We start from the raw sequence: 56473 nt of genomic DNA on the forward strand, positions 1-56473 counted from the left end.
ATTTGATGAAGTAGTTAGCATGATGGTGGGTCGCAGTATTGGTGAACGTTATCCAGAACGAAATAGTCAAATTGGCGAAGTGATTTTTGAAATGCGTAACGGAACGAAAAAGGGGAAATTTGAAAATGTTTCGTTTCAAGTTAGAAAAGGTGAAATCCTTGGTGTTGCGGGCTTGATGGGAGCTGGTCGCACGGATATTATGAAAGCAATATTTGGATATGAACCGCTTGATTCAGGACAAATTTTTATGAATGGACAAGAAGTAAAAATTGATAGTCCAATTGATGCGATTAGACAACGAATTGCCTTTATTACAGAGGATAGAAAATCTGAAGGGCTTGTGTTAGATTTTTCGATTCGTGAAAATTTATCTTTACCAAATTTAGAAAGTCTTTCAAAGGGAAGCGTTGTTAATAAAGGTTTAGAACAGCAATTTACAGAGGATATGATGAAGCTTCTCAATGTGAAAGCAGCAAACGGAGAGCAAGCTGTAAAATCTCTTTCTGGTGGAAATCAGCAAAAGATTGTAATTGCAAAATGGTTAGGTATTCATCCGCAGTTACTCATTTTAGATGAACCAACAAGAGGTGTAGACGTTGGGGCTAAAAAAGAGATCTACTCTATTATGAATAAGCTTACTGAGCAAGGAGATGCCGTTATTATGGTATCGTCTGAGCTTCCAGAAGTTTTAGGAATGAGTGATCGTGTTCTCGTCATTCATGAAGGGAAAATCGCTGGTATTTTAGAGAAAGATCAGGCATCGCAAGAGTCTATTATGGCACTAGCTACAGGGGGAGAGTAAGATATGGCTAAGAAGGGGAATGTATTACAACAACTTGGTTCTTTAATCGGTTTAGTGTTAATTATCGTAGTAATTACAGCTTTAAATCCAGCATTTATTGAACTTCCAAATTTATTTAATATACTGCGCCAAGTATCGATTAATGCACTTATTGCATTTGGAATGACCTTCGTTATTTTAACTGGGGGTATTGACTTATCGGTAGGTTCTATTTTAGCATTATCAAGTGCACTTGTTGCCGGAATGATGGCAAGTGGCATGGATCCGTTCCTTGCGATGGCAGTTGGATTATTAGCAGGTCTTGTAATGGGGATTGTAAACGGTATCATTATTGCGAAGGGAAAAGTAGCTCCATTTATTGCGACTTTAGCAACAATGACTATTTTTCGCGGGTTGACGCTTGTTTATATGGACGGACGTCCGATCACTGGTCTTGGTGATCATTTAATGTTCCAAATGTTTGGTCGTGGTTATTTCCTTGGTATTCCTGTGCCAGCCGTTACAATGATGATCGCTTTTGCAGTACTGTACTTTATTTTAAAGAAAACAACGTTTGGTCGCCGTACGTTTGCGATTGGTGGAAATGAAGAAGCGGCAGCTTTATCAGGTATTAATGTTACGAGAATTAAAGTAATGATTTACGGTCTTTCCGGAATTTTGGCAGCGCTTGCAGGTATTATCTTAACATCAAGATTAGATTCTGCACAGCCAACTGCTGGTACTTCTTACGAATTAGATGCAATTGCTGCAGTTGTACTAGGAGGAACGAGTCTTTCTGGTGGAAGAGGATGGATTGTTGGTACACTCATCGGTGTGCTTATCATTGGTGTGCTAAATAATGGTTTGAATTTATTAGGCGTATCTTCTTTCTTCCAACAAGTTGTAAAAGGACTTGTAATCTTATTAGCTGTACTAATTGATCGTCGAAAAGAAGCGTAATGGAGGGACAATTCATGAAAAAATGGTTACTGATACTCGTTGCATGCATCATGGTAGTTACTGCTGGTTGTTCAATGGAACCACCAGAATGGGCAAAGGATTCTAGCGATAAAGGTCGAAATAAAACTATTAAAGTTGGATTTTCTGTTTCAACTTTAAATAATCCATTTTTCGTCACGTTGAAAAAAGGTGCAGAAAAGAAAGCGAAAGATAGCGGCATTGAATTAATTGCTGTTGATGCACAAAATGATGCAGCGAAGCAAACAAACGATGTTGAAGATTTAATTCAAAAAGGTGTCGATGTAGTTGTTATTAATCCAACCGATTCAGATGCTGTTGCTTCAGCGGTAAGTGCAGCTAATGCAGCTAATGTTCCTGTTATTACAGTAGACCGAGTTGCGAATTCAGGTAAAGTTGTTTCTCACATTGCGTCCAACAATGTTGAAGGTGGTCAAATGGCTAGTGATTACATTCGGGAATTAGTTGGTGAAGGAACAAATGTTGCTGAGTTAGAAGGAATCCCTGGATCGTCTGCTGCTCGTGAGCGTGGGAAAGGATTCCATAACGTAGCTGATAAGTCTTTAAAAGTAGTAGCAAAACAAGCAGCTGATTTCGATCGTGCAAAAGGGTTATCCGTTATGGAAAATATTTTGCAAGCAAATAGCGATATAAAAGCAGTGTTTGCTCATAACGATGAAATGGCATTAGGCGCACTTGAGGCATTAAAATCTGCTGGCAAAACAGATGTGGTTGTTGTTGGGTTTGATGCAACAGAAGACGCTGTAAAAGCGGTTAACGATGGGCGTATGGCAGCAACAGTCGCTCAAAAACCGGAATTAATCGGAGAGAAGGCGATGGAAACAGCAAAAGAGATAACACAAGGTAAAAAAGTGGACAAGTTTATTCCGATTGAATTGGAGCTTATTAAGAAAAAATAAATAAATATAAAATGAAAATTAGGAAGGAAGAATAACAAATGAAATTTTTTATTGATACAGCAAACATTAACGAAATTAAAGAGGCAAATGCATTAGGTGTAGTAGCTGGAGTAACGACAAACCCATCACTTGTAGCAAAAGAAGGCGTAGATTTCCATGAGCGTATTCGTGAAATTTGCAGCTTTATAGAAGGACCTGTAAGCGCAGAAGTAATTAGCTTAGAAGCTGATAAAATGATTGAAGAAGGAAAAGAATTAGCAAAAATCGCTCCAAATGTAGTCGTAAAAGTTCCAATGACAACAGAAGGTTTAAAAGCAGTAAAAGCATTCTCTGATTTAGGAATTCGTACAAATGTTACATTAGTATTCTCAGCAGTGCAAGCATTACTTGCAGCTCGCGCTGGTGCGACATACGTTTCACCGTTCTTAGGTCGCCTAGATGATATCGGTCATAACGGTATGGACTTAATCCGCCAAATCGCAGAAATCTTTGCAATTCACGGCATTGAAACAGAAATCATTGCAGCATCTGTACGCCACAGTGTGCACGTAACAGAAGCAGCATTAAATGGTTCACATATTGCAACAATTCCAGCAAACGTAATTGCTTCATTAGTGAAGCACCCGTTAACAGATCAAGGAATTGAGAAATTCTTAGCTGATTGGGAAAAAACACAAGAGAAATAACAGAAAATCGAGAATCCTAGTTTAATTGACTAGGGTTCTTTTTTATTTAAAAGAATTTTCATGCAATTTTGCATATTGTCTTTTAAATTTGTTATATAAGCTATTTAATATATATCAAATCACTTTTTATTTTTCATATTTCGACATAAAGTGAAACTTTAATCAGTGGGGGTTTTGTTCATCCCCCACTGATTATTAGCTCGCACCAATCGGGTTTTTACGGGCAGTAAGACTCCCACAAATAGCGGGATAAAAAGATAGAGGGTCTAACCAGAAAACTGGAGGGCATGATTCTATAACAGAAAGCTTAACGTTTATAGAATTATGCCTTTTTATATAGGGAGGGCAGAAAGTAGGGATTTCAATTTAAACGCACTTATTTATCTGAATTTTAAGTTTTATAAAAGGAGAGACAGAGGATGAAAAGAAAAGTTCCATTTAAAGTACTATCAACGTTAGCAATTGCGGCAACTATCGGATGCACATCTGTAATGAGTGCTCCGTTAGCATATGCAGAAACGCCAGCAAAAGAAAGTGTGTCTACAACGCCAATTGATCATAATTTAATTCAAGAAGATCGTTTAGCGGAAGCGTTGAAAGAAAGAGGAGCAATTAATCCAGCATCATCTAAAGAAGAGACGAAAAAGGCTGTAGAGCAATATATTGAAAAGAAACAAGGGGATCAGGCAAATAAAGAAATCCTTCCAGATGATGCTGCTAAAGAAGCATCTGATTTCGTAAAAAAGGTAAAAGAGAAAAAAATGGAAGAAAAGGAAAGAGTAAAGAAAACCGAAAAAAATGTTAGCCCTGATCAAAAGCCAGAGCCAAATAAAAAGCAATTGAATGGACAAGTTCCAACTTCTAAGGCAAAGCAAGCTCCGTATAAGGGATCTGTGCGATCTGATAAAGTATTAGTGCTACTCGTTGAATTTAGTGATTATAAACATAATAATATTGAACAAATACCAGGTTATATGTATTCGAAGGACTTTAGTAGAGAACATTATCAAAAGATGTTATTCGGCAAGGAACCGTACACATTATTTGATGGTTCGAAAGTAAAAACATTTAAACAATATTATGAAGAGCAGTCTGGTGGTAGTTATACGACAGACGGATATGTAACGGAGTGGCTAACTGTTCCAGGAAAAGCTGCTGATTACGGGGCTGATGGTAGCAGTGGTCATGATAATAAAGGGCCAAAAGGTGCACGTGATTTAGTGAAGGAAGCTTTAAGTGTGGCAGCTGAAAAGGGATTAGATTTATCTCAATTTGATCAATTCGATAGATATGATACAAATGGTGACGGTAATCAAAATGAATCTGACGGTGTAATTGATCATTTAATGGTAATCCATGCTGGTGTTGGTCAAGAAGCTGGTGGCGGTAAATTAGGTGATGATGCGATTTGGTCACATCGTTCAAAATTAGCAAGAGATCCAGTAGCGATTGAAGGTACACAATCAAAGGTAGATTACTTTGGTGGAAAAGTAGCAGCGCATGATTACACAATTGAACCAGAAGACGGTGCAGTAGGTGTGTTTGCACATGAATTTGGACATGACCTTGGTTTACCGGATGAATATGATACGAAGTACACTGGAACTGGATCACCAGTCGAAGCTTGGTCATTAATGAGTGGAGGTAGTTGGACAGGAAAAGTCGCAGGAACAGAGCCAACTAGTTTTTCTCCACAAAATAAAGACTTCTTACAAAAGAATATGGGCGGCAACTGGGCGAAAATTTTAGAAGTAGATTACGATAAAATTAAGCATGGTGTAGGAGTTCCTACATATATTGATCAAAGTGTTACAAAATCAAATCGTCCAGGTGTAGTACGTGTCAATTTACCAGATAAGAGTATTGAAACAATTAAGCCTGAGTTTGGAAAACAGGCATACTATAGTACAAGAGGCGATGATATTCATACGAAATTAGAAACACCGTTCTTTGATTTAACGAAGGGAACAAATGCAAAGTTTGATTATAAAGCGAATTATGAATTAGAAGCTGAGTGTGATTTCATCGAAGTACATGCTGTAACGGAAGATGGAACAAAAACATTGATTGATAGATTAGGAGAAAAGATAGTACAAGATGATAAAGATACAACAGATGGGAAATGGATTGATAAATCATACGATTTAAGTCAGTTCAAAGGGAAAAAAGTTAAACTACAATTCGACTATATTACAGATCCAGCTTTAACATATAAAGGTTTTGCAATGGATAATGTAAATGTAACAGTTGATGGACAAGTAGTATTTTCAGATGATGCAGAAGGACAAGATAAAATGAAATTAAATGGATTCGTTGTTTCTGATGGGACAGAAAAGAAACCTAATTATTATTATTTAGAGTGGAGAAACTATGCTGGGTCAGATAATGGATTAAAAGCGGGAAGAGGTCCGGTGTATAATACAGGTCTTGTCGTTTGGTATGCAGATGATAGCTTCAAAGATAACTGGGTAGGGGTGCATCCAGGTGAAGGATTCCTTGGCGTTGTAGACTCTCATCCAGAAGCATTAGTTGGCAATCTAAATGGGAAACCAGCTTACGGTAATACTGGAATGCAAATTGCAGATGCTGCATTTTCATTGGATCAAACGCCAGCATGGAGTGTAAATTCATTAACACGTGGACAGTTTAATTATACTGGATTACAAGGTGTTACAACATTTGATGATTCAAAAGTATACAGCAACAAACAAATTGCTGATGCAGGACGAAAAGTTCCAAACCTTGGTCTTAAATTCCAAGTTGTTGGACAAGCAGAGGATAAGTCTGCAGGTGCTGTTTGGATTAGACGTTAATAAAAAATGATGTAGGGAAAAGGAAAATTTCCTAGGAAATTGTCGAAGTCTTGTTTTTAATAAATAATTGATAAAAAAGACAATGATGAAATTAACCCATCATTGTCTTTTTTACTTTGCCTTTTACTTTGCTTCTTACATAAATCATTCCAGCAAATGTTAATAAGAATGCAGTTCCGATAACAAAGCTAGCGCTAGGTGATGCCCCGATTGCTCCAACTGTAAAGGATCCAGCAACAACTCCTAATGAGAAGAATGCATAAAACAATCCGAATGCTTTCCCTCGGTTACCATCTGTCGTATTTTCAACAAGTAAAGCATTAATTGCTGGGAAGAGGATAGCGAATCCAATTCCATAAATCATCATAACGATAAAGAGCATGCTTTTTGTTGCAAATAATCCAAGTAAAGATAATGCTAGTGCCATTACTGCAATCCCGATTAGCATTAGTTTTGAACGATTAAATCGATCGTAAATACGATTTGTTGGCAGTAAGAAGAAGAGGATAGCGGTAATTCCGAATACACTTAACATCATGCCTGTTGTAGATGCTTTAAGTGCTAACGCCTCAACTTTTACTGGTAACATATAAGTGACAATCCCTTGTGAAAACATTAGTGTGAAAGCACCAATATATGCTTGTAATAACGGTTCTGATTTCAATAGTTCAATCATATCTTTTTTGTTCATCATTTGTGTTCTTGATGTATCTTTTCTTGATACGTTATTTGGTAAGAAGAATAGAGATACGATTGTACCAAGGACCATTAAAATAGAAATCGTAATGAACACCCACTCTATACCAGCTGTCGCTTTCATAATGCCGCTGAAAGCAGGTCCTACGATTGCTGCTGTTCCAACAGCAGCACCAGATAGAGCCATTGCCTTACCTTGCCTTGCTGAATTTGTTTGTTTTGATAAAAACGTAAAGGCAGCAGGAATTAAAAATCCGTCACTAAAACCGTGCATAAAGCGCACAACTAATAGTTGTTCACCACTTTGAACAACGGTGTATAACAAGACTATGAAACTCGTAATTCCCATGCTTATATAAAGGATTTTTTTTGCGCCAAATTTATCGACAGCGGCTCCAGCAATAATATTACCGATCATATTAGCGAATGAGTACATACCGACAACTAGCCCGATAACAAGAGGGGTTCCTCCAAGACTTTGAGCGAAAGTACTCATAATAGGTAATTGTGAAAATGTATCTAAAAACGCTACGATAACAATAAAGTAAATAAAATATTTCAAGCGATATTCACCTCTCCTATGCTATTATGGCATAATGCTAATTTCAACCGCAATGAAATTGAATTAACAGATGTGGAAAAAAGTACAAAGTGACAAAATATTGAACGTTATTTGTTAAAAATTAGTGGAAATGAGATTGTTTTTTTGAAATATATGGATAGAAGTACTATAATAGATTTGTAAACTTCACCAGGTTAAGTATATACATAGAGAGGGATGTATAAAATGAAAGCATTACTTTGGCATAATCAACGTGATGTACGAGTAGAAGAAGTACCAGAACCAACTGTAAGACCAGGAGCAGTTAAGATTAAAGTTAAATGGTGTGGTATCTGCGGGACAGACTTGCATGAATATTTAGCAGGGCCTATCTTTATTCCGACAGAAGAACATCCATTAACACACGTAAAAGCACCGGTTATTTTAGGTCATGAGTTTAGTGGTGAGGTAGTAGAAATTGGTGAAGGAGTTACATCTCATAAAGTGGGAGACCGCGTTGTTGTAGAACCAATTTATTCTTGTGGAAAATGTGAGGCTTGTAAACATGGACATTACAATGTTTGTGAACAACTTGTTTTCCACGGTCTTGGCGGGGAAGGCGGTGGTTTCTCTGAATATACAGTAGTACCAGAAAATATGGTTCATCATATTCCAGATGAAATGACGTATGAACAAGGGGCGCTTGTAGAACCAGCAGCAGTAGCAGTTCATGCAGTACGTCAAAGTAAATTAAAAGAGGGAGAAGCTGTAGCCGTATTTGGTTGTGGTCCGATTGGGCTTCTTGTAATCCAAGCAGCAAAAGCAGCAGGAGCAACTCCTGTTATCGCAGTGGAACTTTCTAAAGAACGTCAAGAGTTAGCGAAATTAGCAGGTGCGGATTACGTATTAAATCCAGCTACTCAAGATGTATTAGCAGAAATTCGCAACTTAACAAATGGCTTAGGTGTAAATGTTAGCTTTGAAGTAACAGGTGTTGAAGTTGTACTTCGTCAAGCGATTGAAAGTACAAGCTTTGAAGGCCAAACTGTAATTGTTAGTGTATGGGAAAAAGATGCAACAATTACTCCGAACAACCTTGTATTAAAAGAAAAAGAAGTTATCGGTATTCTTGGATATCGTCATATATTCCCAGCTGTTATTAAATTAATTAGCTCTGGCCAAATTCAAGCAGAGAAATTAATTACGAAAAAAATTACAGTGGACCAAGTTGTTGAAGAAGGCTTTGAAGCACTTGTAAAAGATAAAACGCAAGTGAAAATTCTTGTTTCACCTAAATAATATATAATAGAAGAAAGTAGCCCTTTTCTAGAAATAGAAAAGGGCTACTTTTTTTCTATACTGAAAGGTGATAGACTTTCCTTTAACTAAAGGTATTTTTGTTTGGAAGGGGAAGTCCAATGCTTTCATTTATGTTGACATTGAAACGGATGTTAAGAGCCTGTTTACGAGCGCGGAAAGATAAAGAATTTCAAGTGTTATTTGTATTAACAATTTTTACATTAACATCTGGTACGATTTTTTATAGTACAGTTGAAGAATTACGTCCTCTTGACGCTTTATATTTTAGTGTGGTCACACTGACGACTGTCGGTGATGGGAATTTCAGTCCTCAAACTGATTTTGGGAAGATATTTACGATATTATACATATTTATCGGGATTGGATTAGTGTTTGGGTTTATTCATAAATTGGCAGTTAATGTGCAGCTGCCGAGTATATTATCGAATAGAAAAAAAGAGTAAAGCATGTAATTGCTTTACTCTTTTTTTACATTATTTTAGACAAACATTTGCAGTAGCTTAATAATACTTTATTACAATGTAAGTGCATTCATTCATTACGTTCACTATGTATGAAGTTATAGTGATATGAACATTTGCATATTTGATTTAATAATAGAAATTCGATGAAAGGTGGGATATTCTAATCATAGGTTAACCGAAAGACATCGTAGGATCTTAACAAAATATTTACTATGACTTAATTATAAAATGGAGGATTTCAGATGAAAAAGAAAGTTCTTGCTTTAGCAGCAGCAATTACGTTAGTAGCTCCGTTACAAAGTGTAGCATTTGCACATGAAAATGATGGAGGAAATAGAGTGCAAATTATTCAGTATTGGTCTGCTGAAGATAAACATTCAGAAGGTGTAAACTCTCATTTATGGATCGTGAATCGCGCAATTGATATTATGTCTCGCAATACAACAATTGTAAAACAAGATCAAGTTGCGCTATTAAATGAATGGCGTACAGATTTAGAGAACGGTATTTATTCTGCTGACTATGAAAATCCTTATTATGATAATAGTACATTTGCATCGCATTTCTATGATCCAGATGATGGAAGTACATATATTCCATTTGCAAAACAAGCAAAGGAAACGGGAGCAAAGTATTTCAAACTAGCTGGTGAGTCATATAAAAATAAAGATATGAAACAAGCATTCTTCTATTTAGGGTTATCTCTTCATTACTTAGGAGATGTAAATCAACCGATGCATGCAGCAAACTTTACGAATATTTCTTATCCACAAGGATTCCACTCTAAATATGAAAACTTTGTAGATACAATTAAAGATAACTATAAAGTAACGGACGGGAATGGATATTGGAATTGGAAGGGTATGAACCCTGAAGATTGGATTCATGGGGCAGCAGTGGCTGCGAAGCAAGATTACCCTGGAATTGTAAATAGTAATACGAAAAGTTGGTTTGTAAAAGCTGCTGTATCACAAAGTTATGCCGACAAATGGCGCACTGAAGTTACACCAACAACAGGTAAGCGCTTAATGGATGCGCAACGTGTAACGGCTGGATATATTCAGCTTTGGTTTGATACGTACGGAAATCGTTAAGTATTGGAGAAAGGTCAAATCTCAGAATAGAGTATTTGGCCTTTTTATAACCATACAATACATGGAGGTATGGATTGTGAACAGTAAATTGCTAAAAGGTGTACTTAGCTTTTGGATGGGTCTAGCAGCTTTATATAGTGGGTCTTCCGTTCAAGCAGGAATGTCCACAAATGAAAATGATACATTAAAAGTGATTACGCACATTATCCAGTAGAGGCGACTATTTCTATGAAGTAGCCTTAAAAAAGTTTCTTCGTGCAGAAGAAACTTTTTTTTATTTGAAAACAGGAAAATCATTCTTTCTTTCCAATATGTATAAGACATATATAGAAGAGGAGAGAAAAATGTGGATAGAGGAATTTTTAAGGAAGTTCCATTACCGTGTGCATTTTTAGACGAAGTGGCTTTAGAGAGGAATATTCAATCGATTATAGAGTTAAGTGGAGATAAGAAGATTCGTATAGCGAGTAAATCATTACGCTCTGTTCCAATTATGAAACGAATTTTAGCTGCAAATAATCGGTTTCAAGGTATTATGTGTTTTTCACCTAGAGAGGCTTTGTTTTTAATTGAACAAGGATTTAATGATTTATTGCTCGGATACCCTGCTTATGATGAACGAGCTTTACATGAAATTAGTTTACTAACAAAACAAGGTTTCATTATTACATGTATGGTGGATTGTGAAGAGCATATTGTTTATTTAGAAAAAATTGCTGAGAAGTCTAAAGGGTGTTTTCGCGTTTGTTTGGATATTGATATGAGTAGTCGTTTTTTAAAATTTCATTTTGGTGTACATAGATCCCCAGTAAAAAATGTGCAAGATGCTTTGAAAATAGTAGAAAAGGTGAAGGAGTCATCATATTTAATACTAGATGGTGTAATGGGATATGAAGCTCAAATTGCCGGGGTGGGGGATCATATACCGAATCAATGGATGAAAAGTAAAGTGATTTCGTATTTAAAGAAAAAATCGGTGTTAGAAGTTACAAAAAGAAGGGGACATATCGTAAAAGAAATCCAAAATCTTGGTATTGAACTAAGGTTTGTAAATGGAGGAGGAACAGGTAGTATAAAAACAACTGAGCAAGATAAGTCAGTTTCCGAGATTACAATAGGTTCTGCTTTTTATTCTCCAAAACTGTTTGATTATTATAAAGAAGTACAATTTCATCCAGCTGTCGGATTTGCTTTACCAGTTGTGCGCAAACCAGCTCCGTTTATTTATACTTGCCTCGGTGGTGGATATATTGCTTCAGGCGCAGTTGGTAAAGATAAAGAGCCTGAAGTTTGGAGACCAGGTGGTGCCAAACTATTAGCTTTAGAAGGTGCTGGTGAAGTGCAAACGCCAATTTTTTATAACGGTGAGGAACGAGTGAATATAGGAGATTCTATCTTGCTTCGGCATAGTAAGGCTGGAGAGTTATGTGAGCGCTTTCCTGTTTTGTACCGCATTAGACAAGGGGAAATTGCTGGAGAGTATTCAACATATCGGGGGGATGGACAATGCTTTCTATAAAGGGACAAAAATGGAGAAATTGGACAGGGAATGTAGAAGGAACACCGTATTATACGATGTATCCAAAAAGTATACAAGATGTAGTAGAAGTTGTGGGGCTTGCACGGGAAAAAGGAAAGAAAATTCGTGTTGTCGGTTCAGGGCATTCTTTTACACCCCTCGTGCAAACGGAAGAAATTTTAGTTTCTTTAGATGAATTGAAGGGCATTGATATTGATGCAGAGAAGATGGTTGCCGAAGTATGGGCAGGAACAAAGTTACATGATTTAGGGAAGTTACTTGAGGAAAAAGGTTATGCGCAAGAAAATTTAGGGGATATTGATTCACAATCTATTGCGGGAGCGATTAGTACGGGAACTCATGGGACCGGTGTTACATTTGGGAGTTTATCAACACAAGTTATAGAGATCACGGCAGTTTTATCAACAGGTGAGAGTATAGTTTGTTCAGAAACCAAAAACGTCGAATATTGGAAAGCATTTCAGTTGTCGCTTGGAATGCTAGGTATCATTGTAAAGATAAAATTGAAGGTTATCCCAGCGTATTCGCTCGTTTATGAAAGTGAAAAACAGTCATTATCTACTGTAATGAACAAGCTAGAAGAATATAAGAAAAATCGTCATTTTGAATTTTTCGTTTTTCCTTATTCAGATGAGGTGCAAGTGAAATTTACAAATGAAACAATGAGTAAAGAAAGTAATTTGAAATGGCATAAACTAAAGGTGGAGTTACTTGAAAATAGGATGTTCTCTTTGTTGTCTAAAGGGTGTAAATGGTTTCCTTCTATTAGTAAAGGAGTAAGCCAATTATCAGCTAAGGCTGTACCAAATACAAAAATAATTGGTCCAAGCTATGAAGTATTCGCTACATCACGTACGGTTCCATTTTATGAAATGGAGTACAGTGTCCCTTCAAAGTATATGAGGGCTGTTGTAGAAGAAATTTCAAATCTTATTGAAAAGAAAAAGTATAAGGTGCATTTCCCGATTGAATGCCGCTATGTGAAAGGTGATGATATATGGATCAGTCCGGCGTACGGAAGAGATTCAGCGTATATCGCTGTTCATATGTATAAAGGTATGAAGTATGCTGCTTATTTTGGTGAAGTGGAGAAGATTTTTCTAAAGTATGAAGGGCGCCCACATTGGGGGAAAATGCATACGTTAACGTACGAAAAATTACAAAATATATATCCAGAATTGCATTCGTTTCTAAAAATGAGGAAATCACTAGATGAAACAGGAATGTTTTTAAGCCCTTATACAGAAAAGTTATTTACGATTATGAAAAAAAGCTGACAAATTATTACTTGTCAGCTTTTTTTAGTATAATTGCATTTCTTGTTTGACTAATACGCTCGTAAAATAGTAACTTATCGCGGCTAAATACATGTAATAAAACATGAATAATAAATAGGCCGTTAATTACGAATTGGAATAACAATATAACTAGTAATACTAAAGGCTCTGTAAGATTTAATATAGAGCTACTAGAAAGAATATAATTGATTCCACCTAAAATAAAGTAGAATATACCGTAACGGATGAATAGTTCCTTCATTGTAATACGATCTGACTTTCCTTTCACGTAAATACGAAGCAATGCTTTTCCAATTGTTTTTCCGTTCGTAAAGTATGGAATGATAATAAAGTAAATAAAGATTGAACACGTAATGAAAATGAGTTCGTACATATTGGTGTAAGATTGAATATTAGAAATGAAGAAAGAATTTCCTTTGTTTTTAATGACAGGTACAACGATAGATAAGAAAATCCAATCAATTTGCATCGCGATAAGGCGACGAATGAATCCGACTGGTTTCGTTTCTAAATCAATACGACTATCTAACTCGTTTGCTTTCGGAAGGAAGTACGTAAATATTGGTGCAATGATAAAACCAATTACGCCACCTAGTGTATTTAAAAACAAATCGTCGATATCAAATAAGCGATATGCACAATTATAAATACCGTATAGTCCAGTCACTTGTGTTAGCTCGAAAAATAATGAAAGACAAAAAGAAATACAAATAGTCTGTAAGAAACTACGTCGGAAATAATAACGTAAGTAAATACCAAATGGAACGGTTAGTAGAACGTTAAAAGCGACTTGTAAAAACGCAGATTCCTTTAATAAATAGAAGTAGGTAGCTGGCTTCGTCAAAGTTGCCGATGTATGATTACTAATCTCTTGTATGAAATAAAATGGTGAGAGTTGCATGTGCTGTGTATTAGCCGGTTGTAGGCTACAAGTATCATACGTTTGTGGTAATGGCAAAATAACAAGAAAATAGGCATTTAATAAGTAGAGTAATAATGAGTATAAAATAAATGAGCGCCATTTATTTAAATAACCGTATTTTCGATAATTAAATATTAAAAAAGGAATTAAGAGAAACATTGCCAAAATAGGGAATAAAATAAAAGCTGTTTTTACTGGAAATAAATATGCAGTCAAAATGAAGCTCCTTTCATTGAAAATTCGTTTATCATTATAGCGTTAAAAGGAGTTTAAAACAAAATTAAAATATTTCTAAATAGAAAAAATTACAACTTGTACTTATATTAAGTTATACTCAATTTAATATAAGTATATTATGATAATATGAGTTTAGAGAGGGTACATGATATGCAATATGAGCTTTTTTCAGTAAGCGGGGATCATATTACAACTTTTGAAAGCACGTGGCGTTTTCAGGAGGGGGAACAAATTTTTGTTCATGATGATAATACAAAACGAAATTTTATTATTATTCGCTTAACACATGATTTATTTCAAAAAAATACACATGTTATTCGCTTGTATTGTCAGGAAAAGAAAGTTTATGTATAAGGAAAACCTCTTACTGTATGGAGGCAGTAAGAGGTTTTTTATCCCGCTATTTGTGGGCAGTAAAACCCCCACTGATTAAAGTTTCACTTTATAAGAAAATGATAGTTAGTACACCTACGATAATACAGTAGAAAGAGAAATATTTTAAATTTCCTTTTGCCATAATGTTCATAAACCATTTTAATGAAATATATGTCATGATAAATGTTGCGATGAAAGCAACAATATAAGGTACAAATAATGTATCTAAATTTGGATCGTTTGCAATGTCTGTAATACTTAGCAATAAACCACCTAAGCTAACAGGAATGTATAGTAAGAATGAGAAGCGAAGAGCTGTTTCTTGCTTCATACCAAGTAACATTGCTGCTACGATTGTAGCACCTGATCGGCTTATACCAGGAATTAGTGCGCAAGCTTGTGCTAGACCAATAATGATTGCATCTTTCATAGACAGGTCGCCATCATTTTTACGTCCACGCAAGTTTCGAATAATCCAAAGGCCGATAGCAGTAATAAGAAGGGAAATCCCAACCATTTTAACACCTTTTAAATAGTGATCGATATAATCTTTAAATAAAACTCCAATTACACCTGCTGGAATGGTTGCAATAACAAGGTAAATAATAAAGAAGAAATCTGATTTTGCATCTTCTGCTCTTGTGAATATATAAGATAGACCATTCTTTGTTAGACGAATTAAGTCATTTCTATAAATAAGTAATACAGCTAATAGTGAAGCTGAATTAACAAGTAGCTCAAAGCTAAAACCTTCTATTTTTAGTCCTAGCAAATGCTGTGCTAAAACGAGGTGACCGCTTGAAGAAATCGGAATTGGTTCTGTTAGTCCTTGGAATAGACCAAGAATTAAATATTTCAAAATGTAATAAAATTGTTCCATAACATCCTCCTTATGTATTAGTCGAAAGAAACAACTTTTTTATTATAACAAAAGAGAGAGCGAATATTGAGAAGAAAATAATATTCGAAATATAATAAAAATCCCCTGTTACGTCATAGGGGATTTTCTACATTACTGAGAAACTACTATTTCTTGAATACTTTTGATAATTGGACATCGACTTTTTCAGCATCATTAATATGGTTCATAATAGTAGTATTTAACTTTTGGAACATTTGTTGTGTGTTTGCAAATTCTCTTAATATATCATCATTACAAGATTTTTGGTTTTCGATAGCTTTAATAACATTTGTAGCGCCACTTTGTAACGTTTGAATCATCATTAAAATATTTTCAATTCTAGCGTTAGTATCAGCGCTCATTTCTACACCTTCATCAACTAAATGTAAATTATCTTTTGTATTTTCATATGCTTTTTCAATTTCTTCTTGAATTTTTTTCGTTAAGTTACCGATATTTTTTGTACTTTCAGCTGTGCTTTCTGCTAGTTTTCTTACTTCATTAGCAACAACAGCGAATCCTTTACCGTGTTCTCCAGCACGTGCAGCTTCAATACTTGCATTTAATGCTAGTAAATTTGTTTGTGCTGCAATGTTTTGAATCACTTCTACAATTTGTTCAATTTCTTTAGAGCGCTCACTTAAATGATTCATACTATTAGAAGTACGTTGAGATTGTTCACCTAATTTATTAATTACAATGAGTAAGCGATGAACTGATTCTTTTCCTTCATTAGAACAATCGATAATTTCTTCGATAGATTGAATTAAGTTTTGCTCTTTTTGTAGCATTTCGTTATTTAATTCGTTGGAATGTGTAGTACGCATAGAAACATTTTCAAAGCATGCGTTCAATTGTTGAATTAAGTTTTGGAGTGTATGATGTTGGTTATTTACAAGTTCGTGCTCTTGCATAACGCTTTTTACACGATTATGGATAGAAGATATAATTTCTTGTTTTTCCACATCTTTTTGTTTTAATTCTGTTTCTAGTTCATGTATATGAGTTTCTAGTTGATCAATTTTATGTAGGAGTGATTTCTTTTGAGTAAACATTTTATTTAATTCAACCGCCTTTAGGATTTTTAATTTCTCTATATTTGGATTTTAGCATCTTTTATAATTTTTAAATATAGGAATTGTTAAATATTTAAGAATCTATTACATTTTATTCACAATTCTCTTTTTTTTGTCATGAAAAATAAACTGTATTTAATGGTTTTGTAAACAAACTGTAAAATAAATCATGTATAACTGTATAAGAAGGGAGTCGGATTATGAACTATTTTAAGCGAATCAGTAGTCTATTATTAGCAGGAATTATTGTTCTTTCTAGTACAGTCGCTGTAAAAGCAGAGTCAAACGACGAAAAACTTAACAACATGCAACAGCAATTGCAGCAAAACGATGCAGATATGCAGAAGAAAGAGCAAGAGAAGCAAGCTGTTAGTAAAGAAATTCAAGGTATCGAAAACGAACTACATAATTTAAATAATACAATTGCAAAAAATAAAGAGGATCAAGCTGCTATTCAACGTAAAATCGATGAAACACATAAGCAGATTGAACAAAAAAAGAATGAAATTGTCGTTTTAGAGGATAAAGTCCTTGCTCGTAAGGATATTATGAGAAAACGTATGGTTTCTGTTCAAAACAGTTCAAATACAAGTTTAGTAGTAGAAGTTGTTGTAGAATCAAAAAACTTTGCAGATTTCATACAACGTATGAACGCAGTTACTACTATTCTAGAAGCAGATAAAGAAATTTTACGTCTACAAGAACAAGATCTTCGTCAAATTGAAGAAGATAAAAAAGAGATTGACGAAAAAGAAGCATCTTTAGTAGTAGATAAACAAAAATTAGCAAAAGCACAAGCTGATTTGCAAGAAAACTTGAAAAAACGTCAAGAGAACTTACAAACGGTTCAAGCTAAATATAATGCGATTGCAAGCCAACTTAATTTAGCAGCAGAAGAAAAAGCTAAAATTGAATCAAATATGAAGGCAGTACAAGAAACAATCGCTCGTGAACAAGAAGCAGCAAGAATTGCAGCGGAAGAACGTGCAAAAGCGGAAGCAGCTGCAAAGGCTGAGCAAGAAGCTTTAGTGAAAGCGCAAGCGGAAGTTGCTGAAAAGCAAAAGCAAGAAAAAGCTAATAAACCAGCTGCTAATAATTCAAAGGTAGAGCCTGCACCTAAACCTGCTGCTGGCGGAAAAGAAATGTATGTACACGCAACAGCTTATACAGCAGATCCAGCTGAAAATGGTTATGCGCCAGGTCAACAAGTGTATTCTGCATGGGGAGGATATAATCTAACTGCAAACCCAGGAATGAAATTAATTGCGGTGGATCCATCTGTTATTCCATTAGGATCTACTGTAAATGTTGAAGGCTATGGAATTGCAATTGCAGCAGATACTGGTGGTGCGATTAAAGGTCATAAAATCGATGTTTTAATGCCTGATAAAGCTTCGTCTAGTAATTGGGGCAGAAAAAATGTTAAAGTTACAATTTTAAACTAAAACGTAATCCAACTTTACAATATGTAAAGTTGGATTTTTTTGTAAAAATAATGTTAAGTTGAGTTTACATTTTGTTAAGAGTAGCATACAATAATAGTGAGAGGTGGTAAATTTGACCATTTTAAATAGAGTGAAGGAATTAAGAGCTCGCTTTAATTTTACGCAAAGTGTATTAGCAGAAAAGGTCGGAGTGACGAGACAAACGATCGCTGCAATTGAAAAAGGGGATTATGTTCCTTCGTTGTTACTAGCGTTAACGATTTGTGATGTGTTTCAGTTAAAGATGGAAGATGTGTTTATTTTAAATAAGGAGGGGGAAGAGGATGAATAGAATTGGGGTTTCCTATATCTTAAATGTGCTGAGATTTGTGATAGCTTTTTGGGTGTTTATTGAGCTCTATTATGCTTGGATAGAGCTTGCAAATATAATTGAAACTGAGAAAATACCGTTTGAAGTAACGATCAATATGATGCCATTAGGATTGTTAACAATTGTAGCTATTATAACGACGATTTTTTATAAAGTTCAAAAGAAGAAACATAAAGCTCTTTCTTATTGGATGTACCCGTTATTATTTCCACAAGAAGACGAGCGGGAAAAAGCAATTACACAAAAGGCATGCCGGACAACATTTATTTCATTCTGGTATGGAATAGTTATTGCTATTGGATTTTTAACACTTTCTCCTGTAGCTAATTTATATATTCCTGGATATCCATTATATATTTTATTTTTCATGCTTTTTATTCAAATGACAGTCTTTTACGTATCCCTGTATAGAAATAAATTAGTCTAAAAAGAACCCTTCTTGCATTAGCAAGAAGGGTTCTTTTTCAGCTTATACTTGTACATATAGCAATATTATCTTATCATTTTATATAGAGTAAGATTTTGTAACGGAAAGGAATTGTATATGAATAAGCAAAGAATTTATAGTATAGTAGCAATCCTTCTATTTGTTGTAGGTGGTGTATTAATCGGAAAGCCATTTTATGATGGATATAAGGCAGAGAAGACACAGACAGCGAATGTACAAGCTGTTCAAAAGATGGAATATGAAAAGCATGACACGGAATTTGTAGATGCTTCAAAAATTAATCAACCAGACTTGGCAGAAGTAGCGAGTGCATCGTTAGATAAAAAACAAGTAATCGGTCGTATTTCAATTCCGAGCATCTCATTAGAACTTCCTGTTTTAAAAGCGTCGACTGAAAAGAATTTATTATCAGGTGCGGCAACTGTAAGAGAAAATCAAGTAATGGGACAGGGGAATTATGCGCTTGCAGGGCATAATATGTCAAAAAAAGGTGTTTTATTTAGTGATGTATCAACTTTAAAGAAGAACGATAAAATTTATTTGTATGACAATGCAAATGAGTATGAGTATACTGTTACTGGTGTATCTGAAGTGACTCCTGATAAATGGGAAGTTGTAGAGGATCATGGGAAAGATGAGATAACACTTATTACATGTGTATCTGTTAAGGATAATTCTAAGCGTTTTGTTATTACGGGTGATCTAGTAGGAACAAAGGCTAAGAAATAAAGAAAAAAGAAGGTTCACTCTTTAAAGAGTGAACCTTCTTTTTTTATCCAACATTGAGAAATAAAAGAATATTTTAGTTGGTATTTAAGTATTTTTCTATTTTTGTATAATAAAGTAATGATTCTAGATTTTGGGAGGAACAAAAGTGAAACAGCAAGTAAAAAAACTTCTTTTAACAACAAGTGTAGCGTTATTGGTAGCACCAATTTCTGCTTATGCACATCCAGGACGTACAGATGCTAATGGTGGACATACGTGCCGTACAAATTGTGAGAAATGGGGATTGCAGTACGGGGAATATCATTATCACAATAAACCAGCTTCTAGTAGTGGTGCAACGAGCCCAGCTCCTAGCCAAAATAATAATGGTGCTGTAGAAGCTGAAAGACAAGCAGAAGTACAGCGCAATGCTGAGGCTGAAAAACAACGTGCCGCAGAAGCACAGCGTAAAGCTGAGGAAGAGAGACAGCGCACTGCAGAAGAGCAGCGCAAAGTAGAGGAAGAGAGACAGCGTGCTGCAGAAGAACAACGCAAAGCAGAAGAAGCACGTAAGGCAGAGGAAGCGCAGCGTAAAGCTGAGGCTGAAAAGGGACAAGCTGAAGGGCAAAAAAACGGAGAGACAGATTTTAAAGCAGGAAAAAACAATGCAGAAGGACATGTAGCTGGAAAGTCAGATGCATATAAACAAGCATTTACAACTGCGTATGCTACGGCATGGTCTTTAGAAGAACAGAAAAAAGCGCATTTTGAAAAAGGTAAAGAGCAGGGGTTAGCACAAGAAGCAATGGACGATAGTCAAATTACTCCTGAGTTTAAGGTGAACTTTGCAGAAGGTTTCCAAGTAGGTAATAAAGAGAGAACCGAAAAGATTGAAAAAGAACAAGCGGAACTTGGTGAAAAGGCTGGTAAAGAATTAGCTGAAAAGAAACCTGGAAATACTGAAAAGGATACATATGTGAAAGCATATGAAACCGCGTATGAAACAGGATATAGGTCTGCCCAAAAAATGGCGGAAAAAGCTGGATATACATATGCATTTGAAAAGTATGATTTGAAAGTTCCTGCTAAGTATGAAAAACACGAATCATTAAAGAAATGGTTTACGGAAGGGTTTAAATCAAATAAAAAGGCAGCAGAAATCCGAGAAGAAGGATATAAAAAAGGAGATAGCTGGCTGTCATTCTTCTATAAAAACTTCGTACCAAGTGAATATAAAGAGCACAAAGATCTGTATGAACAAGCAATAGAAAAGGGCGAGAAAGCATAAAAAAAGATGAGGAGAAATTCCTCATCTTTTTTAATCCATCCATTTCACTAATTTCTTAGAAATTAATAATAAAACACAACCTAAAACGATCGCGGCAGCTCCGATTACTGTAAATACTTCAGCATATCCAAGTGAAGTTGTGAAGCTTGCAAGTTGTCCGCCTATAATGTTGGCGATTCCTGAGCTTGCTAGCCATACTCCCATTAATAAAGAAGCAAGTTTTACTGGAGCAAGTGCGCTAACCATTGATAGTCCAACAGGTGATAAGAATAGCTCACCTAACGTATGGAAAAGATACGTAAAGACGATAAATAGTAAGTTTGCTTTTTCTGTAATATTATGTTCATCACTGCCTGTTTTTAATGTAGCGATAACGAGAATGATATAACCGATACCGAGTAGGATCATACCAAGTCCCATTTTTGTTGGGATTTTTAAATCCCCATTTTTTCTAGTTGCAAGTTTTGCCCATAATGCTGAAATGGCTGGAGCAAGTAAAATAATAAATAACGGGTTGACCGATTGGAACCAAGATGTTGGAACTTCCCATCCGAACACAGAGCGGTCTACAAATTTGTTTGTATATAATGTTAACGAACTACCAGCTTGTTCAAAGCCAGCCCAGAAGAAGACAACAAAGCATGTTAAAATGACGATAACTGCGGTACGTTGTTTTTCTTTTTTTGTTAATGGTGTATTTCCTACTGTTTGTTGTCCAGCAGCTGTTTGCAAATCGCGAGTTGGTTTTTTACCGATATCACCAAGGAAGCGATTAGATAGTGTTGTAAATAAAATTTGTCCAATAATCATTCCGATTGAAGCTGCTAAGAAACCGTAACGGAATCCGTAATGAACAACACCGTCCACTGTTGTTTTAAATAAATTTTCTGATAAAAACCCACAAACGAGTGGAGCTAAAAATGAACCGACGTTAATACCCATATAGAAAATTGTAAATGCACTATCACGTTTTGGATCGTGCTCTTCGTATAATTCTCCAACAAGTGTAGAGATATTCGGTTTGAAGAATCCATTACCGATAATAATAAGCGCTAATCCGAGGTATAGGCCGACTTGGTTTTGCAAGGCAAATAGTGTAAGGTTACCGATTGCCATTGTTATACCACCAATTGTGATGGCTTTTCGCTTACCTAGAAAACGGTCTGTTAAGTATCCACCGATCAATGGTGTGAAATAACAAGCTCCAGTATAAAATCCGTAAATAGAGAGTGCCCAAGCGGGACTAAACCCAAGACCACCACTTACTAAAGCTGTTGTTAAATATAATGTTAATAATCCTCGTAATCCATAGTAACTAAATCTTTCCCACATTTCTGTAAAGAAGAGTAAGTATAAACCGGGAGGATGTTTCTTTTTTCTTTGTTGTTCTCTTTCTAGTTGTATCGTTGATTCCATGTGATTTTTCCTCCTGACACAAACAAAAAACAAAGTTAATAGTTTTGTATATTTAATATTTTACTTTATTAACTATTGGAAGTCAATGAAGTGTAACTTTAATCATGTTGGAAAGTTTCATTCCAACATGATTATTAGTTGCCCGTTAATGCGGGGAAAGGTTGATTTTTCAGAAGAAATTGGAAAAGGGAAGTAGTTATAGAATGGGTGTTTCTTTTATGGTAGACTATGGACTATGTTTTCTTTGTAAGGAAGCGGATTATCGCGTTTTTCCTATGTGTGGAATAGATTTCATACATAGGAAATTGAAGAAGGAGAAAAAAATGAAATTGTTACAGAAAAAAGAAATTTTGCTTATTAGTCTTATGTTATTCTCTATGTTCTTTGGAGCGGGGAATCTTATATTTCCACCTTTCCTTGGATACGAAGCGGGAGAGCATGTGTGGATTGCATTGCTAGGTTTTATTATGTCAGCAACAGGGCTTCCGATATTAGGGGTTATCGCTATTGCGAAAGCAGGGAGCTTTCAAACGTTAGCGGGTAGAGTTCATTCTTCATTTGCAATTATTTTCCCGTGTATTGTGTACGTATTTATTGGACCTGCTCTTGGTATACCACGTGCAGGAAGTTTAGCTTTTGAAATGGGACCAGGTCAGTTGTTCTCGGAAGCGGGTAGCGTAGTTTTGTTATGTTACACGGCTATTTTCTTTAGTATTGTTTACTGGTTAAGTTTATCACCGTCTAAACTAATGGGTTTGTTTGGAAAGGTTTTAACGCCTTTATTATTATGTATGATTGCCATTATATTTATAAAAAGTATGTTTACATCAGTAGGTAGTGTGAAAGAGCCTGCAGGGAATTATGGACAAGCTCCTATGTTTCAAGGATTTTTAGATGGATATTTAACGATGGATGCGTTAGCAGCTTTAATATTTGGGATTGTTATTGCAAATGCTCTGCGTGCAAAAGGTGTAGAGGATGATAAAGGTTTAGCGAAATATATGAGTATTGCTGGTATTGGGGCAGGGCTTTTATTATCTATTATTTATGTCATTCTTGGATATGTTGGCTCAATTAGTGGTTCGTTGGGCACATTTGATAACGGTGCGCAAGTGTTAGCACAAGTTATGACGACATTATTTGGACAAGGTGGGTTAGTTTTATTAGGTCTTATTTTTACTGTCGCTTGTTTATGTGTTTCAATCGGACTTGTTACGTCTTGCAGTCAATTTTTCGCAAGTGTATTTCCGAAAGTATCTTATAAAGTTTGGGCATTTATATTAAGTTTTGTTAGTATGGTTTTAGCTAATTTAGGATTAACACAAATTTTAAAAGTATCGGTACCGATTCTTGGATTTATTTATCCAGTTGCACTAACGCTTATTATTTTAGGGTTATTTCATAAGTATATTGGGAAGTATGTATACGTATATTCGGTAACGATTGGAATCGTAGCGTTATTTAGTGCGATTGATATTTTAAACAAAAGTGTACTGATGAATAAATGGACACCACTACTAAAAATTCTTCCGTTTTATTCAGAAGGTGTAGGTTGGATTGTTCCGGCATTTGTAGGTGTCTGCCTCGGTGTAATTGTTAGTATTACTATAAATAAGAAGAAATAAGTAAGAGGTGTTTTCCTATTTCGGAAAACACCTTTCTTTTTTTGGAAAAATAGTATTGAAAATGAATAGACTAAGAGTATGATAAAGGTAATTGGTAATATATAGGTTGAGTGAAAAATCGATGATGAGGGGGGAGTGTATGAAGGCGGATTTAAATAAGAAAATAGAAGCGCTCGAAACGGCAATTGAAACGATGCAAGAGACACTTTATGAATTGAAAGCGAAGCAAAGAAAAATAGAAGTAGATAAAGTTCAACAAAATGTTAATAAGGAAAAGAAAGAATATATTGAAGCGGTAAGTAATGAAAAATTACAAGAAGATGTAGTTAAGACGAGGAAGTCCATGCAAGAGCCAGAGGTGAAACAAGTAGATATATCTGCATTTAAACCAGAACCATTTAATATTATAAAGTTTTGTCAAACATGGTTACCACGCATATTTGTCGGTATTATGCTACTTGGCGTTATTTGGTTATTTAAAGCAGGGGTAGATGCTGGTTTATTAACACCAGCGATACGGGTTGTGTTTGGTATAGTACTATCTGCCGGTTTGTATTATGTAGGAGATGTACAAATTAAAAGCGAGCGGCAAGCGTTAGGGTTAGTATTAGCTGGAGGAAGTATTACGGGAATTGTTTTAACAACGTTTGCGGCACATTATTTATATGAATTTATTCCTGCAAGTATTGCGCTTATTTGCAACATTATATGGGTTATTTTAGGGATTTATTTAGCGAAAAGGTATAGATCGGAATACCTCGCTATTTTCGTCGCGGTAGGAGCTTTCTTCGTACCTTTCTTGTTAAATAGTACGACTCCTAATACGTATATTTTCTTTAGTTATGAGACGATATTAACAATTAGTCTATTATGGTATGCATTGAGAAACCGTTATAAGTACTTGTATATGATTTCTTATGTTGTGGCGGCAATTGTCCTATTTGTCTTCTTTGCTGTTATGTCAATATTAGTAGAGAATGTGCAAGTACAGTTAACAGTTGTATACGGCGCAATTCATTTACTATTATTTTGGCATATGTTTTCGGAGAGAAGTTTTATACAAGAAGCACGATTGGCTATATTTAGTGCGAATGCAGTTTTCTTTATTTTAGCCATTTCTCAAATTCCTGAATTTACAACGTGGGGATTAGTTATAAGTGCACTCGTGCATGCTGTTATGTTCGCAATTGAATATAGGAAGAATAAACATTCTGTATTTACAAATCTAATATTTGGCTTTGCAATGGGGTCATTTAGTTTAGCGATTTTATACGAGTACAGTTTGGTGAATGCAGCAATCGTATTATTGTTACAAGGTTTCCTCGGTATGGTTACTGCTATTAAAGTAAAGCAAAATATTAAATTGTATGTAAGTGCAACGATTTATGCTATTGGAATGGTGCAGACGATTTTTAGCCCGTTTGATCATTTCATTTCGGCAGGATTTGTCGCTCATATTATTTTGATAGGAACGTTCTATTATTGCATGAGACAAGCGAAAGAAGTGTTAGCGAGTTTTGGTAAATATGTGTACTCTATAGCGCTCTACTCGTTAATGGTCATTGTATTTATTACAATTACTAGAATCGGTGAAGTTCTTTCTACAGATGGAAGTATAATTAGCGTATCTGTATCGTTATTATGGATGGTATATGCGTTATTTGCAGTTTGGTTTGGCCGTTATAGACAGATGAACGAAATATTATATGCTGGCTTAGTCGTATTAGTAGTAACAGTAGGGAAGTTATTCCTTCTCGACCTACCAGAGGTGTCGATGATGATCAGGGCGGTGTTATTCTTAATCGTTGGTAGTATAGGTATCGTCATTTCAAGAATGTTTTTCTCAAAAGAAGAGAAGTGAAAAGAAGGCAATCCATATCCGGATTGCCTTTTTCATTATTTTTTATTAATCGTTACAGTTTCACTATATTTCGCTGTCGTATTTTGACGTAGACGAAGTGTTGCTTGTCCAGTTGTATTTGGATCAAGTTGTACATTCACAATTTTTTCAGCAGATCCTTGGCTATTTGTGATGAAAGAGAATGCACTGCTATATCCGAAAGAGGATGGCCAAGTGCCATTTGTATTTTGAACTTTTGCTACCTGTGTTCCGCCAGTTGTGAAGATACCTAAAGAATAATTATTGTATGTTGTATTTGGTAATAAGTTATTTACTTGAATCTTCATTTGGAACACTTCATTGTTTGGTAGAATGCTAGGGTGCGTAATTACGTAATCACTCGTTGTCACTGCACTGTTATAGCCGTATGAACCTGGTTTGAAAGTATTTGTATTGAACCACTGGTAACCTTGACTTGGTGCGCTCCAAGGTTCTGGTTGTGGTTCTGTTGATAAGCTTGGTTGTTCAAATGTTTGTAGAGCTGTAGGTGCATCAAGCTGTAAACCACTCACTTGATCTAAGCTTGTAAATGTTTCTTGCTTCGCTAACCAATTCACGATGTTTTCTAATAGAACAGCATCGTTTTCTTCTTTATAACCATCATAAGTTTTCTTTGATTGACCTGAATCTTCACGAACATATTTTGGCGAGGCATCTTCAACAGGAGAAGAATCACCAATAAAGGCTGCTTTTCCAAGGCCAACTTTCGAAATAGCAGCATAAGGCCCCTCTGCAACGCCACCACCGTTATAAACGCCGCTATCAACAGCGTTATTCCATTTTGATGGATTTTCTGGAAGATATACAAGGCCTTTCGCTAGTTTTGGATTTGTAATCGCAAGAGTAGAGCCGGCATGCATTGCTACAGATGAAACGCCAGCTGTAATTCCGAATGATTGCGCAGGTGAGACAATATTTTTAGCTGAAACATCACCAAGTGCATTGTAACGGAAGCGAATACCGAAATTATCGGATAGCCAATCAGAGCTTTCTACTCCTTGCATAGCTTGTGAAGTTGTTTCTTCATTAGACATTCCCTTTGCTGGATTATCCCATGCCCCGCGTCTATATCCATTGAACACTTCTGAGGAGTCCCAGCGGTTTTTATTACGATCTGCATTATAATGATCGGCAATGAAGAAAATACTGCCGCCATTTTTCACGTATTGTAACATTGCGTCTTGCTCAGATTTTTTATAAGGAATATTTGCTTCGGGAACGATAAATACATTGTAATTTTTTAAATCGTCGTATGTAATAGATGTTGATTTACGAAGTTCTTTTACATGATATCCGTTTTGGGCAATGCCGTTTCCGAAATCAGAAAAACCGCCATCAATAACCCAATCAGCTGTCCCGGCCGTTTGACCGTGTGTATTATCGAATAATACTTTCTTACCATTGTTTTGATTTATAACTTTTGCAGCAATTTCAGGAGCTGGGTCTACGGAGCTTTCGGCGTAAGTAGACGGAATGTAAGAACTCCCTATACTAAGTGTGATTGCTGTTGCTAAAGAAAATTGAATCCATTTTTTATTCTTCATAGAAGAATCCCCCTAATAATAAATATATGTGCTTTAATAATGTAATTGATTTTTCTATAGAAATAAAGATAGAAAATATTAAATAGTGTAAAGATAACGTTAATTTGATTGAGAAATATTTGCGCGAATAATGAAAAAATCTCTCCCCAGTAAAGTAGGAAGAGATCGTGGACTTAACTAATTTTTGAATTAGACGATTCATCAATCTTATGAAAACCTTTCATATAATACACGATAGCTAAGCCGATAAGCCAAATTGGCCCGACGATTAATGCGATTCGTGTATCTTCTGAATAGGCCATTATACCTAGTACAAGTACAAGGAAGCCGAGTGAGAAATATGAACTCAATGGGTGTAAAGGCATTTTATATGTTAGCTTATCCTTTTTATTAGTTTGTAACCCTTTACGGAATTTAATTTGAGCGACTAATATAATACCCCAAGTCCAAATTGCCCCGAAAGTTGAAATACTAGTTAGCCATGTAAACACTTTTGCAGGAACAAGATAGTTTAATATAACGCCAACGAGTAAAACGATTGCTGTTGCGATAATTCCTTGACTCGGAATACCATTTTTATTTAAACGACCGAATCTTTCGGGTGCTTTCTTTTGTTGTGCTAATGTAAATAGCATACGGCCTGTACTAAACAAACCACCGTTACAAGAAGAAAGAGCTGCTGTTAAAACAACAAAGTTAATAATGCCTGCTGCCTTTGCGATACCAATTTGCTGGAATGTTAGCACGAAGGGACTTCCTTTTTCGCCAAGTTCGTTCCAAGGGTAAATTGCCATCATAACGAATAGAGCTCCAACGTAGAATATTAAAATTCTCCAAAATACATTATCAATTGCTTTTGCGAGTGTCTTTTTCGGATTTTGAGCCTCACCAGCTGTAACTCCGATAAGTTCGACTCCTAAATAAGCGAATAATACCATTTGTAAGGAAAGTAATAATCCAGAGAAGCCATTTGGGAACCAGCCCCCATGTTCCCAAAGATTTGAAATACCAGTTGCAACGCCGCCATTTCCAAATCCGAATAGAATAATACCAAAGCCAATCACTATCATACAGATAATTGTGACAATTTTGATGAGAGCAAACCAAAACTCAAGTTCTCCAAATACTTTTACAGATAAGAAGTTGAAAGCACTCATTAATAAAAGAGCTAGTAATGCCCAAATCCAACGCGGGATATCAGGGAACCAGTACTGCATGTAAATGCCTGCTGCTGTAATTTCCGCCATACAAGTAACAACCCATAAAAACCAGTAATTCCAGCCTGTAATATACCCAGCTAGTGGGCTGATGTAATCATTTGCATATTTACTAAAAGAGCCAGCAACCGGTTGTTCAATTGCCATTTCTCCGAGTGCGCGCATAATGAAGAAAATAACGAGTCCGGCAATCATATAGCCTAGTAAAATAGATGGGCCAGCTAGTTTAATAGCGGAAGCTGATCCTAAAAATAGTCCAACGCCAATAGCTGAACCGAGAGACATTAAAGTAATATGCCTTTGTTTTAAGCCACGGTTTAAATTTTCAGATTTGTTTGTTTGCTGCATAAGAAGAATACCCCCTGTAGAGTGAACAATATTTGAATGAATCCACTAAATATTTAACTATTTCAAATTATAAAACATTTCTATCTGTTATGCTACAAAAATAATCATAATACACTGTACTACATCTGTATTTGTCAGACTTAAACTTAAAATTCTAACTATTAGAGAATATATTGACTCTTCTTTTTATTGATTGTTAAGATTAAGTATTACATTTTCTCACATACTAATAAGAAAAGAATGTGTGATAATAATTCAAGTGTAGGAAGGGTACATAAGTATGTTTCAATTACAAAAGTATAACACTTCTGTGAAGCAAGAAATTTTAGCTGGCATCACAACTTTTTTTACATTTGCGTATATTCTTGTCATCAATCCGAAAATATTATCTGATGCAGGTGTACCATTTGATCAAGCATTTACAGCAACTATTATTGCGACAGTTGTTGGAACGCTATGTATGGCGTTTTTAGCTAACTATCCAATTGTTATTGCTCCAGCTATGGGAATGAATGCATATTTTGCTTACTCTGTTGTTCAACAGGCAGAGGGGATTACATATGTCATTGCGTTTTCGGCAGTATTTGTAACAGGTATTATTTTTCTTTTATTATCTTTCACCTCGTTTAGGCAAAAGCTAATTGTCGCAATCCCTGACAGTTTAAAACATGCAATTGCAGGTGGAATCGGATTATTTATTGCTTTTATCGGATTGAGACTTTCGGGTATTATCGTTGACCATCCATCTAACTTGGTGACGATCGGAGACTTTCATTCACCGGCTGTTATTTTAACATTAGTTGGTTTAGTGTTAGCGGCGGTATTAATGGTATTACGCGTTAGTGGTGCATTGTTTATTAGTATGATTGTGACAGGGGTAATTGCTTTCTTTACAGGGCAACTAAAGTTTGAAAATAACATTGTCGCAATGCCACATTTACCAGAAGGAATTATTGTTTCAAACCCTATCAATGCATTTTCAGATGTAATTCAATACGGGTTATATGGAGTTATTTTTTCATTCTTACTTGTACTTTTATTTGATACAACAGGTGCTTTACTTGGTTTAATTAAACAAGCAGGTTTAAATACAGATAACACTGAAAAGCGCTTTGGCAAGGCGTTCATTGCGGATGCAATTGGCGGGACTACAGGTTCCATCTTTGGGACAAGCCCGACAGCAGCGACAATTGAATCATCAGCTGGAATTGCTGCAGGTGGTAAAACTGGATTGACAGGTATTGTAGTAGTTTGTTTAACTATTATAACGGCATTCTTTAGCCCTGTTATTGCCTCTTTATCAAGTGTAGCAGCTATTACAGCTCCTTCTTTAATTATAGTAGGTAGCTTAATGGCACAAAGCATTCGTGATATTAATTGGAATGAATTTGAAGATGCATTACCGGCATTTTTAATTTTCGTTGGTATTCCGTTAACATCTAGTATTGCGAATGGAATTGCAATCGGATTTTTAGTGTATCCAGTTTTAAAAATTGTGAAAGGGAAAGGGATGGAAGTGCATCCGTTGCTATACTTATTTACAATTTTATTTGGATGTCATTTATTCTTATAATATAGATAGGAGAGGGGCTTCTTATGAGAGGCTCCTTTTTTGTGTATAATGAGGTGAAATTCAAATTTGTTTTGTAAATTATAAATTACTAAATGGAATATATATGTTACAATTAGAGCGAAGGAGGAACATGAATGGCTGTAAGTAAAATAAAAGTCGCACGTGTTCAGTTAGATTTAACGCAGCAACAATTAGCAGAAAAAGTAGGCGTTACAAGGCAAACGATTAGTTTAATTGAGAAGGGGAAATATAATCCGTCTTTAGATTTATGTTTGAAAATTTGTTATGCAGTAGATAAAACATTGAATGATTTGTTTTGGGAGGAAAAGGAGTGATAGGGTGAAAATCGTGAAAGATGAACGTTTAATGATTGAGGGTTTAAAACATATTAGACTAGCTTTCATCTTACAAAATATTGTCATACTAGGTATCGTGTTTTACCGTTACGTTTTGCAAGGGACAGGATATGAAAGTGTTTCGGATTTATTAATGGTATTTATGGGTGGGATAATAGTTATTAACTTTTTAAACTTAAAAAATTCGGTGGAAGTGTATGAGCATACAGGGGGAGTATCTCGTAGTTATTTCATGAAATTATTATTCATTCCAGTAGGTATTGTTATTGGGATTTTAGCTATTTGTATCATTGTAACCCCGGATATTTCGATAAAGGAAATTAGTATAACAGGACTTATTATGTTTGCTTGCTTTTTAGTTCCTAGTTTGTTTATATACATATATATGAAAAAGATAAAAAGTGAAGATTGAAATATAAGAAAAGGCTTTCCCGTATTTTGGAAAGCCTTTTCTTATATTTCTTTATACATTACTTTATGTAGTCCGATTGTATCAATCTCGAATATTTCACCATGCTCATGAAAACCTAATCGTTTGTAATAATCTGTTACAGTAATCCGGCCATTACACCATAGGATGTTTGCTTTACGTTCTCGGAGTATTTGTTCAGCTTTACAGATTAAAGAAGTGCCAGCACGCTGGTTTCGGAAGTTAGGTAATGTTGCCATTCCTCGTAGACGATAGTGTATATCAGTTTGTAAATCAGGATATATTTCTTTCGAGAAGGAAGCGATGCTAATAAGTTCTTCATACAGAAATGCACCTAAGTGGAAGGTGTCAATTTCGTAGTCGGAAGAGTATTTACAATCTTCTAATGGCTGATCGGGGCGCAAAATCTTTTGGCGTAATAAGTATGTTTCAGATGCATCAATATGTTTCACTGTAATCATAATATCATCCTTTCTTATAAGCCTTTTTCTATAAGTTGTAAGAAGAAATATGCCGGTGCAACGAGAAGTCCTAGTATGCTAGCAGTTCCGAGAAGGAGTGAAAGTAAGAGACAAGAGTACTTAATTCCATTCGATTTTTTCCATCCATAACTACAAATTTCAATGCTAATACCGATGAGAATAATGGCGACGAGTACTTCTGCTAATAATAAGAGAGCTAAAGTTGAAATAGACATAATGTTATTCATCCCCATAGTGTGTGATAGTAACATTTTACCATATGAAATTGAAAAAATGCCCCTCATTTATGTGAGGGGCATTTTTTATTCTAATATGTTTTTCATTGTATCAATATGCTCTTTTGAACCCGTTACAAGTAAAGTATCGCCATGCTGTAACTTCGTATCACCATGTGGTATTAATGCTTTATTACCACGGTAAATTTGAATGACAAGTACATCACCTAAAAACGGAAGGCGACGAAGTGCTAAGCCGTTATATTTATTACTTCGTAGTTCAACCTCACGTACTGTTTCATTTGCTGTTGTAATTAAGCGAACGAGACTTGGTTTATCAATAAGTGCACGTAATAAAATACGTGTAGAGTTAATAGTCGAGAATACAGCGATATGTTCTTGAGTTGCTTTTTCTTGTAGAAGGGGATCTTCTACACTTGCGATGACGTGTTCAACACCTAATTCTTTTGCGTGTTCTGCTAATAATAAGTTTTGTTCATCATCACTTGTCGCAACAACAACACGGTCTGCTTCGAAAGCTTTTTGCTCCATTAAAGATTGAATAGTAATCTCATCTAATTTTACAATAGGGAAGTCATGAGATTTCGCTTCCTCATCATTTATTTTATTTTGGCGTATCATATATAGCGTTACGTCATAATCTTCGCGTTTTAAATCAAGTGATAACGGAAGGGTAATTCTGCTTGCACCAATAATAGATACTTTCGGTTTTGGTATTTCCACTTTTGGAAACATCTTTTTAAATAATATAGGTGCAAAAATACAAGTAATAACTGCGCTTAAAATAAGAGATGCTGATAAACTTGGGCTAATGATGCCTAGCTTTTCACCGATTTGTGCAGCCGCAATAACTAAAGAAAGTGTTGATGTTAACAAAATAGCACTTCCGAGTACGATATTGCGTGGGTACCATTTTCGTAAGACGAGTGATGGCAACAGTTTTGAAATAAAGAGTCCCACAATTAAAATTGGGATCATTAGCATACTAGAAGGCTCTTTAAAAATAGACCATACTTCTAAATTTACACCAACCATTACGAAGAAAATAGGGATGAAGAAACCATATCCGATGGAATCAAGTTTTTCAACCATATCTTCATTTGGTGATAATAAAGATACGAGTACACCTGCTAAAAAGGCTCCCAAAATATTTTCTGCCCCAACAGATTCAGATAATCCAACTAATATTAAAATGAGTGCAAAAACAGCTCGTGTATCAATTTGTACACTACCGGCTTTTAAGCTTTCTAGGTATGGAATATTTTTAAAGCGTCTTGCGACAAAGTAAATTACAATACCAGCACCGAATAGAAGAAGTAGAAGCCACATGCTTTGGCCACTTTCGGAATTTAATCCGACGAATACAGCGAGTAAAATCATTGTAACTAAGTCGGCAATAACAGCGACTAATAAAATGATTTGCCCGATTGCAGTTTTTCCTAAGTTGTTTTCTTTTAATGTTGGTACGACAACACCTAAGGAAATAGTTGAAATAATTAAAGTCATGAACATTGCATTGTCTACGAATCCTAGCCATACGAATAGTAACGATAGGGCATAAGATAAAATGAAAATAAACAAGAAGATAATGCTTGCTGCTTGGAATGTGTTCGGTTCGTTTGTCGTATTCTTTTTCCCTTTTTGTTTAAAGATCGAAAAGTCAATTTCTAAACCACTTAAAAACATGAGGAAGATAAACCCTAGTGTTGATAAGACTTGAAGCCACATATCTGGCTCAATGATGTTAAATCCACTTTTACCTACAAAGATTCCTGCGATAATTTCTGCAACAACGACAGGAAGTGCTTTTAATTTAAAGCGCTGTAACAAAAGGGGAACGAAAAACGCGATTGCGACGACAACCATAAGTGATAGAACAGAAGAATGATGTTCCACTGCGTTCTCTCCCTTCAAATAAATATAGTACCTATTTAGCCATATAATAGGAAGAAAAGCAACGGATATGGTTTCGATTTCATAAAGAAAGAGTTTTCTTAACATTTGTCATAATAAGTATATTTTTCATGATTTTGTTGTTAATTCCGTAATGTGGATGTAATAGGGGAGGGGATAAAGTGAAACTTTAATCAGTGGGGGTCTTACTGCTCGTTAATGCGGGATAAAAAAAGACTGCTGAGGAATCTCAGCAGTCTTTTTCATGCAAATTACATTGAGAAGAAAATCCATACAGTAAGACCAACTGTTGCAATTGCAACGAAGAAACTGTATATCATTGTAAGGATTTGAATGCTTCCTTCTCCTTCTTTTAAATGCATGAACATAATTAATTGTAATAACGCTTGAGCAACAGCCATTATGATAATAGTTGTTAAAATCGTTGAAAGTGGCAGGGTTGTATAAAGTGCCACATATAAAGCTAGAAACGTTAGTGCAAGCGATAAAATAAATCCAAAAACGTGTGACCATGGGAATCCGCTATGCGCATGCCCATTTGCTTGATTGTTATTTTGACCCATTTACGCCACCATCCCGTTCAAGTAAACTAGTGTGTAAATAAAGACCCAAACAAGATCAAGGAAATGCCAGTATAAGCTGATAATAAATACTTTACGAGCTGTAACTGGTGTTAAACCTCGTTTTAAAATCTGGATAATAACACAAGTTGCCCAAATGATACCACCTGTTACGTGGGCACCATGCGTTCCAAGAAGAACGAAGAATGCAGATAGGAAAGCACTTGTTTGAATCGTTGCGCCTTCACCAACGTATAAAATGAATTCTTCAATCTCGAAGAATAGGAAGCCTGCACCTAAAAGTAAAGTTAGGATAAACCAAGCTAACATCCCTTTTTGATTGTGTTTACGCATTTCATGAATTGCGATACCACATGTGAAACTACTTGTTAAAAGTAGTAGTGTTTGAATTAAAAGCGTTTTAAGTTCAAACAGTTGCGCTGGTGTTGGGCCATCTGCCGTACGACCAGCAAGGACTAGATAAGAGGCGAAAAGTGTTGCGAACAGCATAATTTCAGCCCCAAGAAAAATCCAGAATCCTAGGATATTCAATCTGCTTTGCTCGGATTGATATTCCAAAGGTAAGCTTTTATCTAAAGCCGCCATGTCATTTCACCTCTCATGCTATATGTTCTGTTTCTTTAATTTCATCAACACTTACGTAGTAACCATCGTCATAATCGAATGAACGATAGATTAAGCAACCTAAAATACCAACTCCGCCGATTGCTGCAAGCCAGAACCAACTAAATACTAATGCAAAACCTGCAAGACCGAAGAATAAAGACGCAATAATAGGCACGCCAGAGTTACTTGGCATGTGAATTGGTTTTATTTCTTCTGCAGCTGGTGTAACTGTTTCTCCGCGTTTTTTCATGAACCAGAAAGCATCAGCTTCTTTAATTTCAGGAAGTTTCGCGAAGTTGTAATGTTGTACAGGAGATTGAGTTGCCCATTCAAGTGTACGGCCGTCCCATGGATCTCCAGTTGTGTCACGCTCACCGTGACGTGCACTCCAAATTACGTTATAGCAAAGGATTAGGAAGCCAATACCCATCATTACAGCACCAACAGATGCGATTTGGTTTAGCCAGCCCCATCCAAGACTTTCAGAGTAAGTGTACATACGACGAGTCATACCGTCTAAACCTAAGAAGTACATTGGGAAGAAACAGATGTTAAATCCGCTCATAAAGATCCAGAATGTCCATTTACCTAGGCGTTCATTTAACATATGACCTGTCATTTTTGGATACCAGTATGTGAATCCAGCAAGCATAGCGAATACTGTACCTGCGATTAATACGTAGTGGAAGTGAGCAATTAGGAAGTAGCTGTTATGGTATTGATAATCAGCTGCTGCCATTCCAAGCATAACCCCTGTAACTCCACCAACTACGAAGTTTGGAATAAATGCCAATGACCAAAGCATTGGAACTGTAAAACGAATACGTCCTTTATACAGTGTAAACAACCAGTTAAAGATCTTAACACCGGTTGGAATCGAAATCGCCATTGTCGAAATCGAGAAGAATGAGTTAACCGCTGGACCTGCACCCATAGTGAAGAAATGGTGAAGCCATACGACGAAACTTAGTAAAGAAATTGCAACCATCGAGTACACCATCGCACTGTAACCGAATAGACGTTTACGTGAGAATGTACTAATGATTTCAGAGAAAATACCGAATGCCGGTAAAATAACGATATATACTTCAGGGTGACCCCATACCCAGAATAGGTTGGCCCATAACATCGGCATACCGCCGCTCGCCATCGTAAAGAAGTGAGCATCGAATAGACGGTCAAATGTCATTAATGCAAGAGCAACTGTTAATACTGGGAAAGCGAAAATAATGATAATTGTTGTAATTAAGATTGACCAAGTAAACATTGGCATTCTCATTAATGTCATACCAGGTGTACGCATTTTTAAGATAGTAACAAGGAAGTTAATACCGGTCATTAGCGTACCGAGACCTGAAATCTGTAATGCAATTGCGTAGTAGTTATTTCCTACACCAGAAGTAAACTCTGTACCTGCCATTGGGAAGTAAGAAGTCCACCCAGCGTCTGGAGAACCACCGATTACGAAAGCGATGTTGAATAACATTGCTCCGACAAAGAATAACCAGAAACTTAAAGCATTTAAGAACGGATATGCAACGTCACGAGCACCAATTTGTAATGGTACTACAAGGTTCATTAATCCCATAACGAATGGCATTGCCATGAAAAGAATCATTACTGTACCATGTGTTGTAAAGATTCCGTTATAGTGTTCAGCGTTTAAATAAGTTGTTTCTGGGAATGTTAACTGTGCACGGATCATTAAACCATCCATACCACCACGGAATAACATTATAACCGCAGAAATAATATACATGGCTCCGATTTTTTTATGGTCAACAGTTGTCAACCATTCGTCCCAAAGCCACTTCCATTTTTTATACTTTGTTAGTACGAAAATGATTGCTAATGTCACAAGAACGATAGAAGCGTCTGCACCGTAAATTATCGGGTCACCTGTGACAAAGAATTCATCAAGCTTCACTGTGTTCACTCCAATCTGTTGGAATAATAGCTATTATTTTTTATTTTTGTAGTAGTTGTAATCACAATATTCAAGTGATTTTGGATCTACATAACTTAAGTGATGACTAGAGAATGTCATACGACCAACTACACCAGGTTTAACAATTTCGTTGTACTTATCTTCTGTTAGTTTAGGAGCAGTTTCTTGTACTTCTTTTACCCACTTGTCATACTTTTCTTTTGTTTTTGCTTCAACTTCGAACTCCATATGAGTGAATCCTTCACCAGAGAAGTTCGCACTACGGCCTAGGTAAGAACCAGGCTTATCAGCTTGTAAATATAAATCCATAATCATGCCATCCATAGTGTACTTCATACCACCAAGTTCTGGAACCCAGAATGCATTCATTGGACCTACAGAAGTAAGCTTAAATTGAATTGGTACACCAGCTGGGATGTTTAAATAGTTAACGGTTTCAATTTTTTCCTCCGGGTAACTAAATAACCATTTCCAGTTCGCAGATGTAACATAAATTTCAACTGGTTTAATATGTTTGGACTCTTGCGGAACCTCTTCCGAAGCATAAGTTGCCTTAACTGTTGGAATCGATAATGCGATAACGATAATAACAGGAATAACCGTCCAAATGATTTCTAATAATGTGTTACCGTGTTGATCAGGTGGCTCATAGTCCATATTCTCTGGTTTTTCACGATAACGAATCAAGATGACTGTAAACAAGATGAATACAATTGCGATAATTAATGACATAAGCAAGAATGACCAAACAATTAAATCATACTGTGCCTTTGCAACGGGTCCTTGCGGATTTAATACTGCGAGTTTCTTATCACAGCCACCGAGGAACAGAAGTAATGATAACGGAAGAAGCGAAGCTAACTTCCAAAATGCTTTCTTTAGTTGCACGATTGAAAATCTCCTTTCTCCTTGGATTGAAACTATGCCAATAAAACAATATAAACCTATTAATTTATAGAAGGCAATAGTTTTTGTCATATTGTTAAAAAATAGACACAAATGCACACTTTTTAAGGTGAATATCATTTGTAACTTGATAACATTGTAAACTATTTTCCAGAGAAAAACGTGATTGTGGAAATTTTAAGATAAATAAAGTTATACCAACATATCCAAGAAATAGAAAAAAGCTATCTTATCATAAGAAAGATAGCTGAATATTTTGTATATTTAGTTTATTTCCTGAGTTATATTTCGTTGCTGTTCAAATTGGACAACTTTTTTATATTTAACTTGGTATAAAATGTAGCAAATAATCATAAATGGAATCCCGCAATAAAGAGCAATTCTCTGATCTGGAATGAAAGCTAAACTAATAAATGTAATGAAATTGAGTGAGAAAGCTACGATTGGAACTATTGGATAAAGTGGTGTATGATATTTTAAATCATTTATGTTGCCGCCATTTTTCACGAAGTTTCTACGGAAGAAAAACTGTGAAGCTGCGATCGACATCCAAACGACAACAGCCGCCATAGCTGCAATCGATGTTAAAATTAAAAAGACAGTATCTGCCGCGAATATACTTGTTAATAAAGAAAGGCTTGCAAAAATTAGGCTGAAAATTAATGCGTTTAGCGGTACACCTTTTTTAGTTAGTTTTGTAAAAGCTGGACTTGCCATTCCTTGTTTTGCCATCGCCCAAAGCATACGAGAATTTGCGTATAGACCAGAGTTAGCTACGGATAATACAGCTGTAATAATAACAAAGTTCATAATGTCCGCTGCATATGGAATACCAGCCATATCAAACACAAGTACAAATGGACTTTCAACTAGATTAGCCTCTTGCCATGGGAGTAAACCTACAACAACTGAGATTGCTAAGACGAAAAAGAATAGAGTACGCCAAATTGTGTTTTTTATAGCTTTCGGAATCGTTTTTTCAGGGTTCTCGCTTTCCCCTGAAGCAATTCCGATAAGTTCTGTTCCTTGGAATGAGTAATTTACAGTAATCATTGTAAGAAGAACTGCTAGTGCACCGTTTGGAAATAAGCCGCCATTTTCAGTGAAATTGTGGAGCATTGGTGCTGGCTTTCCATTAAAGTCGAGAAAACCAAACATAACTGCGCCTCCAAGTACGATAAAGATAACAATCGTTGCAACCTTTACGCTGGCGAACCAAAATTCAGTCTCTGCATATGCTTTTGCTGATAGAGCGTTTACAAGAAAGAGTGCTGCTGCAAATGTAACACACCAAATCCATGAAGAAACATCTGGGAACCAACGCTTCATTAAAATACTAACTGTTGTTAGTTCAACTCCTACTGTAACAGCCCAATTTAGCCAATACATCCAACCGACAACAAATCCAAAACCAGGTGAAATAAATTTGCTTGCGTAACTTTGGAATGAACCTGCTTCTGGCATGGCTACAGATAATTCACCGAGACATAACATTGTTAAGTACATAACGAAACCGCCGACTAAAAATGCAAGAATAGCTCCACCTGGTCCTGCGTTATGAACGATTTGTCCTGATCCCATAAATAATCCTGTTCCAATGACTCCACCAAGTGCAATCATGAATAGATGTCTACTTTTCATTGTTCGTTTTAAATCTGTTTGTTCTACTTGTTGATTCATATGCCCCTCACCCCGTATTTTTTTGTATGTGTTAACTTGATTTTATTCTGGTTTTTTAATCATTAGTGGGGGATGAAAAACATACTCGGTTTATTTTGTTGTGAACTGAGTATGTAAAAGAAAAACTAACTATGACTAAATACCTTAGAATGTTTATTAACCTAGTGAAGGAAATGTAATTCTTTCACCATGTTAATAATTTTGATTTTAGCAAAATATTCTGAAAAAGTATATTGTTTTTTCTTTTTATTAAAAATAATTAGAATTTTAAAATGATATTTGTGAATAATAATTCACAGAATCTTTCTAGCAAACTAGTAAGAAGAAAGGTACAATGATAAGAGTTGTGTCTGTAAAATAATAATTAATGGAGTTTTGTTTATAATGAAAAAGCTAAAATATCTTTTTGTTTTTGGAATTATATTAGCTGCCGCGTTTTTTATAGGGAAAGATAAAATTATACAAAAGGCGCAAGTGCTACGCTTAGATTTTCTACCTGAAATGAAAGAAGCGGCTATGATTGAAGATGTTCCATTTATAAAACAATTACCAGAATTACCTCGTGGATGTGAAGTGACAAGTTTAGCAATGCTACTGCAACATAAAGGTGTACAAGTAGATAAGATGCAACTTGCTAGCGAAATTCATCGTGTTCCATTTGAACAAAATGGTTTGCATGGAAATCCTTACGAGGGATTCGTTGGAAATATTTATACGAAAGCCGAGCGAGGATACGGTGTATATAATCAACCGATTTTTAATTTAGCAGAAAAGTATGTTTCTGAAAAAGTAATTAATTTAACGGGCAGAGACGTGCAAGATCTATATAAAGTAATTAGTTCTGGTTCTCCGGTATGGGTAATTATTAATACAACGTTTAAACCATTAGCCGAAAGTAGTTTTGAAACATGGAATACGAGTTCAGGTGAAGTGAAAATTACATATTTTGAGCATAGTGTAGTAGTGGTTGGATACGATCAAAACTTTGTATATGTAAATGATCCTCTAAAAAATAATCCACGTTTCGCTGTTCCGCGAGCAGAATTTGAGCGAGCTTGGGAGCAAATGGGAAAACAAGCTATTACTATTTTATAAAAGTGAAAAGTCATCTTGAGGATGGCTTTTCACTTTTATTTTGTTAAGATAGAAAATTCAGAATATTCTTTTAAAAGTTAACAATTCACGTTATAATGACATTTAACTTGGTGAAGAAGGGGAGTAGAAAAATGGATGTCGCAAAGGAACTTGTTTTGTTAAAAAATCAGTTGATTGAGTGGAGAAGGCACTTTCATAAATATCCTGAGTTATCTTTTCAAGAAGAAAAAACATCTCAATTTGTATTCGACATACTTCGGAAAATCCCATATTTAGAGGTATCAAAGCCTACTAAATATAGTGTAATGGCAAGACTAATCGGTAAACAACCGGGTAAAACAATTGCGGTTCGAGCTGATATGGACGCTCTTCCTATTCATGAAGAAAATGATTTTGATTTTATTTCTACATATTCAGGTGTGATGCATGCCTGTGGTCACGATGGGCATATGGCGATATTACTTGGGGTTCTACATAAGTTAGTAGAAGAAAGAGAAAAAGTTAAAGGAGAAATTCGCTTTTTATTTCAGCATGCAGAAGAAAATTTCCCTGGCGGTGCAGAAGAAATGGTCGCGGCAGGTGTAATGGAAGGTGTGGATTATATTATTGGTGCTCATCTTTGGGCCTCATTAGAAGTTGGGAAAATAGGTGTAATTTATGGTCCGGCGATGGCGGCGCCGGACGTTTTTAAAATTACGATAGAGGGAAAAGGTGGGCATGCTGGAATTCCGCACGAAACAGTTGATAGTATCGCCATTGGTGCGCAAGTAGTTTCGCAAATCCAGCAAATTGTATCTCGCCTCACGAACCCGTTAGATTCTCTCGTAGTATCTGTTACGCAATTTCATTCTGGGACAACCCATAATGTTATCCCGGAACAAGCGGAGATTGAGGGGACAGTGAGAAGTTTAAGGCATGAATTAAGAGAAGAAACAAAGAAGAAGCTTGAAAGGATTGTAAAACATATTACAGAATCCTACGGTGCTAAGTATACATTTTCTTATGAATATGGATATCGACCAGTTGTGAACGATTATGAAGTTACAGAGCTTATCGAACATACGGCATTACAGCTTTATGGAAGAGAAAGGGTTGTTCGTTTGCAGCCAACGATGGCTGGAGAAGATTTTTCAGCATTTTTACAAAAGGCACCAGGGACGTTCTTTTTTATAGGGGCAGGAAATGAAGAGAAGGGAATTATATATCCGCATCATCACCCTCGTTTTACAATTGACGAAGACGCATTACCAATTGGAGTGGAAGTCTTTGTATCATCCATTATGAATTTTATAAGTAAAGGAGAATGAGATGAAGAAAATACAAGTGCTAGCACTTATTCCAGTTCTTTGTTTAGTAGTTGGACCAGTATTTGCAAATTCGGTCACTCCTTACGTATTGGGGATGCCATTTCTATTATTTTGGATATTATTATCAGTGCTCATTACGTCTCTTTGTATGGGGCTTGTGTACGTATTCGATCCTGCTAATAAGGGGGATGTAAAATGACAGCATTACTTATTATTATTTTATTCTTATTTCTAGCACTATTTTTAGGAATTCGAGCACAACATGGAAAAGATATGAATTTAGAGCAATGGTCAGTTGGAGGAAGAGGATTTGGAACTATTTTCGTTTTTCTCCTTATGGCAGGCGAAATTTATACGACATTCACATTTTTAGGTGGAAGTGGTTGGGCGTATAGTAAAGGAGCTCCTACTTTTTATATTTTAGGATATGGTGCATTAGCCTATATTTTATCGTACTTCTTATTGCCTCCAATTTGGAAATATGCAAAAGAACATAACCTTGTTTCACAGCCGGATTTTTTTGCAAAGAAATATAGAAGTAAAGCGCTTGGATTGATTGTTTCGATTGTTGGTGTTGTTTCCATCATCCCATATCTCGTTTTACAGCTAAAGGGGTTAGGGATCATCGTTTCCGAAGCTTCTTATGGAAGAGTGTCACCTGTTATTGCGGTATGGATTGGTGCTATTGTTATAACTATATATGTAATGGTTTCAGGTATACATGGTTCGGCTTGGACAGCTGCTTTGAAGGATATTATGATACTATTTATCGTTATGTTTTTAGGTATATATTTACCGTATCATTATTATGGGGGATTGCAGCCGATGTTCGAAGCTGTAGAAGCTGCGAAACCAGGATTTTTATCTTTACCTGAAGAAGGAATGAGTATTTCTTGGTTTGTTTCTACTATTATATTAACGGCCCTTGGTTTCTATATGTGGCCCCATACATTTGCTTCGGCTTTCTCTGCAAAAAATGAAAAAGTATTTAGGAAAAACGCGGCGATTATGCCTCTTTATTCTTTGGTTTTGCTTTTCGTATTCTTTGCAGGTTTTGCTGCTATCCTGCAAGTTCCAGGATTAAAGGGAGCGAATGTAGATCTTTCATTATTTCGCCTTGCTTTACAAACCTTTGATCCTTGGTTTATTGGAATTATTGGAAGTGCGGGGGTATTAACGGCATTAGTTCCAGCATCCATGCTTGTTATGGCTGCTTCGACATTGTTAGCAAAAAATATTTACCGAACGATGGCTCCATCTGCTTCAGATAGGCAAGTGGCTAAAGCGGCAAAATTATTTGTGCCTGTAGTAACGCTTGTAGCCGTTTTGTTTACCTTCAAAGGAGGAGAAACGATAGGTGCGCTTCTTCTAATGGGATACAGTATCGTTACGCAGCTTTTCCCTGCGCTTGTATGTAGTTTGTTTCCTCGCCAAATTATTACGAAGCAAGGAGCGATTGCAGGAATGGGGATTGGGTTGTTAGTTGTCGCATATATCACTTTAACAGGTTCTACTTTAGCTACAATGTTTCCGAGTTTCCCGCAGTATATAAAAGATTTGAATGTAGGTATAGTCGCATTGTTAATTAATATGATTGTGATGTTTGTAGTTAGTGGATTCACGAAAAGTGTATCTATAAAGGCAGACAATATAATAGTAGAAAAGTAATCAGTATGTTAGGGCTATCTTTGAAAAGAGATAGCTCTTTTTTGTATATATTTCCTTCTATTAGCGGAATCTAACTAAAAACTTGTTGAAAAGGAAGCTAGGTGGGGAATTTGTTAGAGTTAAAAGGTAACTTGTTTGAAGTTATGAAAGAAATTAGGGATGAGTTAGGTTCGCCTAATGATTTAACAATTAGAGAAGTTGCTCTTGCTGATAGTTTTACACGCTGCGCTGTCATTTTTTTATGTGGGTTAACAGATAAGGATAATGTTTATAAATATGTAGTTCGTACACTTCAATATGAAGAAATAGAAAAAGAAGCAGCTGTTGTCCAAACGTTATTAGATCGTTTTATTTCTATCGCAGAAGTCGGTATGAAGACAACGTTTCCAGATATTATAAATGCAATTCTAGCGGGAGACACAGTTATATTAATTGATAATATTCAAACGGCTATTGTTGTTAACAGTAGGGCTTGGGAGAAAAGAAGTCTAGAACCTCCAGTGACAGAAGATTTAATTCGTGGACCGAGAGTTGGATTAAATGAAGATATTAATGTGAATAAAATGCTAATTCGCCGAGGTTTACGTGATCCGAAGCTACGATTTCAATCTTATATTATGGGGAAGCGATCACAGAAAGAAGTAACCCTAGTATATATAGAAGATATTATTAATCCTTATATTGTAAAAGAACTAGATCGGCGTCTTCAATCAATAGTGACAGATGTTATTTTTGAGACGGGTACGATTGAACAATTAATTCAAGACAATAATTTATCGCCGTTTCCGCAGTTTTTGAACACAGAAAGGCCTGACAATATTGTGGCCTCATTAGCGAAAGGAAAGGCGGCTATTTTAGTAGACGGATCACCGTTTGCTCTTATTGCACCACTCGTATTTGTTGATATTTTTCAATCTGTAGAAGATCATTACGAGCGCTGGTTGATTGGGACGTTATTGAGAATTTTACGAATGATTTCTGGCATAATGGCAGTTTTGTTGCCAGCAACATATGTAGCGCTCGTTTCATATCACCAAGGGCTTATTCCGTCTAAATTGGCCTATTCAATTGCCGGAGCAAGAGAAGGTGTTCCGTTTCCAGCGTATATTGAAACGTTAATGATGGCATTAACGATGGAGTTAATACGAGAGGCTGGAATTAGATTGCCAAAGCCGATGGGGCAAACGATTGGGATTGTAGGTGGTCTTGTAATTGGAGAAGCGGCGGTGAACGCAGGGATTGTAAATCCATTTTTAGTTATCATTATTGCGGTTACGGCTATTGCTACCTTTTCGCTCCCTGTATATAGCATTACGATTACGTTTCGGATTTTACTTTTCGTCTTTGTATTAGCGGCGACTGCTTTTGGTTTGTATGGAATCATTTTAGCTCTTATTGCACTTGCGGTTCATATTACGAATTTGAAGAGTGTTGGTGTTCCGTATACAACGCCTATTGCTCCTGCATTTTATAAAGATTGGAAAGAAGAACTTATTCGTGTGCCAAAATCGATGTTGAAAGAGAGACCGGAATATTTACAAACGAAAGACTCTACATTACGTCCAAAGGAGCGAGAATGATTGAAACCATTTGAGTATGGCGATGAAGAGATTGGATCTCGGGAACTTGGGTTTGCGGTATCGTCGACCATTATTGGTATAGGTGCATTGTCTATGCCAAGGGATATTGCCAACCAAACTTTATTTTCGGACGGTTGGATTATTTTGCTTTTGGGTGGATTGATATGTGCAGTTTTAGGTTGGTTTGTAACGAGGGTGGCTATTTTATTCCCAAAACAAAACTTTGTTCAATATACAAGTACACATTTGACGAAGCCTGTTGCATACACAATTAGTAGCATTTTAGTATTAACGTTTGCTGCTTTGACAGCATATGAATCGCGAATGATTGCAATTATTTCACAAACGTATTTATTTAGTGATACGCCGATACAGCTACTGTCTTTCTTCTTCTTATTAGTTGTTATCTATGGAATAGCAGGATCGAGAGCAGCTTTATTAAGGTTAAATGTTATGTTCTTACCTATTGTTTTAATTGCGATAGTGCTTCTTTCTTTATTGAATGTGAACTTAATGGAAATAGATAATTTACTACCGGCTTTTCAAACGAATGTCAGTCAGTATGCTGTAGGAGTTAAGAATTCTATTTTTACATTCATCGGATTTGAGGTAGCTCTGTTTTATGCTGTGATGTTGAACGATAAGACAGTGAAAAAAGCGCCAATGGCAGTTGCAAAAGCGGTGATAGTAAACGTTTTGTCATACATTTTAATTTATGTAACTTGTATTAGTGTTTTTTCGTATATGACAACACGTGGATTGACATTTCCAACAATTGAACTAGGGAAAGAAATTGAAATTGGTGGAGGATTTTTAGAGAGATTTGATGCGATTTTTTTTACTACTTGGATTATTACTATTTATAACACTACAGCAATGTATTATGACGTCGCATCTTTATTGTTTTGTGCTATGTTTCCAAAAGTGAAGAAACATGTATTTATTTTTGTGAGTGCTCCTATTATTTTTATGGTGAATATGATACCTGGCAATTCGAATGATTTATCAAATTATGGGACTTATTTAGCTTGGATAGATATGGGGTTTGTTGTGTTAGCACCTTTGCTAGTTTTTATTGTATATAAAATAAAAAGAAGGAATGGTGGAAATGAAACACCTTCTTAAAATTATAATAATTATGTTTTTAGCTGGATCTATTAGTGGGTGCTCTGAGCTGGAGGAGATAGAAGAAAGGGGATTTGTAGTAGGGGCGGCTTACGATATCGTGAAGGAAAAACAATCGAATCCAATTATGAAAGGGACGTATCAGATGGTGCTCCCAAGTAAATTGTCGCAACAAGGTGGACAAGGGGATGGAGATAGCGAAAATTATATTAATGTTAGTGCGAAAGCAGATAGTGTCTTTGAGCAAATACGAATTATCGCTAAAAAAATTAGTCGCTCATTATTCTTTCCGCATATACAAGTGATAATTTTTTCTAAAGATTTACTAGCGAATCCATATGTTTTACAAAATACGTTAGATGTATATATTCGCGATCATGAAATGAGAAGAAATATTCGTTTGTTCGTTTCTAAGAAAAATGCAGAAGCTATTTTAAAGCAGAGTGCCAAGCCTGAAAATTTGCCGGCGCAGTATATCGATATGTTAGCTGAACACCCTCCGAAAAATGCCCAAATGATTGAGGCTGCAAGAATTGGTGAAGTACAGGAAAAGATGATTTCTAACCAGAGTTTCGTATTACCTATTCTCGAACTAACAAAACAAGGGGTACAAATGAACGGAGCGGCGTTGTTTCGCGGGAAGGATAATAAGTGTGTAGGCATTTTGAATGGAGAACAAACATTAGGAATGAATTATATAATAGGTAAAAAAATTGGAGGTTTTTTTACTATCCGCAAAAAAGACCAGCTTATTACATATGAAATTCATAAGATGCACCGAAAGATTAAAGTATCTACGGAAAATGCTACAAAACCGAAGTTTGATATTCATTTATCTTTGGAAGGGACATTAGCCGAGTTGCATTTTAGTGATCATAAACAAATTATGAGTGAAAATCGATTAAAGAAAAACATCGCGGAGGAAATGGAGAAACGCATCCAAAAATCGATTAAGCTTGTTCAAAAAAAATATAAGGTAGATGTATTAGCATTAGGGGAAGTATATGAGCGACATAATTATAAAGAGTGGAAAAAGATAAGTAAGAATTGGGATCAAGGTGAAAATTACTTTAGTAATGCTGAAATTACTGTTCATGTTCATCCAACGATTGCACATTCAGGTTCAGCTTTACCGAAGAGAGTGAAATAAGGTGATGGAAGTTGTTTACTGGATTGGGAATTAGTTGCACGATATTAATGGCGGTTCTTCCAGGGACTATATATTTGATTCATAAAAAAATTACAACGTATGGTGCCCAGCCGTGGAAAGAAGAGGCGCAAAAAAAGAAACCTGAATAAATTTTAGGTTTCTTTTGTGCACAAAGTATAGTTGAAGGGGGATTCCTTCTATGTATACTTTGCTTTTATACAAGACCTAACCAATGTACCAATTGTGTAGAGAGGAATGTAACAACAATGGCAATAACAGTAGGGATTGCGAACGATAAGAATGTCCATTTTGCACTTTTTGTTTCTTTATATATGTTAACCAATGTTGTGCCGCATGGGAAATGAAGCAGTGAGAACAACATTGTGTTTAACGCAGTTAACCAAGTCCAACTGTGTTCTAAGAATAGATTTTTAATTTGATTAAAATCGTCTATTTCAGTTAAAGCACCAGTTGATAAGTAGGACATTAATAAAATTGGAATAACAATTTCATTAGCTGGTAACCCGAGAATAAACGCTGCTAGAATGAAACCGTCAAGGCCTAACATTTTAGCGAATGGATCTAGGAAGTTTACAAAATGCATAAGTAAGCTTGTGTCACCTACAAAAATATTAGCGAGTATCCAAGTTAATGCAGCGGCAGGCGCAGCTACAATTACAGCTCGTTTTAAAACATATATGGATTTATCGAGCGTTGAACGCACAATTGTATTCCAAATTTTAGGCTTTCGGTATGGTGGTAACTCTAACGTATAGTGAGTTGGAACACCTTTTAGGGCAGTTTTTGATAAAACCCAAGAAACGGTTAAAGTTACAATAACGCCAATTACAACCATTCCAACTACAACGCCGGCAGTAACAAGTGTTTGCATGCTGCCTGTATATCCAGCAGCCATAAATAATGAGGCCATTAAGATTAATGTAGGCCAGCGTCCATTACATGGGACGAAGTTGTTTGTTAAAATAGCAAGCATACGCTCACGTGGTGATTCAATAATACGTGTTGACATAATAGCGGCAGCGTTACATCCAAACCCCATTGCCATCGTTAAAGATTGTTTCCCATGCGCGCCAGAGCGTTTAAATAAACGATCCATGTTAAACGCGACACGTGGTAAGTATCCGTAGTTTTCTAATAGAGCAAACATTGGGAAGAAGATTGCCATAGGTGGTAACATAACACTAATAACGGCTCCAGTACCACGGAATAAACCGAGTATTAAAATACCATGTAGCCATTCTGGTGCGTGCATCGCTTGGAACCAAGATGTTAAGTATCCTTCAGCCCAGCCGAAAAACTCCGCAATCATATCAGATGGTACGTTAGCACCTGCAATTGTAAGATAAAAAATAATAGATAAAATGCCGAGCATAATAGGGAATCCCCAAATAGGAGATGTGAAAATTTTATCTAGTTTTTCTGAGCGATATAATTTATTGGTATTTGTATATTGAACAGCTTCTTTACATATATTTGCGGAGGTTCGATAAATATCTCCGACAATATCATCTCGTATGTCTTCCTTTGAAAGTGTTTGTGCATGTTGAACAATATAGTCCAGTGGAAGAGCTTTACTGGCTGAGTGAGATTCCATTTATTATGACCTCCCTTACAAGTGGTTCGTTATGATGTTTTTGAAGTGCTGTTAAGAAATTTTTATCTCCATCTAATATACGTAGTGCAATCCAACGTGCTGGATACGTATCTCCGAACACTTTATAAATTTGTGGTTCTAATTGTTGAATCATATTTTCAATTTTTTCATTATAAGTAATTTTAATTGGTGTCGGAATGAGTTTTTTTGTTGCTACTTTAGTAATGACACTTAGTAAATGTCCGATGCCAACTCGGTTTCGAGCTGAAATTTTAACTACCGGTACACCGAGTGATTTTGCTAATTTCTTTTCATCAATAACGATACCTTTTTTCTCAGCTTCATCAATTAAGTTAATACAAATAACTACATCAGTTGTCATTTCCATCACTTGGAGTGCTAAATTTAAATTTCTTTCCATTGCAGTTGCATCTATAACAACTACAGTTACTTCTGGTTTTTCAAATATAATATAATCTCTTGCCACTTCTTCATCTGCCGAATTTGAATAAAGTGAGTAAGTTCCAGGTAAATCTATTATTGTATATATATTTCCGCTATGCTTATATTCCCCTTCAGCCTTTAAAACAGTTTTCCCCGTCCAGTTTCCAGTATGTTGTTTTAAGCCTGTTAAAGTATTAAATAATGTACTTTTCCCGGTATTCGGGTTACCAGCTAACGCAATGCGATGGTTACTCATCTGAAATCATCTCCTATTAATATCCCGAAAATAAGGGAGCTTTCTTCACTTCGCAGTGCAATAGTTGTGTTGCTTACTTGATAAGCGACCGGATCTCCAAGTGGACTGCGTTGTAATACTTTAATTGTCGCCCCAGGGATAAAGCCTAAATCTAATAAACGTCGTTTCATAGTTCCTTCTAATTGTATCTTCTCAATCTGTACAAACTCTCCTGTTTTAAATGCGGAAAGTGGTTTTGTATTAGCCGATACCATAAAAGTTACCTCGTCTCTATATTTTTAGTTTGAGTTTAAAAAGTTTCCTTAGGTAAACTTTTTGCTACTAATATAGTAGACTACATTGAATGATGCTGTCAATTAGTACTTTAAAAATATTCATTTATTTTTAGAATTGTTCCAATTTATTTAGTTGTACCGAAAAATATTACTGAAATTCTTCTTAATGTAAATAAAGTAAGAGTGTAAAAGTTAAAAAATATAGTGGGTTTGTAAATATAGTTTTAACTAAAAGGGCAAAATAAAGAAAAATATTTACATTGGGTTTACATTGTTAAGAATAAATTTACAATACTGCGTGGTTAGTGTGGGTTTTGTTGGCTTTTTTAACTGTAAATGTTGGGATATCTAGCTTTTGCGGGATGTTATCTCTATTTACTTAAACTTAAAGATTGCTTAACACTCACATAATATTGTTGTCCTACAATGAATTTGTGTTCGAAAGAAGATGAATTCGAAAAGCGATAATCCAAATGGGGGTACAAGACATGGTTATGAAAAAGGGTATTAAATTTTCTTTAGCGGCTTTAGTTGTTGCAGGTGCATTAGTTGGATGTGGAAAAGCAGAAAGTACGGATAATAAGGAAGCTGCTAAAGGTAGCGATGCAAAACAAGAATTATCAGGTACGATTGCAGCGGCTGGCTCTACAGCTCTTCAACCTCTTGCGGAGGAAGCTGGAAAGAAATTCATGGAGAAAAATTCGAAAGTTTCTATTCAAGTTCAAGGTGGCGGTAGTGGAACTGGGATTAACCAAGTAGCATCTGGTGCAGTACAAATTGGTAATTCGGATGTGCCGGCTGCAGATAAAATAAAAGATGCTGAAAAAGCAAAAGAATTAGTAGATAACAAGGTAGCGGGTATCGCATTCGCACTTGTCGTAAATAAAGATGTAAAAGTCGATAACTTAACAATGAAACAAGTACAAGATATCTTCACTGGAAAAGTAACGAACTGGAAGGAGTTAGGCGGAAAAGATGAAAAAATCAACGTAATTAACCGTCCAGCTTCATCTGGTACACGTGCTACATTTGAAAAAACGATTATGAAAGATGCAAAAATTAATGATGGAACTGGTACAACACAAGATTCTAACGGTGCAGTAGAACAAGCGATTAACTCTACTCCAGGTTCAATTAGTTATTTAGCAATGTCTTACATGGTTGGCGATAAAAAAGGTGCTTTGCAAACTGTGAAAATTGATGGTGCTGAACCGAAAGTTGAGAACATTTCTGCTGGTAAATATCCATTCTGGTCTTACGAGTACATGGTAACTAAAGGTGAGGCAAAAGAAGCGACAAAAGCTTATATTGACTATGTAAAAGGTAAAGATTTCGAAAAACAAGTAGAAGATATGGGTTACATTCCAATGTCTAAATTAAATAAATAATAAAATTTTATGGGGCTGGCTGCAAGGCCAGTCCTGTTCATTTCAATCTATGAAGTGGGGTCTGTCCTGTGATGAAGGGGAAAAAACAAATTAATTATGTGAAGAGTGAATATATAGGAAGATCACTCGTTACATTTTGTGGTATCTTTATTGTTTTTGTTACATTAGCTATTATTGCGTTTATTTGTGGAAAAGGAATTCAATCTTTCACGCAAAGTGGCATCTCATTTACTGAGGTGTTAACATCGACAAAGTGGAGCCCGAATGCTGATCAAGGTACGTATGGTGCTGTAATCTTTATTGTCGGTTCGACGCTTGTGTCGTTAGGTGCTGTTGTCATTAGTGCACCAATTGCTATAGCTCTTGCTATATTCATGAATTTAATTTCGCCGAAGTTTGGGAATAAAGTATTAAAGCCTGTTTTAGAATTATTAGTTGGTATTCCATCAGTTGTATACGGATTATTAGGGGTTACGATCTTGGTTCCTCTATTACGTGATTCGTTCGGTGGAGTGGGCTTTAGTTTAATTGCGGGTATTATTGTCCTGAGTATTATGATTTTACCTACTATTGCTAGTATTGCCTCTGATGCAATACGCTCTGTTCCGTTTGATTACTTGGAAGCTTCTTACGGTCTAGGATCGACGAAATGGCAAGCGATTAGCCGAGTTATTGTTCCTGCTGCAAAACAAGGGATTTTAACAGGTATAGTTTTAGGGTTAGCGCGTGCTTTTGGTGAAGCGTTAGCGGTTCAAATGGTAATCGGGAACACGATTAAATTACCGGAAGGAATATATAGTCCAACAGCAACGTTAACGGGTATTCTGACAATGGATATGACGAATACATTGAACGGAACAGCTTGGAACAATGCGCTATGGACGTTAGCAATGATTTTACTTGTTATTTCATTCCTGTTTATTTTAGTAATTCGAGCGATTGGTCAAAGAGGTGAGCGATAATAATGAATGCAAGAACGGTAAATAAAGTTTGGACAGGTATCTTTTATGCGGTTGCAGCTTTAGTTGTAGCTTTGCTGGCTTTTTTAATGTACGAAATTTTACAAAAGGGATGGGGATTTTGGGATCCTAGTTTCTTATTCGGAGAACCGAGTAATACAAGAGCTGGTGGTGGCATTGGTCCACAGTTATTCAATTCTTTCTACATGCTTGTTATAACGCTTATTATATCTATTCCTCTTGGATTAGGTGCTGGAATATATTTAGCGGAGTATGCAAAACAAGGTCGTTTTTTAAGTTTTGTTCGTTTATGTATTGAAACAATGGCGTCTTTACCTTCTATTGTTGTTGGACTATTTGGCTTATTAGTATTTGTTACAATGACAGGCTGGGGATATACAGTAATGGGTGGAGCTCTTGCTTTAACTATTTTGAATTTACCTGGTTTAACACGTGTTTGTGAAAATGCGATTTCTGAAGTTCCTCATAATGTAAAAGAGGCGAGTCTTGGATTAGGTGCAACGAGGTGGCAAACAATTGTCCGTATTATTATCCCATCGTCGTTACCACAAATCATTACAGGGATTATTTTAGCGGCAGGGCGTATATTCGGTGAAGCTGCGGCGTTAATTTATACGGCAGGTTTAACATCCCCGATTTTAAATTCAGCAGCGGACTTCTCAAGTCCAGCTCATCCATTAAATCCATTCAGACCAGCTGAAACGTTAGCTGTTCACATTTGGAAATTAAACTCTGAAGGGATTATCCCAGATGCGAAGTTAATTGCAACGAAATCTGCAGCTGTATTAATTATTATGGTTTTATTATTCAATATCATTTCACGCTTTGTAGCATCTGTATTACACAAGCGTTTTACGGGATCGAAAAAAAGTCGTAAAACGACGAAGAAGGTAAAAGTGGCATAAATTGAAGGTGAAAACTCTCTGTTTATAAACAGGGAGTTTTTTTACGGTCATTTTGTTGTTGGCAGGAAAAGAAGAAGAGTGACCGAATAGGTAACTTGATATATAGAAATTCGGATGAAAATAGGGGGGGGTTTGGAAGTATTTTTTCTGCAAATGTCGGGGTTTCCTGGAACTGGGAAATCGACACTTTCTAAGTATATCGCTAAATTAACAAGTGCTGTTATTGTAGATCATGACGTCGTGAAATCAGCTTTATTAAAATCATTAAAGGAAAAAGGTGTTGAACCAACAGTGGTTGGGGGAATCTCCTATGATATTGAGTGGGAACTGATCGGTTCTTTGTTGGAGCAAAAGCACAGTGTGATATTAGATAGTCCGTGTCTCTACGAAGGGATGGTTAAAAAAGGAATAGATTTATGTCAGAAACATGGTGCTACATATAAATATATTGAATGTTATCTTAATAATATAGAAGAAATTAATCGTAGGTTACAAACGCGTGAACGTAAGATCAGTCAAATTACAAAAGTAGAATCAGAAGTAGCATTTCAAAAATGTCTGGCTGGCAGTAAAAGGCCTTTACATGGTGAATATCTTATTGTGGATTCTGGAGAGCCGCTAGAGAAGTATGGTAAAAAAGTGATGGATTATATTTATCCCGCTATTTGTGGGAAGTAAAACTCCCACCTCAAAATTCAGCTGGAGCAAAGGAGTTAGATGGGAGCTAAACTGCCCGTAAACGCCCGATTGGTGCGGGCTAATAATCAGTGGGGGATGGACAAAATCCCCCACTGATTAAAGTTTCACTTTATGGATAGGTAGAGGGATACAAAAGGCGTTATCTTCAATTATGAAGATAACGCCTTTTGGTTTAAATATCAGGTGTTTCTGTTGAAGTACTTATTTTTCTGCGGGAGCGTCTTTTTCTCCCGATTTTATCTAATAGTTCATACATAACAGGAACAACTACTAATGTAAGGACGGTTGAAACGGCCAAGCCACCAATTACAACGACAGCTAGACTTTTTGATACCATACTTCCTGCTTGAGATTGACCGAATAGGAGTGGTAGCATAGCGACGATTGTTGTTATAGCTGTCATAATAATTGGGCGTAATCTAGTAGATCCTGCTTCTAGTAAGGCTTCTCTTGTTTCCATACCGTTTTCTCGATTTTGTTGAACTCTTTCTATTAATACAATAGCATTTGTAACGACAATCCCGATTAACATTAATGCGCCGATCAATGAATTTACATCAACAGGTGTTCTTGAGATGATTAATCCTAAAATACCACCGACAGCAGCTAATGGTAAGGAGAATAAAATTGCGAAAGGAGCACGTGCTTGCCCGAATGTGATAACCATAATTAAATATACAATCCCAATTGCAATCCCCATAATTTTAAATAAATCAGCGAAGTTCTCTTGCATAGACTCGGTAGCACCTGCGATGTTTACTTTTGCTCCGTTAGGTAAATCTAAGTCGGCTATAGCCTTGTTTACTTCTGCGCTTACTTTACTTAAATCTTCACTTGAAGCTTCTGCAGTAATTTGTATCGTTTCTTTCCCATCTTTATGGAAGATTTCTGTTTGAAGTTGCTTTTCTGAAATAGTTGCAATGTCTTTTAAAGGAATTGGTCCGTTAATAGGTGATAGTATATTTGTGTTTAAAATATCTTCTTGTTTGCTAATGGATGCCTTTTTATGTTCTATCATAATAGTTGTTTTTTCATTATTGATTGAGATTTCCCCAATAGGAGATTTCTTCATAAGGAATGATACTTGTTGTGCTGCTAATTCTGGTGTTAAACCGAGTTGTTCCGCTTTTATTTGATCGATATGAATTTGCCATTCTTTTTTAGAGTCTTCTATATTTGTTTTTACTTTAGAGAGAGCGTCCATACTTTTTAGTTTTGTTTCGACGATGTTAGCGGCCTTTTTTAAATTTATTTCGTTAGTAGCGGTTACGTTAAATTGTAAGTTGTTTCCGCCTCCGGAGTCAGAGTAACTAGTTTTTATATAATCAAGTTCAGCTGGTTCAAAAGCAGTATGCTCTTTTTTTAATTCTTTAATATATTGGTCGATATCAGATCCTTTTTTAAAGACTACAAATATAGTTGCAAGATTATTTTTAGTCGTTTGCCCCCATTGTGCATCTTCTGCGCTTGATCCCATTCGTAAAATAACATCTGTGACATCAGAATTAGAGAGTAGTTTCTTCTCAAAATCAAAGGCTTTTTGTTTTTGAGATTCAGAATCATAATCGGCTGGAAATGTCATATTAACGGATAGCATTGTATCGTCCTCGGACTTTATGTTCGCTTTCGGCAGTAATATGTAGGCTGCAATGGATCCTGCAAACAATAAAAAAGAAGTGAGTAGAATGATAAACTTATGAGAAAGAGCCCACTTTAATGTAGCGACATATCGCGGTGAAGAATGAGAATTGCGACGTTTTGTTTTTTTGAGCAGCAAAAAGGCCATAAGTGGAACAACTGTTAACGCAACGATTAAAGAAGAAAGGATGGAATATACAACTGCTAATACCATAGGTAACATTAGTTTTCCGATTACTCCCGATACGAGACCGATAGGTAAAAAAACGGCGACTGTTGTTAAAGTAGAAGAGGTAATTGCGACTGCGACCTCTTTCGTTGCTTCAAGAATAATATTTTTAGAGAAGGTTTCTTTTTGTAAACGACGGAAAATGTTCTCGATTACAACGATACTATCATCGACGAGACGTCCCACGGCAACGGCTAAGCCACCAAGAGTTAGAATGTTAAGTGTGATGTTAGATTGATGGAGTAAAAATAGTGTTAATAAAATAGATAATGGAATACTAACGACAGCGATGAGTGTTGTTCGGAAGCTGCGTAAAAAGATTAAGATAATGAGAGTTGCAGCAATTGCCCCTAGAATTACTTCTTTGCCCATACTAGTAACGGCATTTTCAACTTGCTCATGAGTTGAAGCTAGAAGTTTAATAGAAAACTGATCTTTATATTGCTTGCTTATATC

Annotated in this window: 51 protein-coding genes and 2 pseudogenes (2 of these 53 running past the window's edge); 34 read left to right on the plus strand and 19 right to left on the minus strand. The window is 35.9% G+C overall.

From position 1 onward, the window contains the following. The 5 genes from rbsA to inhA2 all read left to right on the plus strand — a co-directional run. Window positions 1-802, plus strand: the 3' portion of a protein-coding gene (rbsA, locus tag QUF93_RS05730) for a ribose ABC transporter ATP-binding protein RbsA (protein ID WP_289358117.1). Its footprint begins 683 nt before the window's first position; only the last 802 of its 1485 coding nucleotides appear in the window; the start codon falls outside the window, past its left edge; the stop codon is at window positions 800-802. A gap of 3 nt (window positions 803-805) precedes the next feature. Continuing rightward, a complete protein-coding gene (locus QUF93_RS05735; protein ID WP_002116194.1) occupies window positions 806-1741 on the plus strand; it encodes an ABC transporter permease subunit in 936 nt (311 codons plus the stop codon). Between the two features lie 14 nt (window positions 1742-1755). Then, complete coding sequence (gene rbsB, locus QUF93_RS05740; RefSeq protein WP_002116197.1) at window positions 1756-2679, plus strand: ribose ABC transporter substrate-binding protein RbsB; 924 nt, start codon at window positions 1756-1758, stop codon at window positions 2677-2679. Window positions 2680-2717: 38 nt separating this feature from the next. Further along, window positions 2718-3365 (plus strand): fructose-6-phosphate aldolase, encoded by a 648-nt coding sequence (gene fsa, locus QUF93_RS05745; RefSeq protein WP_000667669.1) that lies wholly within the window; start codon window positions 2718-2720, stop codon window positions 3363-3365. Between the two features lie 419 nt (window positions 3366-3784). Next, entirely contained in the window at window positions 3785-6178 is a 2394-nt protein-coding gene (gene inhA2 / locus QUF93_RS05750; protein ID WP_289358118.1) for a M6 family metalloprotease immune inhibitor InhA2, read from the plus strand. Between the two features lie 91 nt (window positions 6179-6269). Here the strand turns inward: inhA2 and QUF93_RS05755 are convergent, their stop codons facing one another. Beyond that, the gene (locus QUF93_RS05755) at window positions 6270-7436 is read right to left on the minus strand and encodes an MFS transporter (RefSeq protein ID WP_289358119.1); all 1167 of its coding nucleotides are present in this window, start codon (window positions 7434-7436) and stop codon (window positions 6270-6272) included. 225 nt (window positions 7437-7661) lie between these two features. Here QUF93_RS05755 and bdhA point away from each other — a divergent pair, with 225 nt between their 5' ends. From bdhA to QUF93_RS05785, 6 genes and pseudogenes are all read left to right on the plus strand, one after another. Continuing rightward, entirely contained in the window at window positions 7662-8714 is a 1053-nt protein-coding gene (gene bdhA / locus QUF93_RS05760; protein ID WP_002116204.1) for a (R,R)-butanediol dehydrogenase, read from the plus strand. Window positions 8715-8833: 119 nt separating this feature from the next. Then, window positions 8834-9178, plus strand: coding sequence for a potassium channel family protein (locus QUF93_RS05765; RefSeq protein ID WP_289358120.1), 345 nt, complete (start codon window positions 8834-8836; stop codon window positions 9176-9178). A 263-nt stretch (window positions 9179-9441) separates the two neighbouring features. Further along, window positions 9442-10293 (plus strand): phospholipase CerA, encoded by an 852-nt coding sequence (gene cerA, locus QUF93_RS05770; RefSeq protein ID WP_002116209.1) that lies wholly within the window; start codon window positions 9442-9444, stop codon window positions 10291-10293. Continuing rightward, a pseudogene (locus tag QUF93_RS28990) lies at window positions 10250-10495 on the plus strand (sphingomyelin phosphodiesterase); the annotation flags it as partial. The gene cerA and the pseudogene QUF93_RS28990, both read left to right, overlap by 44 nt. Window positions 10496-10639: 144 nt before the next feature. Beyond that, window positions 10640-11812 carry an amino acid deaminase/aldolase gene (locus QUF93_RS05780; RefSeq protein ID WP_289358121.1) on the plus strand — a complete coding sequence of 391 codons (1173 nt, stop codon included), beginning with the start codon at window positions 10640-10642 and terminating at the stop codon, window positions 11810-11812. Beyond that, window positions 11800-13110 (plus strand): D-arabinono-1,4-lactone oxidase, encoded by a 1311-nt coding sequence (locus QUF93_RS05785; RefSeq protein ID WP_289358122.1) that lies wholly within the window; start codon window positions 11800-11802, stop codon window positions 13108-13110. The genes QUF93_RS05780 and QUF93_RS05785 overlap by 13 nt, the downstream gene beginning before the upstream one ends. A 7-nt stretch (window positions 13111-13117) precedes the next feature. Here QUF93_RS05785 and QUF93_RS05790 read toward each other — a convergent pair whose 3' ends face one another. After that, a complete protein-coding gene (locus QUF93_RS05790; RefSeq protein WP_289358123.1) occupies window positions 13118-14269 on the minus strand; it encodes a VanZ family protein in 1152 nt (383 codons plus the stop codon). Between the two features lie 171 nt (window positions 14270-14440). On the opposite strand from QUF93_RS05790, the gene QUF93_RS05795 reads away from it, so the two are divergent. Next, window positions 14441-14644 (plus strand): hypothetical protein, encoded by a 204-nt coding sequence (locus QUF93_RS05795; RefSeq protein ID WP_002116219.1) that lies wholly within the window; start codon window positions 14441-14443, stop codon window positions 14642-14644. 88 nt (window positions 14645-14732) lie between these two features. On the opposite strand, the gene QUF93_RS05800 is transcribed toward QUF93_RS05795, so the two are convergent. After that, window positions 14733-15545 carry an undecaprenyl-diphosphate phosphatase gene (locus QUF93_RS05800; protein ID WP_088057545.1) on the minus strand — a complete coding sequence of 271 codons (813 nt, stop codon included), beginning with the start codon at window positions 15543-15545 and terminating at the stop codon, window positions 14733-14735. 146 nt (window positions 15546-15691) lie between these two features. After that, window positions 15692-16195 (minus strand): annotated as a pseudogene (locus tag QUF93_RS28995) (methyl-accepting chemotaxis protein); the annotation flags it as partial. 647 nt (window positions 16196-16842) lie between these two features. Here QUF93_RS28995 and QUF93_RS05810 point away from each other — a divergent pair. From QUF93_RS05810 to QUF93_RS05830, 5 genes are all read left to right on the plus strand, one after another. After that, on the plus strand, window positions 16843-18087 hold the full coding sequence (locus tag QUF93_RS05810) for a 3D domain-containing protein (protein WP_289358125.1): 1245 nt from the start codon (window positions 16843-16845) through the stop codon (window positions 18085-18087). Between the two features lie 112 nt (window positions 18088-18199). Beyond that, the gene (locus QUF93_RS05815) at window positions 18200-18418 is read left to right on the plus strand and encodes a helix-turn-helix transcriptional regulator (protein WP_201065956.1); all 219 of its coding nucleotides are present in this window, start codon (window positions 18200-18202) and stop codon (window positions 18416-18418) included. Next, window positions 18411-18884: a DUF2178 domain-containing protein gene (locus QUF93_RS05820; protein ID WP_289358126.1), complete on the plus strand. Its 474-nt coding sequence runs from the start codon at window positions 18411-18413 to the stop codon at window positions 18882-18884. The genes QUF93_RS05815 and QUF93_RS05820 overlap by 8 nt, the downstream gene beginning before the upstream one ends. A gap of 117 nt (window positions 18885-19001) precedes the next feature. Continuing rightward, entirely contained in the window at window positions 19002-19634 is a 633-nt protein-coding gene (locus tag QUF93_RS05825) for a class A sortase (protein ID WP_212936141.1), read from the plus strand. Window positions 19635-19779: 145 nt separating this feature from the next. Next, on the plus strand, window positions 19780-20901 hold the full coding sequence (locus QUF93_RS05830; RefSeq protein ID WP_289375230.1) for a YHYH domain-containing protein: 1122 nt from the start codon (window positions 19780-19782) through the stop codon (window positions 20899-20901). Window positions 20902-20931: 30 nt separating this feature from the next. Here the strand turns inward: QUF93_RS05830 and QUF93_RS05835 are convergent, their stop codons facing one another. Then, complete coding sequence (locus QUF93_RS05835) at window positions 20932-22317, minus strand: peptide MFS transporter (RefSeq protein WP_289358128.1); 1386 nt, start codon at window positions 22315-22317, stop codon at window positions 20932-20934. A 323-nt stretch (window positions 22318-22640) separates the two neighbouring features. On the opposite strand from QUF93_RS05835, the gene brnQ1 reads away from it, so the two are divergent. Both brnQ1 and QUF93_RS05845 read left to right on the plus strand, forming a co-directional pair. Further along, complete coding sequence (brnQ1, locus tag QUF93_RS05840; RefSeq protein WP_434476080.1) at window positions 22641-23942, plus strand: branched-chain amino acid transport system II carrier protein BrnQ1; 1302 nt, start codon at window positions 22641-22643, stop codon at window positions 23940-23942. Window positions 23943-24081: 139 nt separating this feature from the next. Continuing rightward, on the plus strand, window positions 24082-25803 hold the full coding sequence (locus QUF93_RS05845) for a DUF2339 domain-containing protein (protein WP_289358130.1): 1722 nt from the start codon (window positions 24082-24084) through the stop codon (window positions 25801-25803). Between the two features lie 35 nt (window positions 25804-25838). On the opposite strand, the gene QUF93_RS05850 is transcribed toward QUF93_RS05845, so the two are convergent. Together QUF93_RS05850 and QUF93_RS05855 are read right to left on the minus strand one after the other, a co-directional pair. Beyond that, a complete protein-coding gene (locus QUF93_RS05850) occupies window positions 25839-27386 on the minus strand; it encodes a DNA-binding protein (RefSeq protein WP_289358132.1) in 1548 nt (515 codons plus the stop codon). A 173-nt stretch (window positions 27387-27559) separates the two neighbouring features. Continuing rightward, a complete protein-coding gene (locus QUF93_RS05855) occupies window positions 27560-28951 on the minus strand; it encodes an amino acid permease (protein WP_289358133.1) in 1392 nt (463 codons plus the stop codon). A 280-nt stretch (window positions 28952-29231) separates the two neighbouring features. Here QUF93_RS05855 and QUF93_RS05860 point away from each other — a divergent pair, with 280 nt between their 5' ends. From QUF93_RS05860 to QUF93_RS05870, 3 genes are all read left to right on the plus strand, one after another. Continuing rightward, the gene (locus QUF93_RS05860) at window positions 29232-30524 is read left to right on the plus strand and encodes an NCS2 family permease (protein ID WP_088057556.1); all 1293 of its coding nucleotides are present in this window, start codon (window positions 29232-29234) and stop codon (window positions 30522-30524) included. A 134-nt stretch (window positions 30525-30658) separates the two neighbouring features. Continuing rightward, the gene (locus QUF93_RS05865) at window positions 30659-30859 is read left to right on the plus strand and encodes a helix-turn-helix transcriptional regulator (protein WP_000301182.1); all 201 of its coding nucleotides are present in this window, start codon (window positions 30659-30661) and stop codon (window positions 30857-30859) included. Window positions 30860-30863: 4 nt separating this feature from the next. Then, entirely contained in the window at window positions 30864-31292 is a 429-nt protein-coding gene (locus QUF93_RS05870; RefSeq protein ID WP_002116258.1) for a hypothetical protein, read from the plus strand. Window positions 31293-31333: 41 nt separating this feature from the next. Here the strand turns inward: QUF93_RS05870 and QUF93_RS05875 are convergent, their stop codons facing one another. The 8 genes from QUF93_RS05875 to QUF93_RS05910 form a co-directional block, all read right to left on the minus strand. Next, window positions 31334-31771: a GNAT family N-acetyltransferase gene (locus QUF93_RS05875; protein ID WP_289358134.1), complete on the minus strand. Its 438-nt coding sequence runs from the start codon at window positions 31769-31771 to the stop codon at window positions 31334-31336. 14 nt (window positions 31772-31785) lie between these two features. Then, window positions 31786-32076 carry a DUF4022 family protein gene (locus QUF93_RS05880; protein ID WP_002116261.1) on the minus strand — a complete coding sequence of 97 codons (291 nt, stop codon included), beginning with the start codon at window positions 32074-32076 and terminating at the stop codon, window positions 31786-31788. 18 nt (window positions 32077-32094) lie between these two features. Then, window positions 32095-33924 carry a monovalent cation:proton antiporter family protein gene (locus QUF93_RS05885; RefSeq protein WP_002116262.1) on the minus strand — a complete coding sequence of 610 codons (1830 nt, stop codon included), beginning with the start codon at window positions 33922-33924 and terminating at the stop codon, window positions 32095-32097. A 269-nt stretch (window positions 33925-34193) separates the two neighbouring features. Further along, window positions 34194-34505: a cytochrome aa3 quinol oxidase subunit IV gene (gene qoxD / locus QUF93_RS05890; protein ID WP_289358135.1), complete on the minus strand. Its 312-nt coding sequence runs from the start codon at window positions 34503-34505 to the stop codon at window positions 34194-34196. Continuing rightward, a complete protein-coding gene (gene qoxC, locus QUF93_RS05895; protein WP_000729310.1) occupies window positions 34506-35108 on the minus strand; it encodes a cytochrome aa3 quinol oxidase subunit III in 603 nt (200 codons plus the stop codon). 13 nt (window positions 35109-35121) lie between these two features. Then, the gene (gene qoxB, locus QUF93_RS05900) at window positions 35122-37056 is read right to left on the minus strand and encodes a cytochrome aa3 quinol oxidase subunit I (protein WP_289358136.1); all 1935 of its coding nucleotides are present in this window, start codon (window positions 37054-37056) and stop codon (window positions 35122-35124) included. 33 nt (window positions 37057-37089) lie between these two features. After that, window positions 37090-37965, minus strand: coding sequence for a cytochrome aa3 quinol oxidase subunit II (locus QUF93_RS05905; RefSeq protein WP_144506811.1), 876 nt, complete (start codon window positions 37963-37965; stop codon window positions 37090-37092). A 282-nt stretch (window positions 37966-38247) separates the two neighbouring features. Then, window positions 38248-39663, minus strand: coding sequence for an amino acid permease (locus QUF93_RS05910; RefSeq protein WP_289375232.1), 1416 nt, complete (start codon window positions 39661-39663; stop codon window positions 38248-38250). 384 nt (window positions 39664-40047) lie between these two features. Here QUF93_RS05910 and QUF93_RS05915 point away from each other — a divergent pair, with 384 nt between their 5' ends. From QUF93_RS05915 to QUF93_RS05950, 8 genes are all read left to right on the plus strand, one after another. Further along, window positions 40048-40758, plus strand: coding sequence for a C39 family peptidase (locus QUF93_RS05915; RefSeq protein WP_289358137.1), 711 nt, complete (start codon window positions 40048-40050; stop codon window positions 40756-40758). 131 nt (window positions 40759-40889) lie between these two features. Then, window positions 40890-42065: an amidohydrolase gene (locus tag QUF93_RS05920; protein ID WP_289358138.1), complete on the plus strand. Its 1176-nt coding sequence runs from the start codon at window positions 40890-40892 to the stop codon at window positions 42063-42065. Window position 42066: 1 nt separating this feature from the next. Further along, window positions 42067-42264, plus strand: coding sequence for a DUF3311 domain-containing protein (locus QUF93_RS05925; RefSeq protein WP_289358139.1), 198 nt, complete (start codon window positions 42067-42069; stop codon window positions 42262-42264). Continuing rightward, the gene (locus QUF93_RS05930; protein WP_289358140.1) at window positions 42261-43733 is read left to right on the plus strand and encodes a sodium:solute symporter family protein; all 1473 of its coding nucleotides are present in this window, start codon (window positions 42261-42263) and stop codon (window positions 43731-43733) included. The genes QUF93_RS05925 and QUF93_RS05930 overlap by 4 nt, the downstream gene beginning before the upstream one ends. Before the next feature lie 101 nt (window positions 43734-43834). Further along, window positions 43835-45313 (plus strand): spore germination protein GerLA, encoded by a 1479-nt coding sequence (gene gerLA, locus QUF93_RS05935; protein ID WP_289358141.1) that lies wholly within the window; start codon window positions 43835-43837, stop codon window positions 45311-45313. Next, the gene (locus tag QUF93_RS05940) at window positions 45314-46438 is read left to right on the plus strand and encodes an endospore germination permease (protein ID WP_289358142.1); all 1125 of its coding nucleotides are present in this window, start codon (window positions 45314-45316) and stop codon (window positions 46436-46438) included. It begins immediately after the preceding gene. Continuing rightward, a complete protein-coding gene (locus tag QUF93_RS05945; RefSeq protein WP_289358143.1) occupies window positions 46422-47588 on the plus strand; it encodes a Ger(x)C family spore germination protein in 1167 nt (388 codons plus the stop codon). Before QUF93_RS05940 ends, QUF93_RS05945 begins: the two co-directional genes overlap by 17 nt. A 23-nt stretch (window positions 47589-47611) precedes the next feature. Continuing rightward, on the plus strand, window positions 47612-47737 hold the full coding sequence (locus QUF93_RS05950) for a hypothetical protein (RefSeq protein ID WP_289375984.1): 126 nt from the start codon (window positions 47612-47614) through the stop codon (window positions 47735-47737). Between the two features lie 65 nt (window positions 47738-47802). Here QUF93_RS05950 and QUF93_RS05955 read toward each other — a convergent pair whose 3' ends face one another. From QUF93_RS05955 to QUF93_RS05965, 3 genes are read right to left on the minus strand one after another with little or no spacing between them, the layout of a single operon-like run. Continuing rightward, window positions 47803-49203, minus strand: a complete 1401-nt coding sequence (locus tag QUF93_RS05955) for a nucleoside recognition domain-containing protein (RefSeq protein WP_289358144.1) — start codon at window positions 49201-49203, stop codon at window positions 47803-47805. Next, the gene (locus tag QUF93_RS05960) at window positions 49181-49903 is read right to left on the minus strand and encodes a FeoB small GTPase domain-containing protein (protein ID WP_002116285.1); all 723 of its coding nucleotides are present in this window, start codon (window positions 49901-49903) and stop codon (window positions 49181-49183) included. Before QUF93_RS05960 ends, QUF93_RS05955 begins: the two co-directional genes overlap by 23 nt. Next, window positions 49900-50157, minus strand: a complete 258-nt coding sequence (locus QUF93_RS05965; RefSeq protein WP_002116286.1) for a FeoA family protein — start codon at window positions 50155-50157, stop codon at window positions 49900-49902. The genes QUF93_RS05960 and QUF93_RS05965 overlap by 4 nt, the downstream gene beginning before the upstream one ends. A gap of 509 nt (window positions 50158-50666) precedes the next feature. Here QUF93_RS05965 and QUF93_RS05970 point away from each other — a divergent pair. The 4 genes from QUF93_RS05970 (at window position 50667) to QUF93_RS05985 (ending at window position 54129) form a co-directional block, all read left to right on the plus strand. Next, window positions 50667-51566, plus strand: a complete 900-nt coding sequence (locus tag QUF93_RS05970; RefSeq protein WP_002116287.1) for a phosphate ABC transporter substrate-binding protein PstS family protein — start codon at window positions 50667-50669, stop codon at window positions 51564-51566. Window positions 51567-51637: 71 nt separating this feature from the next. Continuing rightward, entirely contained in the window at window positions 51638-52528 is an 891-nt protein-coding gene (gene pstC, locus QUF93_RS05975) for a phosphate ABC transporter permease subunit PstC (protein WP_133059296.1), read from the plus strand. A 2-nt stretch (window positions 52529-52530) separates the two neighbouring features. After that, a complete protein-coding gene (pstA, locus tag QUF93_RS05980; protein WP_289358145.1) occupies window positions 52531-53451 on the plus strand; it encodes a phosphate ABC transporter permease PstA in 921 nt (306 codons plus the stop codon). A 114-nt stretch (window positions 53452-53565) separates the two neighbouring features. After that, window positions 53566-54129, plus strand: coding sequence for a P-loop nucleotide/nucleoside kinase family protein (locus tag QUF93_RS05985; RefSeq protein ID WP_289358146.1), 564 nt, complete (start codon window positions 53566-53568; stop codon window positions 54127-54129). Between the two features lie 193 nt (window positions 54130-54322). Here the strand turns inward: QUF93_RS05985 and QUF93_RS05990 are convergent, their stop codons facing one another. Beyond that, window positions 54323-56473: the 3' portion of an efflux RND transporter permease subunit gene (locus QUF93_RS05990; protein ID WP_289358147.1), read on the minus strand. Its footprint extends 894 nt past the window's final position; the window shows 2151 of its 3045 coding nt (coding positions 895-3045); its start codon lies beyond the right edge, outside the window — the gene reads right to left on this strand; it ends in the stop codon at window positions 54323-54325.

Origin of the sequence: Bacillus hominis, from assembly GCF_030348325.1 — a bacterium.
Taxonomy (GTDB): domain Bacteria; phylum Bacillota; class Bacilli; order Bacillales; family Bacillaceae_G; genus Bacillus_A; species Bacillus_A hominis.

Bases quoted from the DNA above. Each gene is read 5' to 3' on its own strand.
- qoxC (WP_000729310.1), bottom strand. From the start codon at position 35,108: ATGGCGGCTTTAGATAAAAGCTTACCTTTGGAATATCAATCCGAGCAA.
- QUF93_RS05835 (WP_289358128.1), bottom strand. From the start codon at position 22,317: ATGGAATCAACGATACAACTAGAAAGAGAACAACAAAGAAAAAAGAAA.
- QUF93_RS05795 (WP_002116219.1), top strand. From the start codon at position 14,441: ATGCAATATGAGCTTTTTTCAGTAAGCGGGGATCATATTACAACTTTT.
- QUF93_RS05850 (WP_289358132.1), bottom strand. From the start codon at position 27,386: ATGAAGAATAAAAAATGGATTCAATTTTCTTTAGCAACAGCAATCACA.
- QUF93_RS05875 (WP_289358134.1), bottom strand. From the start codon at position 31,771: ATGATTACAGTGAAACATATTGATGCATCTGAAACATACTTATTACGC.
- qoxD (WP_289358135.1), bottom strand. From the start codon at position 34,505: ATGGGTCAAAATAACAATCAAGCAAATGGGCATGCGCATAGCGGATTC.
- QUF93_RS05920 (WP_289358138.1), top strand. From the start codon at position 40,890: ATGGATGTCGCAAAGGAACTTGTTTTGTTAAAAAATCAGTTGATTGAG.
- QUF93_RS05930 (WP_289358140.1), top strand. From the start codon at position 42,261: ATGACAGCATTACTTATTATTATTTTATTCTTATTTCTAGCACTATTT.
- QUF93_RS05820 (WP_289358126.1), top strand. From the start codon at position 18,411: ATGAATAGAATTGGGGTTTCCTATATCTTAAATGTGCTGAGATTTGTG.
- bdhA (WP_002116204.1), top strand. From the start codon at position 7,662: ATGAAAGCATTACTTTGGCATAATCAACGTGATGTACGAGTAGAAGAA.
- QUF93_RS05915 (WP_289358137.1), top strand. From the start codon at position 40,048: ATGAAAAAGCTAAAATATCTTTTTGTTTTTGGAATTATATTAGCTGCC.
- brnQ1 (WP_434476080.1), top strand. From the start codon at position 22,641: ATGAAATTGTTACAGAAAAAAGAAATTTTGCTTATTAGTCTTATGTTA.
- QUF93_RS05860 (WP_088057556.1), top strand. From the start codon at position 29,232: ATGTTTCAATTACAAAAGTATAACACTTCTGTGAAGCAAGAAATTTTA.
- QUF93_RS05910 (WP_289375232.1), bottom strand. From the start codon at position 39,663: ATGAATCAACAAGTAGAACAAACAGATTTAAAACGAACAATGAAAAGT.
- QUF93_RS05865 (WP_000301182.1), top strand. From the start codon at position 30,659: ATGGCTGTAAGTAAAATAAAAGTCGCACGTGTTCAGTTAGATTTAACG.
- QUF93_RS05880 (WP_002116261.1), bottom strand. From the start codon at position 32,076: ATGAGGGGCATTTTTTCAATTTCATATGGTAAAATGTTACTATCACAC.
- QUF93_RS05800 (WP_088057545.1), bottom strand. From the start codon at position 15,545: ATGGAACAATTTTATTACATTTTGAAATATTTAATTCTTGGTCTATTC.
- QUF93_RS05845 (WP_289358130.1), top strand. From the start codon at position 24,082: ATGAAGGCGGATTTAAATAAGAAAATAGAAGCGCTCGAAACGGCAATT.
- QUF93_RS05960 (WP_002116285.1), bottom strand. From the start codon at position 49,903: ATGAGTAACCATCGCATTGCGTTAGCTGGTAACCCGAATACCGGGAAA.
- inhA2 (WP_289358118.1), top strand. From the start codon at position 3,785: ATGAAAAGAAAAGTTCCATTTAAAGTACTATCAACGTTAGCAATTGCG.
- QUF93_RS05965 (WP_002116286.1), bottom strand. From the start codon at position 50,157: ATGGTATCGGCTAATACAAAACCACTTTCCGCATTTAAAACAGGAGAG.
- QUF93_RS05855 (WP_289358133.1), bottom strand. From the start codon at position 28,951: ATGCAGCAAACAAACAAATCTGAAAATTTAAACCGTGGCTTAAAACAA.
- QUF93_RS05825 (WP_212936141.1), top strand. From the start codon at position 19,002: ATGAATAAGCAAAGAATTTATAGTATAGTAGCAATCCTTCTATTTGTT.
- QUF93_RS05810 (WP_289358125.1), top strand. From the start codon at position 16,843: ATGAACTATTTTAAGCGAATCAGTAGTCTATTATTAGCAGGAATTATT.
- pstA (WP_289358145.1), top strand. From the start codon at position 52,531: ATGAATGCAAGAACGGTAAATAAAGTTTGGACAGGTATCTTTTATGCG.
- QUF93_RS05925 (WP_289358139.1), top strand. From the start codon at position 42,067: ATGAAGAAAATACAAGTGCTAGCACTTATTCCAGTTCTTTGTTTAGTA.
- QUF93_RS05785 (WP_289358122.1), top strand. From the start codon at position 11,800: ATGCTTTCTATAAAGGGACAAAAATGGAGAAATTGGACAGGGAATGTA.
- QUF93_RS05735 (WP_002116194.1), top strand. From the start codon at position 806: ATGGCTAAGAAGGGGAATGTATTACAACAACTTGGTTCTTTAATCGGT.
- QUF93_RS05970 (WP_002116287.1), top strand. From the start codon at position 50,667: ATGGTTATGAAAAAGGGTATTAAATTTTCTTTAGCGGCTTTAGTTGTT.
- QUF93_RS05765 (WP_289358120.1), top strand. From the start codon at position 8,834: ATGCTTTCATTTATGTTGACATTGAAACGGATGTTAAGAGCCTGTTTA.
- rbsB (WP_002116197.1), top strand. From the start codon at position 1,756: ATGAAAAAATGGTTACTGATACTCGTTGCATGCATCATGGTAGTTACT.
- cerA (WP_002116209.1), top strand. From the start codon at position 9,442: ATGAAAAAGAAAGTTCTTGCTTTAGCAGCAGCAATTACGTTAGTAGCT.
- pstC (WP_133059296.1), top strand. From the start codon at position 51,638: ATGAAGGGGAAAAAACAAATTAATTATGTGAAGAGTGAATATATAGGA.
- QUF93_RS05945 (WP_289358143.1), top strand. From the start codon at position 46,422: ATGAAACACCTTCTTAAAATTATAATAATTATGTTTTTAGCTGGATCT.
- QUF93_RS05955 (WP_289358144.1), bottom strand. From the start codon at position 49,203: ATGGAATCTCACTCAGCCAGTAAAGCTCTTCCACTGGACTATATTGTT.
- QUF93_RS05985 (WP_289358146.1), top strand. From the start codon at position 53,566: ATGAAAATAGGGGGGGGTTTGGAAGTATTTTTTCTGCAAATGTCGGGG.
- fsa (WP_000667669.1), top strand. From the start codon at position 2,718: ATGAAATTTTTTATTGATACAGCAAACATTAACGAAATTAAAGAGGCA.